Genomic DNA, 57,494 nt, shown 5'->3' with positions numbered 1-57,494 from the left:
GTTGGGGCGGATCGGGCAGATGCGGGCCACGGCCTCTTCCACTCGGCCGGCCAGGTCGGGGCCACCCGCACGGCAGACGTCGCCCGCGAGGACGACCAGGCTTGGGTCGAGGATCACGCATACCGAGGCCACGCCCAACGCCAGCCGGTGCGCCAGGTCGTCGACGAACTCGGCGGCGCCGGACGCGATCGCGTGAGAGACGATCTCCTGCACCGACGACGGTCCCGCGAGTCCGTGCGAGTCGGCCAGCTCGCGGATTGCTTCGGTGCTGACCAGCGCACCCAGGCCACCCGACACCGAGGGCAGCCGGCCCGGACGGCGCCGGACGTCCTCCGCGAGCGGCACTCCCGGCACCGGCAGATAGCCCAGCTCGCCGGCCGCGCCCGAGTGCCCACGATGCAACCGCCCGCCGATCAGCATCGCGAGGCCGACACCGCGGTCGGCCCACACCAGGGCGAAGTCGTCGTGGTCGCGGGCGGCGCCGTACGCACGCTCGGCCACCGCCACCAGGTTGACGTCGTTCTCGATCCGGACCAGGCACTGCAGGTCGCTGGTCAACGCGTCGCGGATGCCGGCGTGCCACTCGGGCAGGTCGAACGAGAACTCCAGGTCGCCGGTCTCGGGGTTGATCACGCCCGGCGTTCCGACCACGACGACCCGAAGCTCCGACGGCTTGATGCCCGCCGCACGGCACGCGCCGGCCACACCGCTGTGCACCGTTTGTACGGGCGCGTCGCCGCGGTTGGGGTCGACGGTCTCCTCCGACAGCACCTGTCCGGTGATGTCGGCGACGGCCGTGGTCACACCGTGCGGCCCGACCTCCAGGCCGGCGACATAGGCAGCCTGCGGGCGGACGGCGTAGAGCGCGGCGTTCGGCCCGCGCGCCCCCGCCTGCGCGCCGACGACCGTGACCAGCCCGCGTTCCTCGAGCCGGCCGAGCATCTGCGCGGCCGTCACCTTCGACAGCCCTGTGAGCTCGCCGAGCCGGGAACGGGTCAGCGGTCCCCGGGAAACAAGCAGGTCGAACGCCGCCCGGTCGTTGATCTCCCGTAGTAATCGGGGCACACCTGGTCGACGTTCCACAGACAAGATCCTATGACGTACGCCCAGGTCGCATCAAAGATCGGCGCGCGGGCGCCGACGGCGTGCCGCATCAGTTTCGTGCTAGCCGGGGTTGGCCTTCCGGTGATTGCGGACGACGTTCTGCATGCCGACCGCGATCGCGGTTCCGATCATCGAGCGGATGTCCAGCCCATCGGGCCCGACGGCGTAGTCGATCCGCACGACCACATCGACGGAATCGGGTCCCGAACGTCCCACGACGGCGTAGTGTCCGGAAACCGGTTCTTGGATCACCTCCCACTGCTCGGGGAGCTTGGAACGATCAATCTCCACGGGGTTGAGCCTTCTCCAGGCACCCATCACGTTGCCTCCTCCCCCGCTGCTCCCTCACCCACACGAACCCACGTCGCGGGTGCGGCCTCGGAGCTTCGTTTCTCGGGGTGAACAGGTCGGACTTTTCGCGATGCCGTCGCGGAAATTTACCGCCTTTGTAAGCGCGACGCCCATCCCTTTCCCTGACATACCTAGTATGTTAAGTGCGTCAACGGCATGTCAATGCTGTTCGGGGGATGTTGAGACGGCAGGCAAGTCAGTAAGCTGACAGGGGGATATTTCAGTCTTTGCGCGGTCTGATGAATGGAGGTCTGCTGTGGGGCGCAGGGTCGGACCGCCCGCGTACCTCAAGATCGCTTCGGACTACCGTGTCCTGATCCTCGACGGCAGCCTGCCGGCCGGCGCCAAACTGCCCTCCGAGACCGAGCTCATGCGCTCCTATTCCGTTTCGAGAATTGTCGCCAAAATGGCGATAAACGTGCTGCGGAACGAAGGCTTGATTGTCTCCAGAAAAGGCAAGGGAAGTTTCGTCAAAGAAATTCGCCGGATCATCAGAGACAGTGCCAACCGATATTCCCGGACGAATTCCTTCAGCACCTCTCCGTTCGCCAGCGACACCACTGCTTCCGGCCAGCACGGCGACTGGGAGTTCGCCAGCGGCGAGATCGAGGCGAGCGCGGAGGTCGCGCACCGGCTCGAGATCGACCTCGGCGCGCCGGTGATGTGCACGAAATACCGCTACTTCGCGGCCGGCTCGGCATCCACCGAAGCCACCGGCGCCGCCGCCGGGACCTCCGCGCCGTCCGCGCCGTACGTACGAGGTGAGCCGATCCAGCTGTCGACGTCCTGGGAACCGCTCGAGCTCACCGCGGGCAGCGCGGTGGCGCGTCCGGAAGAAGGTCCGATCATCGGGGTGGTCGCCCGGATGGACAGCATCGGCGTGCACATCTCGCACGTACTCGAACGCGTGACGGCCCGGGCCGCGCTCCCACCGGAGGTGCGGGCGCTCGAGCTGTCGCCGCAGGGGTCGTACATCCTGCTGATCCAGCGCACCCACTATGCCGGGGAACGCCCGGTCGAGACGTGTGACATCGTGTTCCCCGGCGACAGGTACGAACTCACGTACCGCATCCCGGTCAGTTAGCTTGCCAACCGTTACACTCGCGGAGCTAACGGCATCAATCGCAGGGTATCGGGATTCAGGGCTATCCCCGGGGAGACCAGATGAAGCTCTTCGTGAATTACACGGGCGCACCGAACGGGGACGCCGTCGTGTCGACGCCGGCTGACGTCGACACGGTCCTCGACCGGGTGCAGAAGGAGGTGTCCGGCAAGGGCGCCCTCTTGATGCTGGTCGGCCTGGCCGACGACGCCGACGACGGCCCGCTGCTGCAGGTCGGGATCGACGGCGACAAGGGCGTTCTGACCTACGACGGCCCGCAGACGCCGGACGGCCTGATCTCGGTCGGCGGCGACGCCGAAGGGCTGGTCTTCTACTCCTACCAGGGCAACAAGGCGGAGTTCCCCGCCTCGGCCGAGGTGCCCTATTCCACGGTGAAGGCCGCGGTCAAGGAGTTCCTCACCAGCAAGGGCGGCCAGCCGACGACCCCGAAGTGGCGTCCCGACACCGACGACTGATCGGCTGTACTGCCGGACGACTGCCCGTCTAGAGCAGGGCGGCGGTCCTGGCCAGCCGCTCTCGCCACCACCGCTCACGTTCTCCGTCTCGGATCGCGAACTCCGACAGGCGATCCGGGTCCGGCTCGGGCGGGCTGCGCAGGACGCCAACCTCGCCCTCCACCGATCGCAGTGCCTCGGCGTGACCGACCACGTCTCCGTCCAGCAGCGACAACGTGTCCAGCCCGCAGGCGTAGTCCAGGTCAGGTAGAGCGGCCGCCAGCGCGACTTCGGCGGCCAGCCCGACGCTGGTCTCCAGCGCCGACGACACCACGCACGGCAGCCCGGTCGACTCCGCGACTCGCAGCGAACGCCGCACGCCACCGAGCGGCGTGCACTTGACGACTGCCACGTCGACCGCGTCCCGCACCCCCGTACGCAACGGATCCCCTGCCAGCCGGATCGACTCGTCGGCGGCGATCGGTACGTCGACCAGCCGGCGCAGCGCGGCCAGCTCCTCCAACGTCCGGCACGGTTGCTCGGCGTACTCCAGACCGCCGGCGGCCCGGTCCAGCACACCGAGCGTCCGCGCCGCCTCGTCGACACCCCACACGGCGTTCGCGTCGACGCGGATCCGGCCGAACGGGCCGAGCGCGTCGCGGACGGCCTCGATCCGGGCCTGATCCTCGGCGAGCGAGCCGGGGTGGTCGGCGACCTTCACCTTCGCCGTACGGCACCTGGCGGCGGTGACCAGCGTGTGCGCGCGCTCGGGCGGTACGACCGGCACGATGCAGTTGACCGGCACGCGGTCGCGGACGGGCTCCGGCCAGCCGGACGTGCACGCCTCGAGAGCGGTCGCGAGCCAGCGGGCGGCAACCGCGTCGTCGTAGTTGTCGAACGGGCAGAACTCGCCCCAGCCCGCCGGGCCGCGCAACAGCACGCCTTCGCGAACGGTGATGCCGCGAAACCGGCTGCGCATCGGGATCGCGTAGACAACGGCACTGGCCAGGATGTCGTCGAGCACCAGACCAGTATCCGGTGAGCTAGCTCTGGGCTTCCCGCCGCTTCCAGGTCATCGAGCTCCGCGCCACGCCCAGCAGCAGGAACGTGATGGCCAGCCCGATCGCGAGGTTGATGATCGCGGTGGCGAGTTCGGCCGCCGTGACGTCGAGTAGGTCGGAGAGCCCGAGCGGCAGCGCCACGGCGATCAGCGTCGCCAGGCCGAGGATCCAGCCGAAGAACCGCGTCGGCGTGGGTGTTCCGACCGCGAGCAGATGCATCAGCCCGGTCGCCAGCAGCGCGATCGCGGCGGCGGCCAGTGCGTACGTCACCATGTCGGCGGTGTCCCAGCCACCGTCACCGTCGGGTTGCAGCACGGGGATGTCGAGGATGCCGCGGCACAGCACGATGCCGACGATCGCGACCAGCGCGGCGACGACAGCCGTGGCGAAGCCGCCGGCCCACAGCTTTCCGGCGTCCAGGACCGGTTTCACCTGGTAGTCGCTCACGACTGTCCGCTACCCCGTTTACGCTCCGGCTACCCACCACCTTCGGGGCATTCCGGAAATGCAAGGTTGTCTGGTTCTGGCCAAAATTTCGGAAACTTGCTTCCCCATTCACGGTATCGCTGGCATTCTGGACCTCCGTCTTTTGGACATTGGTGAAGTAAATGGGCTGGTCCGTGGTCCCCATCGTGGTGGCGGTAGTCGCCGCCATCGCGGTCATCACCATGATCACGGCGATGATCGTCGGATCCGTACGCAACACCCGCGGCGACAAGGACTGGTCGCATTCCAAGGACAAGGACTTCTTGCCCTGGGGCAAAGACGGCGACGACCTCAGCTGATCAGACGCATTTACGGCCAATTCGGTCCGGAATAGCGCATTATGCGGGTGTCCGCGATCGGCCGATCGAAGGCCTATTAACAGGTACGGTCAGCGCGCGCCCCCGCGACACCCGTAGGCCCCCGGCTGCGAACAAACACGGCAGCCATCACCGGCAGCAGCAGCCGACCCGGAGTCAGGGCTGCTTTCTAGAGCTTCGGCCGCAGGATCGGTAGCACGATCTGGTCGACGATCTGCTCCAGTTCGCTCGCCGGCGGCGGGCTGCCCGTCATCAGCACACCCTGCAGCACCAGCGCCGGCCCGGTCCGGAGGGCGAGCGGCGTGATCACGGACCGGTCGATCTCACCGCGGTCGGCGGCTCGCTCCAGCACCGATCGCACCAGCCCGAGCCGCCCGGCGATCAGCTGGTCCCGGAACGGCTCGCCCAGTTCCGCCTCACGCAGCATCTCCACCAGCACAGCGGCACGCGGAAACCTGGTTCGCCCGGCGAGAACGTCGCTCATGCTGGTCAGGCAGGCCAGCAGCGCCTCGCGGAGGTCGGCCGCCTCGTCCAGTGGCAGGGTCAGGTCAGGGAGGGCGGCGTGCAGCGCGTCGAGTACGAGCTCGCGCTTGGCCGGCCAGCGACGATAGAGCGCGGCCTTGCCCGTACCCGCCCGGGCCGCGACCGCCTCGATCGTCAGCCGGGCGTACCCGACCTGGGTGAGCTCGGCGAGCGTCGCCTCGTGGATCGCTTGCAGGAGGGCGCGACCGCGCCGGCGAGTGGTCGTCACAACGCCCGATAGTAGACGCTTGCGTTCCCTGTACGCACGAGCTAACGTGAGAGTCGATAGGGAACGGTGACGTCTACTAAGGGGTCCGCGATGGAGCTCCAGACCACTGCTTGTGTGATCGGTGGCGGCCCGGCCGGGCTGATGGCCGGTCTCCTACTCGCTCGCAACGGAGTCGACGTGATCGTGCTGGAGAAGCACAAGGACTTCCTGCGCGACTTCCGCGGCGACACTGTCCACCCGTCCACCCAGGAGGTGCTCGACGAGCTCGGCCTCGCCGAGGCGTTCGCGAAGCTGCCGTACGAGAAGGTGGCCAAGGCCGAGACGGCGATCGGCGATCGGCGCATCACGATCGCCGACTTCAGCACGCTGCCGACCCCGTTCCCGTACATCGCGATGGTTCCGCAGTGGGATCTCCTCGACATGCTGGCCGGCGCGGCCGAGCAGCTGCCGAACTTCCGCCTGCTGCGCCGCGCCGAAGCGGTCGACCTGCTCCGCGACGGGAGCCGGGTCACCGGCGTACGCGTCCAGCGGCCGGACGGGCCCCTCGAGGTGCGGTCCGGGCTCACCATCGCCGCCGACGGGCGTACCTCGATGGCCAGGCAGGCGGCCGGCTTGCGGGTTCGCGAGTTCGGCAGCGCGCTGGACGTGCTGTGGTTCCGGGTCTCTCGCGCCGCCGGCGACCGGATCGGTTCGATCGGCCTGCGGCTCGGCCCGGGGACGGCGTACGTCCTGATACCGCGCGACACCTACTGGCAGGTGGCCCAGCTGATCGCGAAGGGCGGCTACGAAGCGCTCCGGCAGGCCGGAATCGCCAAGCTGCACAGCGACTTCCGGGCCGGCGTGCCCGAGCTGGGCGACCGGATCGGCGAGCTCACCGACTGGGATCAGGCCAGCGTGCTGGAGGTACGGATCAACCGGCTGCGCCGGTGGCACGTGCCTGGCCTGCTCTGCATCGGCGACGCGGCGCACGCGATGTCGCCGGTCGGAGGGATCGGCATCAACCTCGCGGTGCAGGATGCCGTCGCGTCGGCGAACCTGCTGACCGGCGCTTTGCTGGCGTACCAGAACGACGGCGTTGCCGTGCCGGAACGCGCGCTCGCGGCCGTCCAGCGCCGCCGGCGGTGGCCGGCCGTGGTGACGCAGGCGTTCCAGCGGTTCATCCAGCGCTTCGGCGTCGAACGCACGCTGCGCCACGGACCGACCTCGACCAAGCCGCCGGAGCCACCGATCCCCGTCGGTGGTGTGCCGGTGGTCCGCAAGCTCGTGAGCCGGATGATCGGCCTCGGCGTCCGCCCCGAACACGTACGACAGTGAACGAGGCGGAACACCTCGAGCCGATCAGAGGTAGTGCTTGGCGTACTTCTCGCCGAGCAGGTTCGCCGACGAGCGCAGCTTGCGCGCTAGCGTGTGGAACGTGGCCTCCACCGGTGCCGACGAGGAGTACAGCTTCTGCAACGCCGTCGACATCGTCACGTTCGCGTTCGGGATGATCAGTCGCGCCAGGTCCTGCGTGCGCGTCTTCGGCACCTGCGCCAGCGCCGTCGCGAAGTTGGGGTTCTCCTTCACCCGCTTCCGCAACGCCGGAACGTTTCGCGCCGCCTGCACGATTGGCAGGTAGCCCGACTCCATCGTCCACTGCGCCGACTTCTCCGGCCGTCCGCAGAACTTGACGAACTCGAACGCCGCTTCCTTGCGCTCCTTCGCCGCACCCCGCAGGATGCCGAACCCGCTGCCGCCCGTCGGGCAGCCGAAGTGCTCGAACTCCGGCAGGAACGTCGTGCCGACCTCGAACTTCGCCAGCTCGGTGACCTCCCGCAACCCGCCGGTGCTCATGCAGCCGGTCGCGTTGACCTGGTTGGTGAAGTCGGGTGCGGGCGTCACCGTGAGGTAGGCCATCTTGTGCTTGCGGATCAGGTCCACGTTCCACTGCCCGGCGGTGATGCCGGCCTCGGAGTCGACCAGGATGTCCAGTCCGTCGGAGTAGCGCCCGCCGTGCTGCCACACCGAGCCCTGGAAGAACCAGTCCGCGTCCCCGGAGGTGAACGCGTGCACCTTCGGGTTGCCGTTCTTCGTCTTCACCGACTGGATCGCCGGACCCCACTCGACCAGGTCCGTCCACTTCTTAGGGCCTTCGGCCGGAACGCCGGCCTGCTCGAAGATCTCCTTGTTGTAGTAGAAGAGCGGCGTGCTGCGCGCGAACGGGATCCACCAGTAGGTGCCCTTGACGCGGCCCTCGTTGACGAACTGCTCGAGGTAGTTGCCCGGCTCGTACCCACCGCCGAAGTAGCCGTTCAGCGGCTCCAGCGCGTCGGCCATGTGCATCTTCCGCCACGTGATCTCGGAGAAGATCGCGATATCGGGGATCTGCCGCGCGATGATGCCCGCGGAGATCTTCTGCACGGTCTGGTCGTACGAGCCCTGGAACTGCGCGTCGACGTAGACCTCCTGCTGCGACTCGTTGAACTCGTCGACCAGCTTGGTCATCGACTCCTCCAGCACGCTGGAGAACGAGTGCCAGAACACCACGTGGGTCCGTTTGGCGTACTGCCGCGGCAACGCACCGGTCGCCTGCGTGAACTCGCGGCTACCGCATCCCGCGGCCGCGGCGGCCAGCAGCCCGCCGGCACCGGCCAGCAGCGTACGCCGGCCAAACCGATTGCTCGTCAGCCTCATGGAAGATGTCAACCCTTCGTTGCGCCCTGGGTGAGGCCCGCGATGATGTGCCGCTGGGCGAAGAAGAACACGATCAGGACTGGCACGACGACGAACACCGTCGCGGCCATGACCGCACCCCAGTTGGTGTAGCCCTCAGCGGTCTTCAGCATCACCAGTCCGACCGGCAGCGTCCGCATGTTCGCCGCGCTGGTCGTGATCAGCGGCCAGATGAAGTCGTTCCACTTGTCGACCATCGCGATGATCATCACGGTGACGATCATCGGCCGCGACATCGGCAGCACGATGCTCCAAAGGATGCGGAGCTGGCTCGCACCGTCGACCTTCGCCGCCTCCATCACCTCGCCGGGCAGCGTGAGCATGTGCTGCCGCAGCAGGAACGTCGCGAACACGCTGCCGAGCCCTGGCACGATCAGCCCGGCGTAGGTGTTGACCCACCCCAGCTGCGCGATCGTCATGTAGTTGGGCAGGAGGACGACGTGGCCGGGCACCATCATCGCGCCCAGCAGGGCGAAGAACAGCCACTTCTTCGCGGGGAAGCGCAGGAAGCTGAACGCGTACGCCGACAGCACCGCGACACAGATCTGCAGCACTGTGCCCGTGATCGTGACGACGAACGAGTTGATGTACAGCCGCCCGAACGGCGCCGCCGCCCACGCGTCGGCGTAGTTGGACCAGCGCAGCCGGGTCGGGATCCACTCCGGCGGGAACTCGTAGATGTCCGCCGACGGCTTCACCGACGCGGTGAGCAGCCAGTAGATCGGGATGATCGCGACCAGCGCGACGATGATCAGCAGGGCGTACTGGACGATCCGCGCCCAGCTCGCGCTCTTCATGCCGACGACTGTGGTTTGGGTGCTCATCGGTAGTGGACCCTCCGCTCCAGGAACCGCGCCTGCGCGCCGGTGATGAGCAGCAGGATCACGAACATGACGATCGCGCCCGCGCCCGCGTGGCCGGCGTCGAACGCCCGGAACGCCTGCTCGTAGATGTACCAGGACAGAATCTTCGTACCGCCGCCCGGACCGCCGTCCGTCATGATCGCGATCACGTCGAACGCCTGGAACGTGCCGATGATCGTCGTCACCGCGACGAAGAACGTGACCGGCGACAGCAGCGGCAGCGTGATCCGGCGGAACAACGTCCAGCCGCCGGCGCCGTCGATCCTGGCTGCTTCGTAGAGGTCGTTCGGCATGCTCTGCAGGCCGGCGAGATAGATCACGGCGACGAAGCCGATGTTCTTCCACAGGTAGACGATGATGATGCCCGGCAGCGCCCACGCGGAGTCGGTCATCCACGCCGGGGCGGTGATGCTCACCCAGCCGAGGATCTGCTTCATCAAGCCGTAGTTCGGGTCGAAGATGAACAGCCAGGCGGCGCCGATCGCAGCACCGCTCACGATGTGCGGAGCGAACACGAACGTCCGCACCACATGCCGTCCCCGCAGCTTCTGGTTGATGAGCATCGCGATCGCCAGCCCGGCGATCATGCTCCCGATCACGATGCTCCCGGAGAAGATCAGCGTCCGCCACAGCACAGCGTGGAAGTCCGGATCGGTGAACATGTCGACGTAGTTCGCCAGCCCGACGAACGTCTTGTCGGCCGACAGCAGGTCCCAGTTCACCAGGCTGAGGTAGCCGTTGTAGATCATCGGCCAGTACGAGAACACCGCGAGCAACACCAGGTTGGGCGCGACGAACGCGAGGAACAGAAGGTACTCCCGCCTCCGCTGTCGCGCGCGACCATTGGCACCGACGCCGGAGCCGGCCGTCTTCTCACCCCGCCTCGTACCACCGGCGACCGCTGTAGCACTGTCGGTTGCCAAAGTAGGTCCTCTCCGTTGCGCAAAACCGCTCGTTAGGACAGCCTTCGAAACTCGAATAGGCAGACTAGAGGCGCGGCAAGCGCCTGGGTAGTCCTTTTCGGGAAAAACGCGGCATCCAATTCAGAAACGGACTCATAGCTCATCGCCACAGGTCGACCACGGGGGCGTGCGCTCGTACCGCCTGGTACAACGAGGGACATGGGGATCGAGCAGACGGTCGTACTCCGGTTCGGCGACGGCGCGACCGCGGCTGGGACGCATGAGAACCTGTCCGCGGCTCATCTCGACGGGCAGGTCCTCTGGCTCGCCGGAGACGAGACGGCAACGGTGGAACGGCTCCGTCATCAAGAGTCGCGACCGCGGCCGGAGTACGCCGACCACGTGAGCTTCGATGTCGCCGATCTGGTTCCGCTTCCGGGCGCCGCCGGCGAGGAGGTCGACATCGAGGGTATGGCCGCTGCCGACGGCTACCTGTGGATCGTGGGATCGCACAGCGCCAAACGCAAGAAGGTGAAGGACCATCACCCGGACGCGAAGTCGGCCCTGCGGCTGGCGACGATCAGCGCAGAGCCCGCCCGGCGCGTTCTGGCCAGGCTTGCCGTCGAGGACGACGTACTGGTCAAGGCGACCCCGGACGGCCGGCGCAGCCTCGCCCTGGGAAGCGACGGCGTCCACGGCCTACTCGGCGACGACGCACACCTGTCGCCGTTCCTGGACATCCCCGGAAAGGACAACGGCTTCGACATCGAGGGCATCGCCGTCCACGGGACGCCCGGCGCCGAACGCGTCTTCCTCGGCCTGCGCGGCCCGGTCCTGCGGGGCTGGGCAACGGTGCTGGAGCTGGCCCCACGCGATGGCGGCGACGTTCTGACGCTCGCGGCGACACCCGCCGGAAAGCGCTACACCAAGCACTTCCTCGACCTGGACGGGCTGGGCATCCGCGACCTGTGCCGGCAGGGCGACGACCTGCTCATCCTGGCCGGACCGTCCATGGATCTCGACGGGCCGGTTCGCCTCTACCGATGGCCCGGCGCCAGCCGGCTGGTCGCACCCGAGATCGTCCAGCGCGGCGAGCTCCAACGGCTGCTGGATCTGCCCTACGGTGAGGGTGACGACCACGCCGAAGGCATCGCGCTGCTACCAGACGACCGGCTGCTCGTCGTCTATGACAGTCCTGCCGCGGACCGGCTGACCGCAGCCGGATGCATCATCGCCGACGTCGTACGGCTCCCACCTCCGTAGCGGCCTTCGTCGTGCGCCACGTCAACAGTCGCCTGACGTGCTGCGCCGCTAGCTAGCGGCGCGTCCTGGGTTCCGGCTGGATGAGCGGCTCCCTAGAAGCGACGATCTCCAAGGCCGCGCGCACCGTGTGAAGCAAGCCCGACCTGTCATCGGCCGAGGCCACGGTGTCGAACGCGTAGTGCTCGACCGCGACGCGCAGGGCGGCGTTGATCGCCGAGGCCAGCACCTTGCTCGCCAGGTCGGGCTCGGGGAGGCCCGCACGCCGGGCGAGCGCGGCGGCGAAGACTGGCTCGGCATCGTCGTGCGCCTGCAGCCATACCGCGCGCAGCAACGGCTCAGCACGGGTCAGCCGCACCAGGTGGAGCACCGCGGGCGCGTCCTCGGTGAGCTCGCCGCCGCTTCGTTCCAGGTCGTCGACCAACTCGGCGATGCCGCGATCCGGTGGCCAGCCCCGCAGCGACTGTGCGGCCAGGTCGATACCGGCGGACAGCAGCGGCAGGACGCAGCGTTCCTTGGTGGGGGAATACCGCCACAGCGTGCGCACCGAGATACCCGCCGCCGAGGCGATCTCCTCGGCGGACGTGGCCGCCACGCCCCGTTCGGTAAAAAGCCGGACCGCCTGCCGGGCGATCTCCAGCCGAGTCTCGGCCTTGCGACGTTCGGTCAGAGGCGGGCGACCGATCCTCGTGGCTTCCACGATCCCGTAACCTAACACTATCTGTCGCTACATGCCAGAGTGGCACTTCGCGCCATAAAGACCTACGGTAGTGATATGAGCAGCGATTTCGAGAACAGCAGCGTCGTCATCACCGGCGCGGGCTCGGGCATCGGACGGGCGGCCGCGCTGCGGTTCGCAGGCCATGGCGCCAAGGTGGTCGTGGCCGATCTCGACGGCGAGCGCGCGAAGGCTGTGGTCGAGGAGATCCAGGCCGACGGCGGCACCGCTGTGGCCGTCACGGGAGACCTGAGCGAGCAGGCGGTCGTCGACCAGGTCGTCGCTACGGCCGTGGAGAGGTTCGGTGGCCTGGACGTCCTGGTCAACAACGCCGGGATCATGGACCAGATGTCAGCCGCCGCCGATGTCACCGACGCCGAGTGGGAGCGCCTCATCCGGGTCAACCTGACCGCGCCGTTCCTGCTGATCCGCGCCGCGCTGCCGCACATGCTGGCCGAAGGAAAGGGCGCGATCGTCAACGTCGCCTCGGAGGCGGGACTGCGCGGCAGCGCGGCCGGCGCCGCCTACACCGCCTCCAAACATGGGGTCGTCGGCCTCACCAAGTCGGTCGCCGTCATGTATCGCGACGCTGGGATCCGTTCCAACGCGATCGCCCCGGGCGGCACCAGAACCAACATCGCCGTCAGCGCCGATCCGGCCGCACACGGACCGCGCACGCTCGGCGCGTACATGGGCAACGTCGGCCGGATCGCCGAGGCGGAGGAACAGGCCGCCGCGATCGTGTTCCTCGCCTCCGACGCCGCCAGCAACCTCAACGGCGTCGTCCTTCCGGTCGACAACGGCTGGTCGGCTGTCTAGAGCGACCAGGACAGGGCTGAGAAACCCGGGCAGCTCGATGGCTCGAGCACCGGTAAAACTGCGACATCCCGTCCGGCCTGCGGCCGTTCACGGCCGGGACTGTGGAGTCGCCCGGCCGCGCGGGGTAGCGTAGAGGCTCGGAAAGCGCATTCCCCAGACCCAGTCACCTCGGGAGGATCACAGTGGCCGACCAGCCGCTACGCGCCGGGATCGTCGGAACCGGAGGGATCGCGGGCGCCCACGCCCGTGGGCTTCGCGAGCACGCCGGCCGCGTCGAAATCGTCGCAGGCGTCGACATCGCCCGGGACCGGCTCGACAAGTTCTGCGACACCTGGGACATCCCGGGCCGCCACACCTCGCTCGACGCCATGCTCGAGCAGGAGAACCTCGACATCGTCCACCTCTGCACCCCGCCGGGCTTCCACGCACCCGACGCCATCAAGGCGCTCCAGGCGAACGTCACCGTCCTCACCGAGAAGCCGCCGACGGTCTCGCTCGCGGAGTTCGACCAGATCCTCGAAGCCGAGCAGAAGAGCCAGGGTCACTTCGTCGGTATTTTCCAACACCGCTACGGCACCGCGGCCCAGACCGTGAAGAGCCTGATCGACGACGGCAAGCTCGGCCGTCCGCTCGTCGGCGTCTGCAACACGCTCTGGTATCGCGGCGACGCCTACTACGACGTGGAGTGGCGCGGCCGCTGGGACACCGAGGGCGGCGGCCCGACCATGGGCCACGGCATCCACCAGATCGACCTGTTCGCTCACCTGCTCGGCGACTGGAACGAGATCTCCGCCGCCGCGCCCACGCTGGCCCGCAAGGTCGAGACCGAGGACGTGTCCGTCGCCCACATCACGTTCGAGAACGGCGCGGTCGGCACCATCGTCAACTCCATCTTGTCACCACGCGAGGTGAGCTACCTGCGCTTCGACTTCTCCGACGCCACGCTCGAGGTCACGCACCTCTACGGCCACTCCGTCGACAAGTGGCAGTACACGCCGCTCCCCGGCGTCGAGCCGAGCGACCCGCCGCTCTGGCCCCCAGCCGGCGAGGAGATCAAGTCCGGCCACGCCGCGCAGATCGGCGAGCTGCTCACCAGCCTCGAGAACGGTGAGGTGCCGGCGACGACCGGCCAGAGCCTGCGGCGCACGATGGAGATCGTGACGGGCATCTACGCGTCGGCGTTCACGGGACAGCGGGTCAGGCGGGACGAGCTCGTCGCCGGCAACCCCTACTACCACCACCTTTCCGGAAAGGGCTGAGCAGTGAGTGAGCTTTCGTTGCAGGACACCGCCGACGGCCTGGCGGTCACCAGGGGCGACCTGGAGCTGTGCCGGTATGTCGTCGAGCCGGACGTCGCGCAGTCGGAGGCGCCGAGCCCGTACCTGCACCCGGTACGCACGCTGGCAGGCGACGTCGTCACGCTGTTCCGTCCGTGGGACCACCGCTGGCACCAGGGCATCGCGCTCGCGCTGCCGCACGTGCACGACCAGAACTTCTGGGGCGGCCCGACGTTCGTCCGCGACCAGGGCTACCAGAACCTGCAGAACAACGGCACCCAGCGCCACGACGGTTTCGACCAGCGTGCGGTCGTCGACGGTGAGGTCCAGCTCGCCCACCGGCTGACCTGGATCACACAGGCCGGCGAGACCTGGCTGACCGAGGTACGCAAGCTCGGCATCCGCCTGCTCGACGGCGACTCCTGGGTGCTCGACTTCGAGACCGCGCTGACGAACGTCCGCGGCCGGACCATCCCGTTCGGCAGCCCGACGACAGCCGGCCGCCCGAACGCGGGATACGGCGGGCTGTTCTGGCGTGGGCCGCGCTCGTTCAACAACGGCACGATCCAGGTGCCAGGTGGCGGCGGGCCGGACGTGATGGGCGAGTCGCACGACTGGCTCGCCTACACCGGCCGGCACGACACTGTCGACCGGGCGTCGACGCTGGTGTTCGTCGACACCAAGGACAACCTGCGGCATCCCGAGCCGTGGTTCGTCCGCGACCAGCCGTACGCGTGCGTGTGCCCCGCGCCGTTCTTCCACGAGGAACACGACCTGGCCGACGGCGACACGCTGACGCTGCGCTATCACATCGTGATCGGCGCCGGCTCCTGGGACGCGGACCGGATCGCGACCACGGTCGGTGGTTTGTAGGCACAAAGGAAGGAGGGGAGAATGCCGGCGGTGCAGGCGGCCGGCATTCTCCCCTCCTTCTTACGCGTCCACGCGGGTGTGTGAATCGGTACCTCGTCGCGTAGAGCGCCCCCGCTGGTGGCGGTCCGAAGATCACGCCCCCTTTTCTTACTGGGCGGTCGCCCTTTCCCCGTTTCCCCGTTCCCCGTTTCCCCTGTATGGCCCGACGGCGCCGCCGCCAGACATCACCCGATCTTTCCGGGTATCGATAGCGGCTGGATAGCGTCTCGATAGATCCGGACAGTCACCCAGGTCCGTCACGCTCCGTGTGTGGCTCTCGGGGGTGCACTGCGGGGTAGAAAGTCTGCCCAAAAGGACGCGCGTTCTCGCGGGCCACCGATCCCCCCGGCGTGCGAATGTCCACGGGGTGGCCGGTAGTTCGCATCAACACGCCGATCGTGCGCAAGCAGCTCCAGACAAGGCAGAGACTCCCGCCGTCTCGCAGCAGCCGGAGACGCGGACGCTACCACCGTTCGCGAACACCGCGGCGCTGCTCGGATTCCAGAGCGTGGTCGGCAACCAGGCGATGACCGAGCTGCTCACGTCCGCGATGGTGGCGCCCACCGACTCACCCGCCTCACAAACCCAGCCGACGACGGTTCCGCAGAACGGCGCGCAGCCAACCGCGGTCGCCACCAACGGCGACGCGCAGGTGGCGGCGGGCCCGACGCCGCCACCGGTCACGCCCGCCACCCAAGCCCAGCCGGCGCCGATCCAGGCGGACGACGGACGGCCCGCTGGCGTCACCAATGGGGACGCCCCCGCGGCCGCACTCCCTACACAGACTCGGCCGGCGGCTGCGCAGACCACCGCTCCACCAGCCGTACCGCGTCCGAAGCCGCCGCCGGTTGCCAAGCGCGCCACGCCTCCGAAGCCGGCCAAGCCGGCCCGGCCTCCCGCAGGACGAGCGGCGCGGCCCGGTGGAGGCGGTGGCAGTGGCGGAGGCGGCGGATCGCGCGCGGGCGGTGGAGGTGGCAGCGATCCACTAGCCCGCTGGAAGTCCTCGATGGACGCCTCCACCGGCGGCATCGCACAACCCGACCTGAAGACCGCCGCGGCCGCGCCCGGCCAGCTCGCCGACCATGCCGCCGCCGTCGACGAGCAGCGCAGGAACGAACGCGGCGACCCGGCCGCGGACGCCAAGGCTCAGGTCAAGAACCCGCCGCAGGAGCCTGCCCGGGAGAAGACTCTCGACACCGCCCCCGCCGATACCGCCTTGTCCAACGTCGAGCGCGCCACCGCCGCCAAGCTCCCCGACCAGACGTTCCCCGCCACCCAGCCCGTACCGGCCTACGCGGGCGGAGGGGGCGGTGGCGGCGGAACCGGACCTGCGCCCATCCCGGCGGCCGGCACCTCCCAGGCGAGCGTCGGCACCGCCAACGCCGGCAACGTTCCCCTCGACCCGAAAGCCGACCAGGTCAAGGGCAAGGTGCAGGGCGCCGCTCCCACGCCGGCCGCCCCTGGACCGGCCGCCGCCGTCACGCTCCAGGACCCCGGTGCCGCCCCGCTCACGCCGCCGAGCCCCGGCAAGGGCGAGCAGATCGGCGACGTCCTGGCGCGGGTCAAGAAGGACGTCGGCACGTACGCGCAGGACTTCGTGGACACCGGTGTGGGCAAGCTCGACCCACGTAAGGAGGTCGCGGCCGTCGCCACGATGGCGACCGCCGCGAAACCGCCGCAGGAACAGGCGATCAACACCGAGATCGAGGGCGTTGCCGCGGCCGCCGGTGTGTCCGCCGAGGTGCTCGCGACCAAGGTCACCGAGCAGCAGAGCGCTACGTCCGCCGAGGGCGTGACGATCGCGAACGACCTGGCAGCCAAGGGCGCCCAGGCCCGCGAGCAGATCGCGGCGCGCGGCGAGCACGAAGCCAAGGAGATCAGCGGTGCCCGGGCCGCCGCCGACGCCGACGTCGACAGCCGGCAGCAGGCCGCGTCCGGCGAGCCCGACACCGCGGCGATCGAAGCCACCCGCGACAACTACCTCGCGAAGGTCGAGCAGGCCAAGGCGGCCGGAACCGCGGCCTACAAAGCCGCGGGCGAGACCAGGATCGCCGACCTCACCCGCGTCGCCGGAGAGCAGAAGTCGACGTATCGCCGGCAGGGCCAGGCCGAGGCCGCGAGGATCCGCGGGCTGTTCCCGGACGACACGACCAAGGGCAAGATCGAGGCCCAGCCCGTCCAGACCTGGGCCGAGCAACGCAGCCTCGAGGTCGACGGGCTCGTCGCGCGCTACACCCGCGAGACGAACGCCGAGGTCCTACGCCTGCAAGGCGCTCTCACCACCGCCGCGAACGCCGCGCGCGAGCAGGTCCGCGACTGGGCCGCGAGCAAGCAGGGCCGCCAGCGCAGCTGGTGGGACCGCCTGATGGACATGTTCAAGGACTGGTCCAACCAGTCCAAGGCGGACACCAAGGCCTGGGAGGCGCAACGCAACGCGCAGACTCGCGACGCCGTGGCCGGTGACTTCGACTCACTCGTCCGCATCCGCGAACAGCTGCAGAAGGGCAACAAGGAAGCCGTCGCGGCCGAGATGGCGAAGCTGTCCGACGCGCAGCGGGCCATCGTCAGCCAGTTCCTGATGAGTGGTGGGAAGGACCCGATCGGCGCGGTGGCGGCGATGCTGATCAGCCGGCTGAAGGCGCGGCGCGTACCGGAGATCACCAAGGAGCTGGAGGACAAGGCGATCGCCGAGCTGGCCTGGGAGGACCTCAACTCGCTCGGCCGTTCGCAGTCGCCGGGGTTCGACGCCGGCATCCTCGTTCGCGACGTACGCGGCTCGGTCAAGGGCTGGGGCACCGACGAGAAGCGCTTGTTCACCGCACTTTCCGGCCGTACGCCGATCCAGGTCGCCGCGTTGAAGAAGGCCTACGCCGCGACGTATCCCGGCCGCGACATGGAAGCCGACATCCGCGACGACGTGGAGGGCTCGGAGCTGGAACGCGCCGAGGCCCTGATGTCCGGCGACCCGACCGCCGCCGCGGTGGCCACGCTCAACGACGCGATGTCGGGCGCGGGCACCGACGAAGAGACCGTGATGCAGACGTTGCGCGGCAAGTCGCCGGCCGAGCGCGACGCGATCATCGCGGCGTACAAGGAGAAGTACGACGTCGACCTGACCGCGCGGCTCGCCGAGGACCTGTCCGGCAACCAACTCGACCAGGCGAACGCGCTGCTGGCAGGCGACACCGCGAAGGCCGACGCGATGGCGTTGCGCGAGGCGATGGACGGCGCCGGCACCGACGAGGCCGCGATCAGCGCGACGTACGCCCAGATCCGCGCGGAGGTCGAGGCGCAGGCGCGAGCAAAGGGGATGTCGACGGCCGAGGTCGAGGCGGAGATCCGGCGGCGCAACCAGGCCGTCAAGGCGGCGTACGGCGGCGGGCTCACCGGCGGCGGTCTGGAAGCGGACTTCTCCGACGATCTGGAAGGCGGCGAGCTGCGGCTCGCGCAGGCCGAGCAGGCCTACGACGAGACCGCGATGGACGCGGCGAAGGTCCAGATCGAGCACGAGGGCTTCTACACCGACGACGACAAGGTCAACGCGGTCCTGCGCAACCAGTACGACCGCGCCAAGCGCGACGTCATGCGCGACCTCGAGGTCAACTTCAACGAGGATCCCGCCAACGCCGACTTGACGCCGGCTCAGCGCAAGGCGAAGTGGGAGAAGCTGCAGGGCGAAGCCGACGCGAAGATCGCGGAGCAGGCCAAGCAGAACATGTCGAACCTGCAGGCGAAGTACGACGCGAACAACCCGGAGTGGGGACCGGGCGCGTTCACCGCGGTCATCGAGCTCGAGCTGTCGGGCTACTCCAAGGACGAGGCCCACGACCTCATCAAGCAAGGCGGAAAGCTCTCCGACGCGCAGGAGATGAAGTACGCCATCTTCGGCGCGGGCACCAAGGAAGAGACGATCCGCAACACGTTGAAGGGCAAGTCCAAGGAAGAGGTCGCCGAACTCAAGAAGCAGTACAAGGAGCTCACCGGCAACGACCTCGTCGACGACCTGGAAGGTGACCTGGGCGGACGCGACTGGGCCGACACGAAGTTCATGCTCGAGGGCACCAAGTCGCCCGAGGAGATGCTGGCGTACCTCAAGTCCCGCAAGGACTGGGAGCTCTCCGAGGGCACCGGCGTCCTCGGTGAGCTGTTCGAGAACGAGGAAGCCGACGTCCTCGAGGCGACGTACAAGCGGACCCAGCAGGCCTACGAGCAGTACCAGCAGCTGGTCGCCAGCGGCGCGTCTCAGGAGGAGATCGATGCGGCGCAGGCACGCTTCGAGCGCTGGAGCGGCTATGGCGACAAGGACATCGAGGAGCACCGGGCCGCGGTCGACAGCGTCACCGACACACTCGCGACGGTGGCGGCCGTGGCAGCCGGTGTCGCGGTCACGGTGCTGTCCGGTGGCGTGCTCGGCCCGGTGGTGGCGGGCGTCGCCGCCACGTTGGGCACGAGCACGGTGGTGGCCGGAGCCATCGTCGGCGCGGTCGCCGCGACGGCGGCCAGCATCCTCACCCGCTACGCGGGCAAGGGTGGCGCGTACTCCGGCGAGGACCTGGCGGTCGACCTCGCGCAGGGATCCGTCGAGGCGGTGGTGGCCGCGGCGACGGCAGGCCTTGGCGCGAAGGCCATCGAGGCGTTGATGAAGTCCCCGGCGTTCGCCGCCGTGGCGAAGGCGGCCGAGAACGGTGTGCTCGGCAAGATGACGATGAAGGGCTTCGAGAGCGCGATCGAGGGTGCGATCGGCGGGCTCCCGTCCGGCATGGCGGGTGCGATCCTCAACGAGAACACCTGGGCGAGCGCCAACCCGCTCGGCGTCATCCTGAACGCGGGCGCCACAGGCGCGGGCATGGGCGCCGGCATGGGCTTCGCCATCGGTGGCGCGATGGAGGGATACCAGCAGTACAAGGGAGGTGGCGCCGCCCACGTCTCCGGCGAGAGCACCGGCGACACCGGGCCGGTCGACACGGGCCCGGTCGACTCCGCCCCGGCGACCGAGTCCGGCGAGCCGCACATCGACAGCGGCGACGTGCATCCAGGAACGAGCGACAGCGCACCGGTCGGCGACGTGCCGGTGGACGCGGCCGAAACCCCTGTGGACGTGGGCGAAGCTCCAGTCGACACGCATGCCGACACGGGTCCGGCACCGGCCGAGCCGACCGAGACCGGCACGCCGAAAGCGGCCGACGACACGTCCGTGGACGTCGACTTCGACGACACTCCGACGCTCGAGATGGACCGGCCGACACTCGTCGACGAGATCGTCGACAAGCTGCCCGACCAGACCGTGATGCAGTCGTCGGATCCAAAGAGCCTCGAAGACGCGAAGCTGATGTTCGAGAACTCCGTCGCCGAGGACCCGTTCCGGGAAGCGGCGATCTACCGCAACCCGGAGACCGGCGAGTACATCGTCATCCAGGGCAACGAGTCCACGGTCGAGGTCGCGCCCGGGGAGGGCCCGACGGCCGGCATGGAGCAGCGCTGGAAGGAGATTCTCAGCGGCGGTGACGTCGGCCGGTGGGAGCTCGTCGCGCACAACCACCCCAGCAACCCGGCGACCGGTGTCGTCGATCCGGTCAACATGCTGCCGAGCGGCGCGAACGGCGACCTCGGCGTGGTCTACAACGAGGCGATGGCGTCCGGCCAGCCACGTTCGTCGGAGATCCACTACACGACGGCGAACGGCCCGGAGACGACGCGGTTCGGCTACGACCCCGCGGCCGAGCAGCCGTTCTGGGTCGACCTGCCCGACGGCGCCGGCGGCCGCAAGGTCGAGCGCTTCGGCTCGATGCAGGAGTACCACGACTTCATGGCCGGCAAGGGCGCGCCGCAGGGTGCCATCCCCGAGCACTTCGGCAAGCCCGGTACGCAGCCCGAGGGTCCGGCTGCCACACCCGAGTCCGCCGACGCGACCACGCCGAAGGACACGCCCGCACCCGAGACCGAGGTCGAACCTGCCGCCGAGGAGACGGAGACCGTCGGCGAACGTGAGGCCGCTGTCGAACGGCTGAAGGAGCTGGCCAGGGCCAAGCAGGCCGAGGTCGAGGAGAAGCTCGCACGGGTCCGTGAGGAGAGGCAGGCCACCCAGGAGCAGATCAAGGATCTCAACCGGGAGCTCGGCAAACGTGGCGTCGACGTCACGCGCCCGCTCGACGAGGCCCGCATCTCGCGGCTACCTGAGGAGACCCAGGCGCTGGCGCGCAAGCGGGCCGAACTGATCGAACAGATGAAGGACCTCGTAGCCGAAGGCAACCTGCTCGGTCCCGAGCTGCGGAAGTGGGAACGGGCCGCCACCACCGACATCCTGGCCGACCGCTACGACCAGCTGCGACCGCGTACGCCCGACGACGCCGCGCGAGCTCGGGTCAGGGCGGAGCCGGTCGACGTGCTCGGCAAGACGGCGACGCCGGAGAACCCCTTCCGGCCGGATCACCTGGTCCCGGTGATGGAGATCATGACGATGGACAACTTCCTGCTGCTGCCGGACGACGTGGCGCTGGAGATCCTGAACCTGCCGGAGAACCTCGTCGCGCTCAACCACTCCGCGAACTCGTCGAAGAGCGACTGGAGCTGGCGCGACTGGCCGCAGTGGGCGAACCACACAACTGCCGAGGTCAGGGCGGAGATGATCAGGCAGGAGGACGAGATGCGGAAGCGGATCTTCGATCTCATCCAGAAGCGCTACGCCCAGACCAAGGGACGGCGCTGACGGTGGTGTCCGATTCCCGCTAGCCTCGGTCTCGGTGCCGTGCGAGGCTGGTCCTTGTGATGCCAACGTTCGAGCAGTGCTACCGCGCCGCGGAGTCGAAGGACTCGCGGTTCGACGGCTGGATCTACATCGCCGTCACCTCGACCGGGATCTACTGCCGGCCGAGCTGCCCGGCGATGATGCCGAAGTTCAAGAACTGCCGCTTCTTCCCCACCGCAGCGGCCTGCCAGGAGGCCGGCTTCCGCGCGTGCCGCCGCTGCCAGCCCGACGCCGTGCCCGGCTCGCCCGACTGGGACCTGCGGGCCGACGTCGCCGCCCGCGCGATGCGCCTGGTCAACGACGGTGTGGTCGAGCGTGACGGCGTGGCGGGTCTGGCCGGCCGGCTCGGGTACACCACCCGGCACCTCGGCCGCCTGCTCACAGAAGAGCTCGGAGCCGGGCCGCTCGCGCTCGCGCGGGCCCGGCGGGCGCACACCGCCCGCCTGCTGCTGCAGACGACGAGCCTGCCGATCACCGACGTCGCGTTCGCCGCCGGGTTCGGCAGCGTCCGGCAGTTCAACGACACGATCAAGGCAGTGTTCGCGGCCACGCCGAGCGACGTACGCAGCAAGGCGACGCCCGACCAGACGAACGGTTCGATCGTGCTCCGGCTCCCCTACCGCGCACCGTATGACGCCGACGCGGTTTGGAGCTTCTTCGAGGCGCGGGCGGTGCCCGGCCTGGAGGAGATCGCCGGACCGATATACCGCCGGGCGCTGCGCCTGCACCACGGCAACGCCGTCCTCGAGCTCGAGCCCGCGAACGGCTACATCCGGTGTGCACTGCGGCTCACTGACCTGCGTGACCTCGGCTCGGCCGTGGCCAGAGCGCGCCGGCTGCTCCACCTCGACGCCGACCCGGCCGGAACGCTCGACGTGCTGAGCGGCGACGAGCTGCTCGGCCCGCTGGTCCAGAGCCGGCCGGGGCTTCGCGTGCCGGGCAGCGTCGACCCGTTCGAGACCGCGGTCCGCGCGGTGATCGGGCAGCAGGTCTCGCTGGCCGCCGCTCGTACGGTCGCGGGCCGGCTCGTGCTGGCCTATGGCGAGCCCCTCGCCGAGCCCGCGGGCACGGTGCTGCGGACGTTCCCGTCACCCGAGGCGCTCGCCGACGCCGACCCTGCCGACTTCGCGATGCCCAAGGCGCGCAGCCGGACGATCCGGGAGCTGGCCGCTGCCGTGGCCGGCGGAGACGTTGTGCTCGACCCTGGCGTCGACCGGGCCGACGCGATGAAGCAGCTGCTCGCGCTGCCCGGCGTCGGACCGTGGACGGCGGAGTACGTCGCGCTGCGCGGACTCGGCGACCCGGACGCGTTCCCCGGCACCGACCTCGGCATCCGGCACTCTCTCGTCTCGCTGGGCATCCCCGACGACCCCGCGACGATCACGGCGCTCGCGACCCGGTGGAAGCCGTTGCGCAGCTACGCCGCCCAGCACCTGTGGACCTACCGCCCTGACAGTCCCGCCGGCGCCGAACGGAAGACGACATGACCACGCACACCGCCATCATCGACACGCCGATCGGCTTCCTCGGACTGCAGAGCGACGACGGCTACCTCACGCTGGTCGAGTTCAACGTCGAGGGTCCGGAACTCGAACCAACCGATCCGGTGCTGCGCACGACCGCCGACCAGCTGGCGGAGTACTTCGCGGGCGAGCGCACGGAGTTCGACCTCCCGCTGCTGCCGAACGGCACGAAGTTCCAGCGACAGGTCTGGACCGCGCTGACCGAGATCCCGTACGCCGAGACCTGGTCGTACGGCGAGCTGGCACGCCATATCGGCCAGCCGAACGCGTTCCGCGCGGTCGGGGCCGCCAACGGCCAGAACCCGCTGCCGATCATCGTGCCGTGCCACCGCGTGGTCGGCTCCAACGGCAAGCTCACCGGCTTCGGCGGTGGCCTGCCCACCAAGCAGTATCTCCTCGAGCTCGAGGCCAAGACTCAGCTCGAGCTCGACTTCACCAGCTAGACGCCTGATGACCGCGGGCTAGCTCGACGGCGAGCTGGTCAGCAGCGGCAGGTCCACGCACAACGGCAGGTCGAGCACCTCGACCAGGCAGTCGTCCGGGTCCGGTGTCGGGATCGTCGGCACGGTCGTCGGCGGGTTCGTGGGGCCCGGGGTCGGCTCACTGGTTGGGCTCGGCGTCGCTGTCGGTACGGTCGTCGGCTCCGCCGTTGGCCCTGGCTCCGGCGCCGGCTTGCGCGGGGCAGCCGGCGCGTCGCGGTCCTCGCCCGCGACGATCACCGGGCCGTTCTTCGCGCGCGCACCGCCGGCGCGATAGGCGTCGATCCACGCGAGTACGGCGTCGACGTACGGCTTGGAGTGGTTGTAGCCGAACAGCGCCTCCGCCAGGTTGGCCCGGACCGACAGGTCCGTGCCACCCGAGCAGAGGTAGGCCGCGGTGCCGAACGTGGAGTCCCAGATGTTGTGCGGGCTGCTGATCCCGTCGTTGTTGCCGTCGACGATGAACATCGACCAGGACGCGGGAAGGAACTGCATCGGACCGACCGCGCGATCCCAGACCGTGTCACCGTCGTAACGGCCGGCGTCGGAGTCGGGCACGGCCTTGTATTTCTTGCCGTCGAGCACCGGGCCGAGGATCGCCTCGAGCGTGTTGCCGCGCGAGTCGAGCCGGCCGTTCCGCGCGTGGTTGGACTCGACCTTCCCCACTCCGGCCAGGATCTCCCAGTCGAGGTCGCAGCGCGGGTTGTACTTCGCCATCCGGTCGGCGGCGTTGCGGTAGGCCGCGAGCACCATGCCCGGGATGGGGTAGTCGCGCCTGCCGACCACCGGTTTCACCAACGTGCGTACGGGTCTCGCGACCTGCTTGAGCTTCTCGGGCTGCTCGCGACGGCGCCCCTGCGGCGACCACGGCACCTTGCCGTCGTCGCTTCCGCCCTTGTCGGCAGTGACCGAAAGGTCCTCCTGGACAGCGGATTGCCGCTGTTTGGGAACCGCGAACGGGATCGCCGCGAGTACACACACGGCTACGAGAACGGGCAACCAAGGGATTGCCCTAGCGCGGGTCATTCACCACTCCTCCGACATCGTGGTGCGATCCGTACAACGTACCCGCAATCGCGCTTATGAGATTGTTTGTTCGCGAACTTCTTTGCTCGGCCGGGACGCCAACGCCAGCAGGCAGAAGACAGCCACGGCCGTGACCAGGCCGGCGAGCAGCAGCAACGGAGACAACGCCGATCCGCCGCCCTGCTGCGGAACGCTCGCGATCACCGTCGGCGCAGGCGATGCGGCAGCCGGTGAGGTCGCCGTCGGAGTGAGGGCCGGACTCGTCGTGGTCGGCTTCGCACTCGGTGTAGCCGTCGAAGTCCTTGTCTGCTTGGGCTCCTCCTCTCGCGGGTCAGCCTTGTCTTCACTGCGCGAAGGGTTGGGAGCCGCGCTCCGCGAGGGCTCCCGGCTCTTCGTGGGTTCAGGCTCGGGTGGAGGCTTCGGAGCAGCCACCACGATGCTGGCCTTCATGTCCGGATGCACTGTGCAGTAGTAGAAGTACGTGCCGGCCGTGTTGAACGTGTGCGTCCAGGAGCCGCCCTGGTTCAGCATCGGCGAGTGGAACGACGCCGGTCCGCTGGTCGTCTTCGCGTCGTGCGGTGCCTCGTCGTGGTTCATCCACGTCACCGAGTCACCGCGCTGCACGGTCAGCGAGCGCGGCGAGAACGCGTAGTTCTCCATGTCGACGTGGTGACCTGCGGCGCCGGCGGGGGCGCCGGACACCCACACCAGCGCGACGGCTGCGAACGCCAGCCCGCCGCCGGCGAGCCCGTAGTCCCGGAGCTTCACGCTGCTTCCTCCCCCTCGACGGTCCGCCCGGCCGCTTCCTCGACCCCGGCCGTCGCCTGCTCGGCCGTGAACTCCGCTGCCAGGGTGAGCCGCAGGCTCCCCGGCTGACGCCGCCAGCCGCCCTTCACCTGCTTGCGTCCGGGCAGCACCTCAGCCAGCGGGAGGTAGCTCTCGCCGTGCACGATCACGCCTCGTTCGCCGGCGCTGACCACGCGTGCCTGCAGGGCGAGTATGGTCTTGCGGCCGGCGACCTCCAGCTCTCCGACCACGACCAGCCGGTCGGTGCCGGCGGTCGCGCAGTAGGTGGACTCGAACCCGATCTCGGGCGTCCGCCCGGCACCGAGCAGCGAACGGATCCGGCCGGCCAGCGGCTTCGGATCAGTCGCGGACTGCTTCGCGTCCAGCCACAACTCCAGCCCGGCACTGGCACCGGGAGTGAACCGGCCGCTCAGCGCCGGAACCCACCCTCGTACGACGGTCACGCCCGCGAACCGGACCGCGAACTCGGCGACACACCGATCCGTCCGCAGTGCCCAGTCGCTGCCGGAGTACCTGGTGAGGACGTGACCATCCGGCTCTGCCTCTACCGCCATCGCGGTTCCCTTCTCTCAGCCGGTGACAGAATTGAGAACTGTGGTGGTCCGGCCGACTGCGACTCGGCCGGACCACCCGCTTGTTCTTTCTCAGCAGGACCCGAGCTCAGCGCCGGCGAGCGGCTTGAGCATGTCCTCGATCATCACCGTGTGCGTGAGCACGTACTGGTCCACGTCGGCGATATCGGCGACCTGACCAGAAAGCGACCGCTCCAGGTGCGCGGCGTACAGGTGCTGCAGGAACACGTCCACCGTCTCGCTGCTCGCACCGGTCAGCCCGGAGAGCTGCGGCTTGAGCATGTCCTCGATCATCACCGTGTGCGTCAGCACGTACTGGTCCAGGTCGAGGATGTCGGTGATCTGCCCGGTCGGCGAACGCTCCAGGTGAGCCGCGTAGACGTGCTGCAGGAAGACGTCGACGGTCTCGGCCAGGGCTCCACAGTCGTCCGGCGGCGTCGTCGGTGTCGTCGTCGGAGTGGTGGTCGGAGTGGTCGTGGGTGTCGTCGTCGGGGTGGTCGTCGTGGTCGGAGTCGGCGATGGCTCCGAGCCGCCGGCGGCCGTCACGGCGGCCTTCATGTTCGGGTGGATCGAGCAGTAGTAGTCGTACGTACCGGCGTTGGTGAACGTGAAGGAGTACTTCTGCCCCTTCTCCAGCGTCGGCGAGCTGAACTTCGCCGGGCCGTCGGTGACGACGACGTTGTGCGGCGCCTCGTCCATGTTCGTCCAGGTCACCGTGTCGCCCACCTTGACGTCGAGCTTCGCGGGCGAGAACGCCATGTTCATCATCATGACCTCGTGGGTCTCGGCCGCGGCCGCCTTGTTCTGCGGCTCGACCTTCTGCGCGACCGGCTTGGCCTGCGCGGCCTGGTCAGCTTCCGCCGCGGCGGCCTTCACCGCGTCCTCGCGCTGGCTGCCCTGTGCGGCGACCGAATCGGAGGAAGTTCCGGCGAGCTGCGCGAGCTGCTGACCGCCTGGAACGACTCGCAGGAACGACAGGGCCACGAACGAAGCCGCGATGCCGGCGACGGCCACGGCCGTCAGCATCGCTCGTCTTCGAGGCATCGCGGCCTTGGTTGGTTCTTCCGTCATCGAGACGAACTTCCTTCCCTTTTTCGACTTCGTCATCGGCCAGGGTTGGCCGTGACGAGCAACACGGCCACGGCGAGGACGCCGAGCAGCAGCCCGGTCTCCGCCATGACCGACAACCTGAGTGGGCGAACAGCCGCCCGATCCGCGCCCAGCACCACGACGTACCGCAGCCGGCGGGCAACCCACGCCTTGCTGCGTTGGGCAACGGCCAGCACGAGCGCGACAATCGCGAGCTTGACGAGCAGCAGCCGGCCGTACGACGTGGTCACCAGGCCGTCCACCGAGCCGACCAGCTGCCAGGCCAGCACCGCGCCGGCGGCGGCGATCGCGACCACGGACGTCAACGCGAGCGTGGAGTATCTCGGCATGACGACGGCCAGCTCCTCCGCGCGCCGGCGTGGGAGCACGGCCGCCAGCAGGAGGACGAGCCCGCCGATCCAGGTGGACATGCCGATCAGGTGCACGAGGTTGGCGATCTGGCTCACGGCCGGTGCCGCCGTTTCCGCCGCGTGGCTGATCATCCCGGTTGTCACGACCAGCCCGAACGTGGTCGCAGCGGCACCGACCCGCCACGCGTGCGTGGTGACGGCGAGCCGGTCGCGTTGCAGCAGCCAGGTGAGGACGATCGCGGCCAGCAGCCAGAGCAACGTCCTGGCCGCGAGCACCTGACCCACCTCCGTGGACAGCACCGGGCCGAACACGGCCGGGCTGATCACGTCGGCGAGCGGACGCGTCTCGGCGTACGCGCCCTGGAAGCCGATGGAGGCGAGCGAGCTGAGCGCGCCGAGGCCACAAGCCACCGCCAGCAGCCGCCTGGTCCGGCGGTCGCCGGAGCCGGCCGGCCACAGCACGCTGACGAACACCAGGCCGCCGAGGAACAACGCGAGCGCGAGATAGCCAAGGCCTCGGACGGCCAGGTAGCCGTAACGTACCTCGGGGTCGAGCGTGGGAACGGCGGTGTCCTCGGCCTGCCTGGTTGGTGGCTCGGCGCTGACCGGCGGCTTCGCGGCCGCGGCTGCTTCGGCCCCGACCTTGAACTCCACGATGCCGTCGATCACATGCCCGTCGCTGAGGCTGACGACGCGCCAGTTGAGCTTGACGCTCCCAGCCGTCCGCGGGTCGAGTTTCGACAGGTCGGCCACCAGGACGGTCTTCCGGCCGCCCGGCTGGCTCACGGGCAGCCTGCTCGAGCCCAGCCGGACCTGGGAGAACTCGCCCGAGACGGCACCGGTGAACGTCAGCGTCGCCTTGCCAGGAAGGGCTTTCAGGCTCGCGCCGTTACGCGGGTCCGAGCTCGCGAGGTCCGCCTGCGCGTACGCCGGCGCCGCCCAGGCGAGCAGGACGCCCAGCATCCCTGCCAGGGCGAGCAGCCGGCGCTTCACGGCGCCACCAGCAGGAGGCACGTCGTCTCACCGAGTAGGGCCGACTGCAGCGGATCGAGGACGGGCTGGACCACCGGACCGGCCACCGGACCGACGACAGGAAGCGACTCGACGATGCCGGGTGGGCAGGTCGGTGCCGGTGTCGAGGTCGGCCGCGGCGGTGGAGTCGTGAACGTCGGACTCGCTGTCGGATAAGGGCTTTCCGGCTCGCCCGGCTCGGAGGTGGCGGTCTGCGTCGAACCTGGGTCGCCCGGGTCCGTGATCTCGCCCGGCAGGTCGGTCCCGGTGTCGTCCGAGGTCTGGTCGGGGCCGGTCTGGTCCGCCACATCCTCCGGATCCGTTGGCCGGCTTGCCGGTTCGGTGGGCGGTGGCGTGCTCGCCTCGGTGGTGGGCGCGGGCGTGGGCATCGCGATCGTCGGCTGATCGCCTGCCTGGCTTGGGCGAACACCGATGCCGGAGGCGTACCCGAGTACGACCACGACGGTGCCGACCAAGGCGGCGGCGATCAGATTGTCACGGGTCGCCGACACGGCCATGTCCAACGTCCTCTCTCGTCGTCCGGGATTTCCGAAATGGGATTCCTGATGAGCTAAACGATCGGCCGGATTTGGTCCTGTATCGCGGCCGTAAACAGTTCATGGCTCTTTGCTCACGCCGAGTGTCATGGCACAGTGATGTCTGCCACGCGGCTGTGCCGCATGGTTTGCACAGTTGAAGCGAACGCGAGGAGACCACGTGAGCAGTCAGCGGCCGGTTTACATCGGCTCTTTCACCAAGGAGACAGGCGGCGAAGGCACCGGAATCAGCCTGGCCAGGCAAGACACCGGCACCGGCGCGCTCACACTCGTGAGCCTGGTGGCCAAGTCCATTTCACCGGCGTTCCTCGCCTGGCACCCCGACGGCCGCCACCTCTACGCCGTCAACGAGGAGGCGCGGGCGGCGATCACGGCCTACGAAGTCACCGGCGAGGGCGGGCTGCGCGAGCTGACAACGGCCGCGACCGGAGGCAACGGCGCATGCCACCTCGTCGTGCACCCGAGCGGCGGTTACGTCCTCTCGGCGAGCTACGGCAGCGGATCGCTCAGCGTGCATCCGATCGGCGACGACGGATCGATCGGCGAACGCACCGACTTCGTGCAGCACCTCGGCTCCGGCCCACGCATCGACCGGCAGAGCGAGGCGCACGCGCACCACATCCGCGTCGACCCGTCGGGCCAGTGGGTGCTCGCGGTCGACCTCGGCACCGACTCCGTGATCACTTACACACTCGACCTCGAGCTCGGCAGGCTCGTGGAGTCGTCGGTCGCCAAGACCGAGCCGGGCGCCGGCCCGCGGCACCTGGCGTTCGCGCCGGACAACAAGCACATCTACGTCGCCGGCGAGCTCGACTCGACCGTCACGACGTTCGCGTTCGACGCCGGCACGGGCGTGTTGACGAAGGTCGCCGTCGCGCCGTCGACGGTGGCCGAGGCGCCCGCCGACAACTACCCCTCCGAGATCGCGATCAGCGACGACGGTGCGTTCCTCTACGTCGCCAACCGCGGGCTTGATCTGGTCACCGCGCTGGCCGTCTCCGGGCCCGACGTGCGTCCGGTTTCGGACGTGCCGACCGGTGGCGCGTGGCCGCGGCACCTCGCGGTTTTCGGCGGTCACCTGTACGTCGCGAACGAGCGCTCACACGACGTCACGCACTTCGTGCTCAACGCGGGCGTGCCCGAGCAGGCCGGCGACGTACTCGCGATTCCGAGCCCGGCCTGCATCCTGCCGGCGCCCGCGTAGGATTCCCGGCGTTCGGCCGCGGGAAGGACGAAATCGTGTCAGGCTGTTCGCCACGAGGGACAAGAGAGGGGGCTAGCCATGGGTGACGCTTACGGCCAGCCGGCCAGGAACGCCGACGGAGCAACGGCCGCGCTCGTGTGCGGGATCGTCGGACTGCTGTGCTGCGGGATCCTGTCCGTGATCGCCTGGGTGCAGGGCAACAAGGCGCTCGCCCAGATCGAGGCGAGTGGCGGCACGCTCGGCGGCAAGAGCAACGCGTCGGCGGGCCGGATCCTCGGCATCGTCGGCACCGTTTTGTGGATCTTGGGTATCGTGTTCAGCGCGTTCCGCTGGAACAGCCTCAACACCAACTTCTAGGCCGCGCTGCTGCCGCGGCGGCCGCAGTGGCTCAGCCCTGCGGCAGGACGAGCACCTTGCTCGCGGGGTTCTCGCCCTTGGCCAGGGCGTGGAACGCCTCGGGGGCGCGGTCCCAGCCCACCCGGTCCTCGATCAGGCGAGCCAGCTCGGGCGGTGCCGTCGCGACCCATTCGGCGGTGTCGCGGAAGTCCTTGGCGGGATAGCAGTAGCTGCCGATCAGCGTGCGCTCCTCGATGCTGATCGAGTAAGCCTGCAAGGACAACTGGGGTTCCTGCATGCCGACCAGCACGATGCCGGCGCCCATGTCCGTTGCCTGCAAGGCGTCCGCGATCGAACGGCCGGAGCCGACCGCGTCGAGCGCGAGCGTGGCCGGGCGGCCGAGCATCTCGCGTACGGCATCGGCGATGTTGCCCGCTGTCGGGTCGACGGCCGGCAGGCCGATGTCGCCAAGCAGGGCACGCCTCCTGGCGTCCGGCTCGGAAACGACGACCGCATCGGCCCCCAGCCGGCGGGCCGCGAGCGCGGAGGCCTGCCCGATCGGGCCGCCACCGACGACGAACACCGCGTCGCCGGGGCCGCACTTGCCTCGCACCGCCGCGTGGCGGCCGACCGACAACGGCTCGACCAGCGCGCCGTACTCCGCGGGCATGTCGTCGGGCAGCGGGACGACATTGGCGGCGGGGACGACCATCAGGTCGGCGAAGGCAGAGCTGATCGACGGCTCGACACCGATGATCTTCCGCTGCGCACAGCGATGGTCGTTGCCGGACCGGCAGGCGTCGCAGGTGCCGCAGGCAAGCACGGGCTCGATCGTGACGAGCGTGCCGGCGGCGGCCTGCGTGCCGGTTTCGGACAGCTGGGCCTGGGCCTCGGCTCCGAGCTCCCGGATCCGCCCGACGGTCTCATGACCCATCACCTGCCCGGGGAAGCGGCGGCCGTTCTCGCCGGTGTAACCATGGAGGTCTGAGCCACAGATGCCCGTGGCGAGAATCTCGACGAGCACGTCGCCGGGGCCGACCTGTGGGTCCGGCCGCTCTTCGACGGCGATGTCCCACGGTCCCCGAAACACCAATGCACGCATGAGTGCAACCTACCTCCGAGAAGTTACTGGACAAGCGCTGACCGCTATCACGCCGCATATGTGAACTGACGCTTCGTCAATCCCTGCGACGGCCTAGCTCCAGCCGAGATCGGCGCTCAACGCCTCTGCCGCCTGCCGCACCAGCCGGCCGAACTCCGGGCGGCGCCTGGCCGGCATCCGGGTGCTCGGAGTCGAGATCGAGAGGCTGCCGATCGGGATGCCCTGCTCGTCCAGCACGGCGGCTGCCACCGCCGCGATGTCGGAGCGCCACTCGCCGGCGTTGACCGCGTAGCCCCGGCGACGTGTCAGCGCGAGCTCGGTGCGCAGGCGCTCGGGGTCGGTGATCGTGGTCTGGGTGTGGGCGGCCAGGCCCTCGGCGATCACCCGCTCGACAACAGAGTCCGGGCGGTGAGCCAGCACCGCCTTGCCGTTGGCCGATGCGTAGAGCGGCAGCTTCACACCCAGCGGCAGCACGATCCGCACCGACTTGGCGGTCTGCAGCCGCTCGATCAGCACCACGCCGTCGCCCTCGGGCACCATCAGGTGGATGGTCTCCTCGGTCCGCTCGCGCAGCTCCTCCATCCGGGGCATCGCCGCATCGCGCAGGCTGAGCTCCTCGGTCGCGTGCCGGCCGACCGACAAGGCCTTCGTGGTCAGCACCCAGCGAGTCACCTCACCGCCGGCCGGGCGGATCCAGCCGGCCTCGTGGAGGGTACGCAGGCCACGCTGCACCGTGCTCTTCGGCAGATCCAAGCCGCGCGACAGCTCGCCGACGCCTGCCGGCTGGTGCGCGGCCACGGCTTCCAGCACCCGAAGTGCGTTGAGGACGCTCTGCATGCCTTGACGACCCCACCTTCCGGACCTACTCTGCATCGTACCTCCGCACGGCACGTCGTGCTGCCATACGGCACGAAAGACAAACCGACCGGGAGGAGTGAACGGCTGTGGGCGGACGGCACTTCCTGCAGATCCCTGGCCCTACGAACGTTCCGGACCGTGTGCTCCGCGCGCTGGCCAGACCGACGATCGACCATCGCGGACCGGAGTTCGCCGCGCTCACGCTCGACCTGCTGCCACGGCTGGCGAGCGTCATCCAGACCTCCGGCCCGGTCGTGCTCTATCCGTCGTCCGGAACAGGGGCCTGGGAGGCCGCGCTGGTCAACACGCTCTCGCCCGGCGATCGCGTGCTGGCGTTCGAGAGCGGGCAGTTCGCGGTGCTCTGGCGCAACCTGGCCGAACGGCTCGGCCTGGTCGTCGACTTCGTGCCCGGCGACTGGCGGCACGGCGCCGATCCGGAGGTCGTCGCCGAACGGCTGAGCGCCGACAGCGCGCACGAGATCGCCGCGGTGATGGTCGTGCACAACGAGACGTCCACAGGCGTACGCAGCCGGGTGCCCGAGATCCGCGCGGCGATCGACGCCGCCGGCCATCCGGCTCTGCTGATGGTCGACACGATCTCGTCGCTCGCCTCGATGGACTACCGCCACGACGAGTGGGGCGTCGACGTCACGATCGGCTGTTCGCAGAAGGGCCTGATGCTGCCGCCCGGCCTCGGGCTGAACGCGGTCAGCGAGAAGGCCTTGCGGGCCGGCCGGCAGGCCGGGCTGCCGCGCGCGTATTGGGACTGGCAACCCATCCTCGACACCAACCGCGCCGGCTTCTTCCCGTACACACCGCCGACGAATCTCCTGTACGGCCTGGCGGAATCGCTCGCCATGCTCGAGGAGGAAGGCCTGCGAGCCGTGTTCGAACGGCACGCCCGGCACGCGGAGGCCACCCGCCGGGCCGTGCGGGCGTGGGGGCTCGAGGTGCTCTGCGCGGACGAACGGGAGTACTCCAGCACGCTCACCGCCGTCGTGGTTCCCCAACCGCACGACGCCGACGAGATCCGCCGGCACATTCTCGAACGTTTCGACCTGTCACTCGGCACGGGGCTCGGCAAGCTCGCCGGCCGGGTGTTCCGGATCGGGCATCTCGGCGACCTCAACGACGTCAGCCTCGCCGGCACGTTGAGCGGCGTCGAGCTCGGGCTGCTGGAGTCCGGCGTTCCGATCAAGGCCGGAGGCGTCGACGCGGCACTGACGTTCCTCACAAGGCGGAACTCATGACCGGCGCCACCCCCGAGGCGATCGCGGCCGCGCTGCGGAAGCAGCTCGACGGCGACGTACGCGTCGACCCGTACACGCTGCATCTCTACTCCAGGGACGCCAGCATGTACGCGATCCAGCCGCTCGCGGTCGCCCTGCCGAGGCATGCCGCCGACGTCGCCGCGATCGTACGGACGGCCGGCGAGCTCGGCGTGCCCGTGCTTCCGCGCGGCGCCGGCACCAGCCTGGCCGGCCAGACCGTCGGCCGGGCGATCGTCGTCGACTGTTCGCGGCACCTGAACGGCATCCTCTCGATCGATCCGGAGAACCGGACCGCGTACGTCCAGCCCGGCGTCGTGCAGGACCAGCTCAACCGGGCCGCGGCCGAGCACGGCCTGATGTTCGGCCCGGACACCTCCACCAGCAATCGAGCCACGATCGGCGGGATGATCGGCAACAACTCCGCGGGCAGCCACTCGATCACCTACGGCTCGACGATCGACCACGTGAACGCCGTCGACGTCGTGCTGGCAGACGGCTCCCAGACCGTCCTCGCGCCACGGCCCGTCGCGGACGCCGGAACGTCAAGCGGGCGACGGCTCGAGGACCAGATCTACCGCGCCCTGCCACCGCTGCTCCGGCAACGGGCCGCCGCACTGGCCGGATTCCCTCCACACCAACGGCATTCCGGCGGCTACCGGATCGATCGCGTACTGCACGACGAGCTAGTCGATCCCGTGAAGGTGGTCGTCGGTTCCGAGGGCACGCTGGCGATCGTCACCGAGGCCGAGGTGCGGCTCGTTCCCAAGCCGAAGGCTCGCGCGATCGCGGTCGGGCACTTCCGCTCGACGCCGGAGGCGGTCGCGGCCACCGGCGACGCACTCGCGCAGGGTGCCGGATCGGTCGAGCTGCTGGACCGGACGATTCTCGACCTGTCGCGCCGGCGCGTGGAGTACGCCGGGCTCGGCGAGATCCTCGTCGACGACCCGGCCGCGTTGCTGTTCGTCGAGTGCTTCGGCGACGACGCCGAGACCGCACGGGCGCAGGTCGCCGAGCTGGCGAGCACCTGGCGCATGCACGGCCACGGCTATCACACACTGCAGGCCGTCACACCGCGCGAGCAGGAAGCCGTACTCAAGGTACGCAAGGCCGGCCTCGGCCTGCTGATGGCCGCCAGCACCGGCACCCGGAGGCCGCTCGCGTTCGTCGAGGACACGGCCGTGCCCCCGGACGTGCTCGTTCCGTACGTCGAGGAGTTCAGCGCGATCCTTTCCCGGCACGGGCTGGAGGCCGGCTTCTACGGGCACTGTTCGGTCGGCTGCCTGCACATCCGGCCGTTCGTCGACGTCCGCGAGGCCTCGCAGCGCGAGGCGATGCGGGCCGTCGCCGAGGAGATCGCCAAGCTGGCTTGGCGATACGGCGGCGTCAACTCCAGCGAGCACGGCGACGGGCTGGCCCGTGCGGAGTTCAGCCGGCAGCTGTTCGGCGCCGAGCTCTACGAAGCGATGCGCGACGTCAAGCGGCTGTTCGACCCGGACGGAAGACTCAACCCCGGCAAGATCGTCGACCCGCCACCGATGACCGACCACCTGCGCGACGCCGCCCTGCCCGTCGCCGCCGGCCTGCGTACGACGCTGTCGTTCGCGGAACCTGGCGGCGGGATGCGGGCCGCCGCCGATCGCTGCATGAACATCGGCGCCTGCCGCAAGACCGACGCCGGCGTGATGTGCCCGTCGTACATGGCGACGCGCGAGGAGGAGCACTCGACGCGCGGGCGCGCGAACGCACTCGTCAAGGCGCTCTCGTCGCCCGATCCCCAAGCGGCGCTGGGCGACGAGCGGCTGCACGACATCCTCGACCTCTGCCTGGAGTGCAAGGCCTGCAAGTCGGAATGCCCGCTGGGCGTGGACATGGCCGGCCTGAAGTCGGAGGCGCTCGCGCACTATTACGCGTTGCACGGCACGCCGAAGCGGGCCCGGTTGTTCGGCGGCATCCGTACGCTGAACCGGCTCGGCTCGGCGTTCGCGCCGCTGTCGAACTGGCCGCTACGCCTGGGCGCCGTGCGCCGGTTCACCGAGCGCGCGTTCGGCATCGCCCGCCGCCGTCCGCTGCCTCGCTTCGAGCGCGACAACCTGGTCCGCTGGTTCGGGCGGCGGAAGCCTCCGGCGAACGCGAGCCGCGGCGAGGTCGTGCTGCTGGCCGACTCGTTCACCACGTACAGCGAGCCGGGGATCGGGCGAGCGGCGGTCGAACTGCTGGAGCGGGCCGGCTGGCGGGTCCGCCTCGAGCACGGCGGCTGCTGCGGGCGGGCCGGCCTGTCCAAAGGCCTGCTCACACAGGCGAAACAGCAGGCCGAGTCGATGGTGGACCGGCTCGCTGCCGAGGCCGGCCGCGGCATCTCGATCGTCGGCATCGAACCGTCCTGCCTGCTGACGTTGCGAGACGAGTACACCGCCCTCCTTCCCGGCGACGATCGAGCAGCGACGGTCGCCGGGCAGGCCCGGCTCGTCGGCGACCTGCTCGTCGACGCGATCGACGACGGTTCGCTCGTCCTGCAAGCGAATTCGCCGGTCAGCGGCCGCCGCATACTGCTGCACGGCCACTGCCACGAGAAGGCGGTCGTGGGTACGGCGACCAGCCGCGCACTGCTCGAACGCATCCCCGGAGCAGACGTCGAGGAACTGGACGCCGGCTGCTGCGGCATGGCCGGCTCGTTCGGCTTCGAGACCGAACACTACGAACTGTCAATGACAATAGGTGGACTCCGCCTGTTCCCCGCGGTCACCGCCGAACCCGACAGCACCTTGATCGCCGCCACCGGCGTCTCCTGCCGGCAGCAGATCGCGCACGGCACCACCCGTACGGCCCACCACCCCGTCGAACTGGTCCACGCGGCGCTCGGGCGTGGTTGACCCAACTCACAAAGCAGTGGAGGCGCTCCATGTCACCAGAGCTCATCTCCATCCTCGTGCTGATAGGGATGTTCGTCATCGCCACGGTCCTGCCGGTCAACCTCGGCGCCCTCGCTCTGGTTGGCGCGTTCTTCGTCGGAACGCTGGTCGCCGGCCTGGAGACCGACAAGATCCTGGACGCGTTCCCCGGCAACCTGTTCGTGACGCTGGTCGGCATCACCTACCTGTTCGCGATCGCGACCAAGAACGGCACGGTCGACTGGCTCGTCCAGCAGTCGATCCGAGCGGTACGCGGCAGAATCGCCGCGATTCCCCTGGTGATGTTCGTGATCGCGGCGATCCTGACCGCGGTCGGAGCTCCGGCACCGGCGGTCGCCGCCATCCTGGCGCCGATCGCGTTCGGCTTCGCGGCCAAGCACAGGATCAACGCGTTGCTGATCGGGTTGATGGTCGCGCACGGCACCCAGGCGGGCGCGTTCTCACCGATCAGCGTGCTCGGCGGCATCGTGAACGAGGTCGTCGAGGGCGCCAAGCTCGCGGAGAACCCCCTGGTGCTGTTCCTCGCCAGCTTCGTGTTCAACTCCGCCGCGGCCGTCATCGTGTTCCTCCTTTTCAACGGCCGCGACCTGCTCGGCCGCCGAGTCGAGGCCGAACCGGTCGATCCAGCGGAGGAGCCACCGGACGCCGAGGAGACCGACGCGGCCAACGGCACGGCATCGAGCAACCGGCTGACCTGGCACCAGGCACTGACCCTGACCGGCATCGTCGGGCTGTGCCTGGCCGCGCTGGTGTTCGACCTCGACGTAGGCTTGGTCGCCGTCACAGTGGCGGTCGTACTCTCGCTGGCCGCACCGAAGGCGCAGAAGGGCGCCGTCGACCGGATCGCCTGGTCGACCGTCCTGCTGATCGGCGGCGTGGTCACCTACGTCGGCGTCCTCCAGGAGATGGGCACGATCGACTACGTGGGCAAGTCGGTTGCCGGCATCGGGATTCCCCTGCTGGCGGCCCTGCTGATCTGCTACACCGGCGGCGTGGTCTCGGCCTTCGCCTCGTCGGTCGGCATCCTCGGCGCACTGATCCCGCTGGCCGTACCATTCCTGCTCCAGGGTGAACTCGGCGCCGTCGGCCTGATAGCAGCCCTGTCCGTCTCCTCGACAATCGTCGACGTCAGCCCGTTCTCGACGACAGGAGCACTCCTGGTAGCAAACGTCCGCGGCATGGACCGCGACGTCTTCTACCGCAAACTCCTGACCTTCGGCGCCTTCGTCGTCCTCCTCGGCCCACCCGCAACGTGGCTCGTCCTCGTCGTCCCCGGCTGGCTCGGCTAACCGCCCCATCGAGCGGCCAGAGCAGCAGCGACGGCAGGCGACCGAACAGGCGCACGGAACGGCCAGAGCGGCTGGATTGGTGGCGGCGGCGGGAGACGGTGGTCAGGCGCAGCCTGACCACCCCAGAGCGAAGCGATTGAGGCGGCAGAGGCTCCAAAGTCAAGATGCTGTCTCACGGCGGCACACGAACCCCAGCAGGCCAGAGCAAACCGAAAAAGCACGAGATCGCCGCCGTGAGACAGCGTCTTGACTTTGGAGGGGCCGCCGAAACAAACTCCGCCGCCGCCACCAATCCAGCCGCCCCAACCACGGCCACCAAACAACCAGCCCAGCCACAGCCGCCACCCACGCGTCAGCGCAAGAAGGCCGCCGCCACCCCGCTGTCGACAGGAATGTGCAGGCCAGTCGTACGCGACAGATCCCCACCAGTCAACGCGAACACCGCCGCCGCGACATGCTCCGGCAGCACCTCCTGCTTCAACAGCGTCCGCTGCGCATAGAACTCGCCCAGCTTCTCCTCCGGCACGCCGTAAACCGCCGCCCTGGAGGCACCCCACCCACCTGCGAAGATCCCCGACCCCTTGACCACCGCGTCAGGATTGATCCCGTTGACGCGAATGCCTTTCTCGCCGAGCTCAGCCGCCAGCAACCGCACCTGATGCGCCTGGTCAGCCTTCGCCGCGCCATAGGCGACGTTGTTCGGCCCCGCGAACACGCCGTTCTTGCTGGAGATGTAGATGATGTCGCCGCCGATGCCCTGCTCGACCATCACCCGGGCAGCAGCGCGAGCGACCAGGAACGAGCCCCGCGCCATCACGTTGTGCTGCAGGTCCCAGTCGCCGGCCGTCGTTTCCAGCAAGGGTTTCGAGATCGACAGCCCGGCGTTGTTGACCACCAGGTCGACGCCACCGAACGCCAGCACGCCCGCGCGTAGCGCCTCCGCGATCTGGTCCTCGGACGTCACGTCGGCCTGCACGGCGATCGCCACGTCCGGCCCGCCGAGATCGGATGCCACCGAAGCCGCTGCCTCGGCGTTCAGGTCGGCGATCACCACGCAGGCGCCCTCGGCCGCGAGCCGCTCGGCCGTCGCCCGCCCGATCCCCGAGGCCGCGCCGGTCACGAACGCGATCCGGGTGGCCAGCGGCTTCGGCGCGGGACGCCTGCGCAGCTTGGCCTCCTCGAGCGACCAGTACTCGATCCGGAACTTCTCGCGTTCCTCGATCGGCTGGTACGTCGAGATCGACTCGGCACCCCGCATCACGTTGATCGCATTGACGTAGAACTCACCGGCCACCCGCGCGGTCTGCTTGTCGGCGCCGAAGGAGAACATGCCCACGCCCGGCACCAGCACGATCGCCGGGTCCGCACCACGCATGGCCGGCGAGTCGGGCGAGGCGTGGCGATGGTAGTAGGCGCGGTAGTCATCGCGGTAGGCCGCGTGCAACTGCGTCAGCCGGCCCTTGATCTCCTCGTCCGGCGCCGACGGCGGCAGGTCGAGAACGAGCGGCTTCACCTTCGTACGCAGGAAGTGGTCGGGGCACGACGTGCCGAGCTCGGCCAGGTGCGCGAGCTTCTCGCGAGCCAGGAAGTCGAGCACGACGTCGGAGTCGGTGTAGTGGCCGACCTGCGGCCGGTCGGTGGAAGCCAGCCCGCGCAGCAACGGGAACAGCTCGGCCGCCCGTGCCCGCCGCTCGTCCGCAGGCAACGGCTCGTGCCCATGGACGAGCGCGCCGAACGGCTCGGGCGAACCGTGCTCGTCGAGGTAGGCCTGGCAACGCCGGATGATCTCCAGCGAGTTGGCCTCACACTCCGACGACGTGGCGCCCCACGCGGTGATCCCGTGCCCGCCGAGGACGACGCCGATCGCCTCCGGGTGCTCACGCTTGATCCGTGCGATGTCGAGGCCCAGCTGGAATCCCGGCCGCCGCCACGGCACCCACGCGACCCGGCTGCCGAAGCACTCCTTGGTCAGCGCCTCGCCGTCGGCGGCGGTAGCGAACGCGATGCCGGCATCGGGGTGCAGGTGGTCGACGTGAGCGGCGTCGACCAGCCCGTGCATCGCGGTGTCGATCGAAGGGGCCGCGCCGCCCTTGCCGTGCAGGCAGTAGTCGAACGCGGCCACCATCTCGTCCTCACGGTCGACGCCAGGGTAGACGTCGACGAGCGCGCGGAGCCGGTCGAGCCGCAGCACGGCCAGCCCCGCCTCGGTCAGCGTGCCGAGGTCGCCGCCGGAACCCTTGACCCACATGAGTTCGATATCCGAACTCGTTACGGGATCGGTCGCGGACGCTTTGCACGAAGCGTTTCCGCCCGCGTAGTTGGTGTTGCGCGGGTCCGCGCCCAGCAGGTGGCTGCGGTCCAGCAGGTTGGCGACTTCAGCGTTCTGACTCATAGCCCCAAACTCACTACCCTAGGCGAAAATCGATGACCCGGATCGGCGATGGCGTCGTGCCGGACGACGCCTGCTGATAGAGGATCGACAGGACATTCTCCGACATCACCCGAGCCTCGTCGACGACGACCTCGCCGAAGACGTTCAGGCCCTGGGCGTCGAACACCACAGTCCAGTCGGTCCAGTTGCTCGCTTTGCTGGCCGAAACTATCCTGCCGTACGGCATCACGACGTAAACGTTGTCGGAACGGTCGAAGACGATCCGTGAGCGCCCGACCGCGTTGACCGGCACAGGGATCTCCAGCTTCCGCCACGCGCCGGAAGCATCGCGCCAGACGTGGAACGGCCGGGCGTAGGCGCGCCGGTCGTTCTGATAGCTCGTCACGCACTGCGTGAACCGGCCAGGTACGTAACTGATGATGGCGTGCGGCTGGCCGGCGGCGTCGACGGCCTGGCTCTCCTGGTTCATCAGCCCGTGATCGACGCTGAGCGGATCGATCACCAGGCCGGGCGACGTGACCGACACCAGCTGCCCACCCGTCGTGCCGACGACCTGCCCGGCGTTGTTACGCCACGTCCGGCCGCGGTCGTCGCTGTAGACGTAGCCCGTGTCGTGGTTGGTCAGGCCGCCGGGCGCGCAGAGCACACCGGAGTTGCCCTCGCGCCAGGTGAACGTCGCGTGCAGGCGGCCGTTCCGGCCGTAGGTCAGCCCGTGGAGGTACATGTTGCGGGTCGTGCTCGTCACGCCGTTGTAGGTGTACGACCCGGTCTTCGACGACCACTCGCCCAGCTTGCGCCAGCTGCCGTCGGAATACTCCGCGAGCGCCTTGGTTCCGTTGCCGGAGTACGGCGTGCGATAGCTCAGCTGCAGCCGCCGCTCGGGTGTGACGATGAAGCGGGGATAGGTGATGCCGCCGAGGTCGACGCCGTCGAGCGTGCGCTGCACGGCGCCGAACCGGCTCGCCGACCAGGACCGGCCGGCCGGGTCGGACACCAGGCCCGCTTCGGATTTCTGGTAGTAGATCGCCGAGTCATGGGTGTCCATCGCGACGTGCAGCCGGCCGTCCTGCGGTGAGACGCCGAGCGTGACGACGTTGTGCGAGTCGTTGGTGCTCAGCTGGTGCGGCAGCTGGATGATCTGCCAGCCGCCGGCCGGGAGCCGGCGGCGGGCGAGCATCGCGTAGCGGTCGGAGTGGTACCAGCCGGTGTACTGATATCCGTTGTAGGTAAGGATTCCGCTAGTCTGGAACGAGTTGTTGTTGACGATCCCGTCGTACGACACGAAGAAGATCGCTGAGCTGTCGAGCAGGGTGTTGCCGAGCTGCGTTACAGGTGGTGCGGCCGTCACGGTCGGATCCGCCCTGGCCGGAAGGACGCACAGGCACAAGGCTCCGGTGACCGCGGCGACGGTGAACATCCGAGACGTACGCATGTTCCCCTCCCTGAGAGCGCGGTATACACGTGATTAGGCTCCCCAGCCGGCTGCCTGTCCACCCTTGCGTTCCTCGCGAACGCGCTCGGCGTGACCGGTCGCCTTGTAAGCCGCGATCGGGTCCGGACCGATCCCCATCTCGGAACGCACCTCGGCGAGCAGCGGGCGTACGTCGGTGTTGTACGCGTCCATCAGCACGGCGTTCGCGCCCAGCACGTCACCGGCCGCCTGCGCTTCGGTCAGCGCGGGAGTGTCGACCAGCAGTGCCTTCGCGGTCGCCTCCTGAACGTTCATCACCGACCGGATCATCGCCGGCACCTTCGGCTCCAGGTTGTGGCACTGGTCGAGCATGAACGCGACGTTGGCCTCGGCGGTCAGCCCGCCGCCCTGCACGATCTCGTGCATGATGCGGAACAGCTGGAACGGGTCCGCCGAGCCGACCATCAGGTCGTCGTCGGCGTAGAAGCGGCTGTTGAAGTGGAATCCACCGAGCTTGCCGACGCGCAGCAGCAGCGCGACGATCGCCTCGATGTTGGTGCCGGGCGCGTGGTGGCCGGTGTCGATCAGCACCTGCGCCTTGTCACCGAGCGAGACGCAGTGGGCGAACGACGTGCCCCAGTCCGGCAGGTCCATGGCGTAGAACGCCGGTTCGAACAGCTTGTACTCCACGAGCATCCGCTGGCCGTCGCCGAGCCGGTCGTAGGTCGCCTGGAGTGCTTCGGCGAGCCGGTCCTGCCTTGCCCGCAAGGAGTCCTGGCCGGGATAGTTCAGGCCGTCGGCGAACCACAGCGAGAGGATCGTCGAACCGGACGCGTCCATGATGTCGACGCACTCGAGCAGGTGGGCGAGCGCCTTCTTGCGCACAACGGGATCCGGGTTGCACACGCTGCCGAGCTTGTAGTCGTCGTCCTGGAAGACGTTGGGGTTGATCGCGCCGATCGCGATGCCACGTTCGGTCGCGTGGCGCGCGAGATCGGCGTAGTCGTCGACTTTGTCCCAGGGGATGTGCAGCGCGATGCTCGGTGCGACTCCGGTCAGCTCGTGTACGAGCGCGGCGTCGTCGATCTTCTCGTACGCGTCCCGCGGAATCCCTTCCTGCGCGAACACTTTGAACCGGGTGCCGGAGTTGCCGTACGCCCACGAGGGCGTCTCGATCCGCTGCGCGCGCAGGGCGCTCTTCACGACGGCTGTGTCGCTCATCTGCCGCTCTTCCTTGTGAGGGGTGAGGTTTCGCTCGGTTGAGCCCCGGATCGGAAATGGTGGTGCTCAATCGAGATGGAAGACCTCGGCGAGTGGTTTCATGTCGCTGTCGGCCGAGCCGGTCTCGAGATCCTCGAAGTACTCCGCCATCTCGGCCTGCCAGCGACCGTTGACCTCGCGCGTCGCCATCCCGGCCACGGCGGCGTCGAAGTCGTCGGTCTCGAGATAGCCGACCAGCAGCCCGTCCTCTGCGAGGAAGAGCGAGTAGTTGCGCCAGCCGGTCTCCCGCAGCGCGTCCAGCATGTCCGGCCAGACCGCCTTGTGCCGTTCGCGATACTCGTCGAGCCGGTCGGGTTTCACCCGAAGCAGGAAGCACACTCGCTGCATGGCGCGCACGTCCTTTCCGGTTCGGCTCTCCTCATGCATGAATCGTTTCAGACCAGACCCAAGCATGCGTGCCAACCGGCGTCAACCGCGGCACCCGGATCTGGCCAGCAGCGGCAACCGGTTAGCTTTGGGTGACGTTTGGCTAGAGCAAGGAGCCGGTACTGTGCCAGCCGAAACACCCCATCCACCTCCCCGACCACAGTGCGTGACGCTCGCGATCGCGGGCGCTGGTGGACGGGGCGGAAGCTACGCCGAGTGGGTGGCCCAGCACCCGGAGCGGGCGCGCATTGTCGCGGTCGCGGAGCCCAGGGACTTCCAGCGCAAGACGATGGCCGAGCAGCACAACATCCCGCCGGAGCGCACCTTCCGTTCCTGGGAGGAGCTGGCGGCCGCCGGCAAGCTCGCCGACGCCGTGATCGTCGCCACCCAGGATCATGATCATGTCGGGCCCACGCTGGCGTTCGCGCGGGCGGGCTACCACGTGATGGTCGAGAAGCCGCTCGCACCGACCGAGGAAGAGTGCCGGATCGTGGCGGCAGCAGTCCAGAGCGCCGGCGTGATGCTGGCGGTCTGCCATGTGCTGCGTTACACGCCGTACACCGCGCTGCTCAAGGGCGTGCTCGACTCCGGGCGGATCGGCGACGTGATGAGCATCCAGCACCTCGAGCCGGTCGGTTACTGGCACATCGCGCATTCGTATGTACGCGGCAACTGGCGCCGCGAGGACGAGTCGTCCTCGATGCTGCTGGCCAAGTCCTGCCACGACATCGACTGGATGCGGTACGTCGTCGGCGCTCCGATCCAGCGGGTGTCCAGCTTCGGCCGGTTGTCCTACTTCAACCGCGAGCACCAGCCGGAGGGAGCCGCCGACCGGTGCGTGGACTGCCCGCGGGAGATCGAGCAGTCGTGCGCGTACTCCGCGAAGCAGATCTACCTCGGCATGGTCCAGCGCGGGTACACCGGCTGGCCGGTCACCATCGTCAGCAACGACACGACCGAGGCCGGCGTGACGGCCGCGCTGCGCGACGGCCCGTACGGCCGCTGCGTCTTCGCCTGCGACAACGATGTGGTCGATCACCAGGTGGTGGCGATGGAGTTCGAGGGCGGGATCACCGGCACGTTCACCATGACGGGCTTCTCGGCGCTGAGGCATCGCCAGACCCAGATCTTCGGCACCAAGGGCTCGCTCGAGGGCGACGGTGAACGGGTGACCGTGACCGACTTCCTGACCGACCAGTCCGAGACGCTGGACGTCGCCTCCCTGGGCGCGGACGCGGGCTCCGGGCACGGCGGCGGTGATGCGGGACTGATGGACGCGTTCACGCGGGCGCTCGCCACCGGCGACCCGTCGCACATCTCGTCCGGGCCGATGGAGTCGCTGGAGACCCACGTCGCGGTGTTCGCGGCCGAGCGCGCCCGGCACGCCGGCACCGTGGAAACCGTCGGCTGAACCGTTGTCGATTCGCGGGCCGGCCGTTCGTCATCGCAGCATGTACTACACACCGATGATCAACCTGTACTCGAGGGACATCCACCGCGCGATGCGGTTCTACGAGAGCCTCGGCTTCACCGAGACGTTCCGCTACGCCCCGGACGGCGAGCCGGTGCACGTCGAGTACGTGCTGGACGGGTTCAAGCTCGGCATCGCCACCGTCGAGGCGGCCCGTGACGACCACGGGCTCGATCCCAATCTCGACGGCCAGGCGATCGAGATCGTGCTGTGGTGCGACGACACCGACCAGGAGTTCCAGCGGTTGACCGCGGCCGGCGCGAAGGCGCTGTCCGAGCCGCACGACTGGCTCGGACAGCGCCTTCGCCTGGCCTGGGTCGCGGATCCGGACGGCAACCCGGTTCAGTTGGCCCAGCAGCGCGGCTAGGAAGGCAGCGGCGGCCGTTCGGCAACAGCCCGACACAGACCGGTCCACGTGTCCCCCTCTCGCCCTGAACAACGCCGGCACCGCCCGCCGGGTTGGGCTGGTATGCATGGTGTCGTGATCGAACTGCCAGAGCCGGATCTTGGCCTCTCGCCGCACACGGGGTGGACGCGTGCGCACTGGGAAGCGCTCGCCGACCAAACCCTGCTCGCCGTCCGCCCCTACGCCTCCGCAGGCCACGCGCTGATCGACCTGCCGGGGCCGGCGTCCGGTTCCGGCAGGTGGAGCGACGGGCTCGAGGGCTTCGCGCGGACGTTCCTGCTGGCGGCGTTCCGCCTCGGCCAGGCCAGGAGCGACGAGCACGACCTGGCCGCCTGGTACGCCGAGGGCCTGCGCGCCGGCACCGACCCGGCGAGCCCGGAACGCTGGCCGACTCTGGACGAGAAGCCGCAGGCGAAGGTCGAGTGCGCCTCGATCGCGCTCGCGCTGTACGAGACCCGCGACCTGATCTGGGCGCACCTCGACGACGGCACCAGGCAGCGGGTCATCGGCTGGATGGCGCAGATGATCAACAGCCCCATGCCCACCAACAACTGGGTGTGGTTCCAGAACATCACCGAGGCGTTCCTGCGCACGGTCGGCGGTCCCTGGGACCCCGCCGACATCGAACGCAACGTCGCGCTGACCGAGCAGTGGTACGTCGCCGACGGGTGGTACTCCGACGGCGACCACGACCAGGGCGGCAACCGCAACTTCGACTACTACTCCGGATGGGCGATGCACTTCTATCCGCTGTGGTACCACCGGATGCTCGGCGACGCCGCGGACCCGGCGATGTTCGAGACGTACCGCCAGCGGATCCGGCGCTTCCTGGACGACGCTCAGCATCTGGTGGCCACCAACGGATCGCCCGTCCTGCAAGGGCGTTCGCTGACCTACCGCTACGCCATGCTGGTGCCGTTCTTCGCCGGCGCGCTGTTCGACGCGTCGCCACTGCCGCCCGGCCGCACGCGCCGGCTCGCGTCCGGCGTGGTGCGGCATTTCGTCGACAACGGCTGCTTCGACGAGCGCGGCCTGCAGCCGATCGGCTGGCACGGCGCGTTCACGCCGATGCGGCAGATCTACTCCGGACCCGGCTCGCCGTACTGGTCGAGCAAGGCGTTCGCCGGCCTGCTGCTGCCACCGGATCATCCCGTATGGACCGCCACCGAGGAGCCGCTGGAGCTCGAGCTCCACGACGTCGAACGGACGATCGCGCCTGCCGGCTGGGTGGTCAGCGGCACCAAGGCCGACGGGATCGTCCGGCTCGCCAACCATCGCAGCGACAAGGCCAAGTCCGGCTCGCTGGTCGAGGACGACCCGGTCTACGCGCGGCACGCGTACTCCACGCACGCCGCGCCCGACTACGGCGACCCGACCGCGGGCGCACCGTACGATTCGCACGTCGCGCTGGTCGCCCCGGACGGCCGGCCCTCGCACCGGCGGCCGTTCGAGCTGCTGTACGTCGACGGGCACGTCGCGGTGTCGCGGCACCGCGCGCACTGGCCGGTGTCGCGCAACCGGTTCGCGGCCGGGCCGTGGGTGACCACGGCGTCGGTGCTGCACGGCCCGTACGAAGTCCGGCTCGCCCGGATCGACGAGGCGGCCGACCTGCCGGCGAGTCCGGACGGCGTCGAGTACGAGCCCGCGGCCGGCCCGTGGCAGCTCCGCTTCGGCGGCTGGGCGCTCGCGGACGCCGAGCCGCTCACGCGCGTCCTGGCCACCGGCACGGCCTCCGGCGTCGCCTCCACAAGTCGCAAGGACGGGTTGACGAGCAGCGTCGCCTCCATCAGCAGTGGCCCGTTCACCGCCCACCTGGCCGGCACCATCCGGGCCAACCCACTCGGCCACTACTCCGAGACGCCGTTCCTGCTCACCGAAGCCGCCGCCGAGCCCGGGCGGATCTACGCCGCCCTGGTCACGCTGACCGGGAACCCGAATGACGCGGGACCCGTGCGCCTCCAGGTCGATGGCGGCCAGGTAACGATCTCGTGGCCGGACGGTACCAGCGACGAGGTGCGGCTCGACCTACCCTCGACGGTGGCGTAAATTCCTCTAGGATCGGGTTTACAACGTTGTAAGCCCCACGTCGTAAACCCCACGAGGAGCAGTCCGTGGCACAAGAGACCATCCCCCGACCGGAATATCCGCGACCAAGCTTCGTCCGACCGGACTGGCTGAACCTCAACGGTCACTGGCAGTTCGAGATCGACCACGGCGACTCCGGCCTCGAGCGCGGCCTGCGCGAGCGTGAGCTCTCCGGCGAGATCCTGGTGCCTTTCTGCCCGGAGTCGGAGCTGTCCGGAATCGGCGACGTCGACTTCCTCTACGCCGTGTGGTACCGCCGGACCGTTCGCGTGCCCGCCGAGTGGGCCGGGCGCCGCGTGCTGGTGCACTTCCAGGCCGTCGACTACGACACCACGGTGTGGGCCAACGGCGTCGAGGTCGCGCGGCACCGCGGCGGCTGGACGCCGTTCACCGCCGACCTCGGCGACGTCGTACAGCCCGGCGAGGACGTGACGCTGGTCGTTCGCGCGCGAGACCCGAGGGACGGGCAGATCGCGCGCGGCAAGCAGTCGGACCGGTACGAGAAGTACGGCTGCCTCTACACCCGGACCACCGGCATCTGGCAGACCGTCTGGCTGGAGCCCGTGCCCGAGAGCCGGCTGCAGCGGCCGCGGATCACTCCGAGCGTGGCCGGCAGCTCGTTCGACGTCGAGGTGCCGCTGGCCGGCTCGCGCCGCGGGCTCGCCGTCCGGGCCGTGCTGTCCGACGCGGCCGGCGAAGTCGCGAGCGCGCAGGTGCGTGCCGACCTGGACTTCTCGGTACGCCTCACGCTGCCCGTACCCGAGGACCGCAAGCGGCTGTGGTCGATCGCGGACCCGTTCTCCTACGACCTCCGGCTCGAACTGGTCGACGGCTCGGGTGCCGTGGTGGACTCCGCCGACACCTACGCCGGCCTGCGTTCGGTCGCGATCGACGGCAAGGCGATCCTGCTGAACGGCGAGCCGGTGTTCCAGCGGCTCGTACTCGACCAGGGCTACTACCCCGACGGCATCCTCACCGCGCCGAGCGACGAGGCGCTGGTGCGCGACATCGAACTGTCGATGGAGGCCGGCTTCAACGGCGCCCGCCTGCACCAGAAGGTGTTCGAGGAGCGGTTCCTCTACCACGCGGACCGGCTGGGCTACCTCGTGTGGGGCGAGTTCGGCGACTGGGGCTGCAACACCGGCGACCCCGACAGCGGCGACAACCAGCAGCCCGGCGCGGCGTACGTCACGCAGTGGCTGGAGGCCGTCGAGCGCGACTACTCCCACCCGTCGATCGTCGGCTGGTGCCCGCTGAACGAGACGCAGCAGAAGCTCACCGACCGCATCACGCAACTCGACGACGTGACGCGCGGGATGTTCCTCGCCACCAAGGCGTACGACCAGAGCCGGCCGGTGCTGGACGCGTCGGGCTACTCGCACCGCGTGCGCGAGACCGACGTCTACGACTCGCACAACTACGAGCAGGACCCGGCCAAGTTCGCCGCTGCGATGGCGGGGCTGGCCGACGGTAGGCCGTACGCCAACGGGGCGGAGTTCCCGTTCTCGGTGGCTTACGAGGGCCAGCCGTACTTCTGCAGTGAGTTCGGCGGCATCTGGTGGAACCCGGACGCCACGCCCGAGGAGTACTCCTGGGGCTACGGCGAGCGGCCGAAGAGCCTCGACGAGTTCTACGAGCGGTTCGAGGGCCTGGTGGCGGCGCTGCTGGACGACCCGCAGATGTTCGGCTACTGCTACACGCAGCTCACCGACGTCTACCAGGAGCAGAACGGTGTCTACCGGTTCGACCGTTCGACGAAGTTCGACCTGAAGCGGGTCCGTGCAGCCCAGACCCGCAAGGCCGCGATCGAGTCCTAGCCCTTCCGCTTGCGGCTCGCGATCCATCCCACGTAGCTGAGCCACAGGCCGACCAACCCCAGCAGGACGAAGAAGATCCTCGCGACGGTGGTCAGGCCTGGGCTCAGTGTCGTGGCGTCGACCGCGGTCTCCATCTGCGACGGGATCGCGATCAGGGCGAAACCGCGCAGGCCCACAAACCAGCCGAACAACGAGATCACAACCGCGGCCGGTCCTCGCCAGTGGCGGTGCCCGCCGATGATCACCAGGCCGCCGCCGATCATGAGCGCGCCGAGCATCCAGAGGTTGTACTGGCTGGCGAACAGGTCGTCGATGATGCTGGTGGTCTGCGACAGCCGGATAGCGATCACTCCGGTGAAGATCGCCACGTACGGCCCGATCACCCGCGCGAACGCCTCGGTCCGGCGCTGTGCCTCCGGGTTGGTCTCGGACATGTGCTCCTCCTTAAATAAACCGCCGGTCGGTTTATTTACCAGTGTACGCTGGAGCGATGGCTCGGCAAGTCAAACCTGAGGAGTACGCGGCGCGGCGGTCGGAGATCCTCACCGCGGCGCTCGGGCTGATCCGGGAGAAGGGCTACGAGGCGATGTCGATCGCCGACCTGCTCGGTGTGCTCGACATCTCGAAGGGGGCGTTCTACCACTACTTCGACTCCAAGCGCGCCCTGCTGGACGGGATCGTGGAGCTGCTGAACGCATCCGCTTCCCAGACCATCGAGCAGGTCATGGCCGATCCGGCGCTGGACGCCCTGGGGAGACTGCGGCTCTACGTTCTGTCGGCCGTCGACTGGAAGGTCTCCCGCCGCGACGACCTGTCGGCGATCGCACGAATCTGGCGCGACGAGAACAACGCGGTGCTGCGGCTCCGGCTCGCCGAGTCCACCGCGGCGACGCTCGTACCCATGCTCACGGCGGTCATCCGGCAGGGCCGCGCCGAGGGCGTGTTCGACGCCGGCCACCCGGAAGAAGCCGCCACGATCATCGCGGGCATGGGCCTCAACCTGGCCGACGCCCTGGTCGACGCGTTCAGCGATCCCGCCGCGGGCGAGCGACGGAAGACGCTGGTGGAGGCGCACCTCGAAGCGCTGGAACGGATCCTCGGCGCCCCGTCCGGATCGGTGACGGCGCTCGCGCCGCGAGTCGCCGGCGCCGACTTCCTCGGCGGCTGAGGCGGGGACTCATCCGCGCCTGACCTCAGGTGCCTCCCCGACCACCGCACCGCGGCTGGCCCGTACCCAAGCCGCGGACAGCGCGATCACCATGACCGTGCCGACCACACCGGAGGCCGCGACCACCGTGGACGACATCGCGTACTGCGCGAGGAGTCCGAAGATCAGGATGGCGACGCCCTGCGTGACGCGCATCGTCGTCGTCATCAGCCCCACGGCCTGTCCGCGCATATCGTCCGGAACGGTCTGCGTGAACTCGGCGGCGAGCGGGATCCAGTAGTACAGCGCCATCCCGGAGACCACGATCAGTCCGGCTGCGACAGCCGGCCCTGGCACGGTGGCGAACAGGATCAACGGCGCGCAGCTCACGATCGACAGCACGGCGACGTGCCGGGTGCGCTGCTCCGGGATCAGCATCGGCAGCAGCCAGAGCCCGATGACGATGCCGGCCGGACCAGCACCCATCAACAGCCCTGCGATCGCCGGGCCATGGCTGAGCTGCGCGGCGTAGGGTGCCGCGAGCGTCTCGCTCACCAACGTGGTGGCGATGGGAAACGGGAACAGCATGATGACCCACAGCCGCGGATGGGCGGTGATATAGCTGACCGCGGCCCGGGTCGAACGTACCCAGGAGTGCGACGAGCCCGCGCCGCCTGCCGTCGCGGGCCGCGCCACCACCCCGAGCAGGATCACCCCGGCGGACAACGCGAACGTGACGGAGTTGAACACCAGAACCATCGACAATCCGGTGAGTGCGACGATCACTCCGCCCAACCCGTAGCCGATGGTGTAGGACACGTGGTTGACCAGCTGAGTGACGGCGCTCCCCTTGACCAACCGCTTGCCGGGCAGCACGACGGACATGGTCGACAGGTACGCGCTGCCGAACGGCGCGTCCAGCAGCCGGATCGCGAACAGCAGCGCCCACAACGCCACCAGCGGTAGTCCGGGAATCGCCATCACCAACAGCAGCCCGGCCCGGCCGAGATCGGCGGTCACCATGACCGCGCGGCGCGGGAACCGGTCCGCCAGACCGGCGAGAACGGGACCGCCGATCAGATCGGGCAGCGTGGTCAGCGCGAACGTCACACCCATCAACGCGGTCGACCCGGTCTCTGCGAAGACCGCGATGACCAGGGCGGCCCGCGCCACGTAGTCGCCAACGGTCGACAACGCCCGGCTGACGAACAGCGCGCGGAACTCCCGGTCGCCGAAGATGTCAGCGTAGGTAACCCGTTCTGGTCGTCGTTCGTTCACGCCGTCACGCCGATCACCCCATCAGCTCACGAGCAGAAACAGCCTCACCATAGGCCCGCTCGACCTGCTCGATCGGCCGCTGCCGGCCGAAATAGGCGACGACACGAACAGGTCGGATCCTTACAACCGCACCTACGCAGACCGCCGGCCATAGGCGACCCGCCGAAGCAGAACCTCGAACGGGCCACGGTGGTTGTGCCTGCGCATGATCTCGGCCAGCAGAACGGTCAGCAGCCACGTCCCGACCGCCAGGGCAGCGGTCGCGGCTGTCCCGATCCGGCGCGACAGGTCACCGGCGAACGGCGCGAACGCCAACGTCCACACGACAGACTGGCAGAGATAGCAGGTCAACGACCGCTGCCCCACGGCCGCGATCGCCCGGACGACGGAGCTTCCCCGACCGCCAATCCGGACAGCCAGCAAGGCGATCAGTGCCGCGTACCCGAGACCACCGAAGTGGCCAGTGCTGTCGTGCAGGGTGCCGAGGACTCCGAGCAGACCGGCGCCGGGACGGTCGACCACACCGGCCACCACCAGCGCGACCGGCAACCCACCAAGCACAGCAACCGAGATCCCGGCGGCGGCAATGACCCGCAGCCCGCGGAGGTAACGTTCCGGCTGCTCAAGCACCCGCCGCCGCCCGGCCCAGATCCCAAGCAGGAAAGGCACGAACAGCCCGATCGCCTCCAGTGGAGCGAGGATCGGGTGGATCGTCGCACGGTGGACGATGCCCTCGATAAGGGCGGGCGGCAGCATCGTGGGGTCGGGCGGGTCGGTGCTGGTCGACAGTGAGCCGCCGGTCGGCACGGCCCCGATCGCGAAGCCCACAACGGCGAGGATCAGCAGCGTGCGATCCTTCCAGCGCAGCAACCGGACAAGCAGGAACGACAACACGCCGTACGCCGCCAGGATGTCGCCGATGTACAGCAGTGTGGCGTGCAGGAACCCCAACCCGATCAGGAACAGGCTCCGCCGCCGAAGCAGTTTGCGCGCCTGCCGCCACTCCACACCGGCCCGCTCCTGTCGATCGAGGATCCGCGCGAGGCCATAGCCGAACAACAGCGCGAACATCGGATACGCCCGCCCGTCGACGAACGCCGCGAGGAAACCGCCCACGCCACGGTCCAGCCAGGAGCCGGTGACCGGGAATCCGGCGAACACCTGATCGGCGTTCAGAAAGTAGTGCGAGTTGGCCAGCGCGATGCAGAGCAGCATGGCGCCGCGCGCCAGATCCGGAGCCAGCGCCCGCGCGGACGGAGCGGTCGGCCCCGCGGCCCGCGCCGGCGAGGGGACTACGACCTGGGGTTCTACCTGGTGTTCTGCCACCCCAAGAGTCAAGGCCTGACGAAAGTTCGCCGCCAGTCGCCGAAGGTATCCGCCCACTCATCCGTTCGACGGATCGTCGATACGACGAGCGGTGCCGGCGCTCGCACCGCAAGCCGCCGACCCGATGTTCCCGGCGGTTAAGCCTCCGGCTCGCGTAGCGTGCCTGCTCATGGGCGGTCTCAGCGGCGAGACGCTGGTCGGGATGCCTTCGGGGCAGCTGAAGGCCCTGGTCGGCTGCTATCGGGCTGCCTGCGAGTGAGCTCGCCGGCCAAGCCGTCGATCTGGCCGATCTACTCGGCCGGACGGCCACCGAGCTGGCCGAGCGCATGGCGGCTGCCTCGACCTGGCCGGCCCGCTTCGCGGTGCTCGACGACATCCTCGGCCGGCACGCCGATCACCGCTCCACCCCGGACGGGTGTGCCGGCTACGTCTGGCGACGGATCCTGGAGACCAACGGCACAGCGCGAATCGGCGACCTCGCCGAGGAGACCGGCTACGGCCGGCGCCAGCTGGGCGTTCGGTTCACGCGAGAGTTCGGCCTGACGCCGAAGCAGGCAGCGCGTGTCGTGCGCTTCGAGCACTCGCGCGAACTGGTCCGGCGGGTCGGCCGCACCGGCAGCTCGGCAGCCCTCTCGCCGCGGCCGTCCTTGGCCGACATCGCGGCCCGCTGCGGCTACTACGACCAGGCGCATCTGGCTCGGGAGTGGACCGCGCTGGCCGGCTGCGCGCCATCGGTGTGGATGGCGTCGGAGCAGCTCTCATTCGTACAAGACACCGCCGCGGACGCGCCGGCAGGCTCGTGACATGCGACCAACCCTGTGGCCGAGCCTCGGCTACCAAGACGCTCCCGCCGCCCTGCGGTTCCTCGTCGACGCGTTCGGCTTCGAGGTCGAGGCGATCCACGGCGATCCCGAAGGCCGGATCGACCAGGCCGTTCTCCGCTGGGACGAGGGCGGCAAGGTCACGCTGCACAGCGCCGAGCCGGACACCGTGACGTTCAGCTCCCTGGCAGGCCGGGCGCCTGTCGGGATCTACTTCCACACAGCCGATCCCGACGCGCTGTACGACCGGGCGCTGGCGGCCGGAGCAACAGCCGTCCAGGCGCCGAGTGACAGCCCACTCGGCGCCCGTAACGCCACCGTCGCCGATCCGGAGGGCGGGCTGTGGAGCTTCGGAACGTACGCCGGTTAGTTGTGCTCGGGCACGGCACGACGTCGTTAGCCACGCAGGGCTGTCTCGACCAGTGGGGTGTAGCCGGACGACTGGCCGGCCCGGTTCGGATGGTACGACTCCATTACCGGGTTCGACAGGCCGTTGATCCATTCGGTGTCGTCGCAGATGGCGTGGCCGGAGAAGGCGTTGCGCGGGTCGACGAAGCCGAAGCCGTGGGCTGCGGCCCTCCCAGCGATGGTGGTGGCTAGCAGGTCGGCCGTTTCGTTCAGCTCGGCTTGTTCGCCCGGGCTGATGCGGGCGCCGACGTTGCATTCCTCGCCGTTGAAGAGGCGGGGGTAGCCGACGACGACTACACGGGCGTTCGGGGCCTTCGAGCGGATGTTGTCGTACAGGCCGTCCAGTTGGGCCGGCAGGGTGTTGCGGATGAACGCCTGCGAGTTGTCGATCTCGCCCCAGCAGGTTGTCGGCCAGGGTTGGGCGCATTTGGTGATGACGCTGCTGAATCCCGCGTCGTTGCCGCCGACGGACACCGTGACGTACGACGCGCCGGAGGTGAGGCTGGAGAGCTGGCTCTGGACGTTGGAGACCTTCGCGCCGGAGCACGCGACGAACGTCAGCGAGGCGCCGATGCGCGTGGCGTCCAGCACCGGGTAGGCGTACGGCGAGCGGTAGCAGCTGCCGCTGTCGGAGTAGTACGAACGGGTGCCGACGCCGGACGAGTACGAGTCGCCGAGGGCGACGTAGACCGGCGCCGCTTGGGCGGGGATTCCGCTGGTGAGGATGGCAGCGCCGACGAGTGCCAGGACAACCCCGGCCCGGCTCGCCAGTGCGCGCACGTTGACGTTGATCCCGCTCATGGCCGGATCCTCCTGGGTGGGAAGTGCGGTGGGGTGCCATCAGAGTGCGCTCGGCTACCGGTCAGTACAAGATCGGTGTCAGCAAGCTGCCTCGACTGTCCGACTTCGGCCGGTTCGGGGATGATTCGTCCGGCATCAGTCGCGTTTTTCTCCCGGCGATTGTCATCCGCGCGCCCGCTCCAGGCGTCATCACTTTCACCAGACGACCTGACGGGAGTTCAACGATGAGTCGATCCACAACCCGCCGATCCGTGCTCGCGGGAGCGGCGTGCGGCTTGGCGGTGCCGGCCCTGCTCGGGACCGGAACGCCGGCCGCCTTCGCGGGCACGCGTTCCGCCCAGCCCGGCGCGCCTGGCGTCGGTGATGAGGTGTTCCCCAACTTGGGCAACGGCGGGTACCGCGCCAACGCGTACCTGGTCGACCTGACCTACTCCGCGACCACGCGTACGGTCACCGGGCGCGTGACGATGACCGCGAACGCGACGCAGGACCTGTCGCGCTTCAACCTCGACTCGGCCTACCTCACGATCAACGCCGTACGCGTGAACAAGCAGCCCGCCGTGTTCGGGCTGTCGGGCGAGGAGCTCACGATCACGCCGGTCAAGCCGTTGCGCAACGGCGGCTTCTTCGTCGTCGAGGTCGACTACGCCGTCGACCCGCGGCAAGTTCCCAAGCCGCCGATCGGCGGGTGGGTGCCCACCGAGGACGGCTTCGCGATCGCGCCCCAGCCGTCCGGCGCGCACACGATCTTCCCGTGCAACGACCACCCGTCCAACAAGGCACACTTCGTCGTACGCATCACCGCGCCCACCGGTACGACCGGCGTCGCGTCGGGGCACAAGGTCAAGGAGACGGCCAACGCCGACGGCAGCGTCACGACGCTGTGGGAGTCGCGCGAGCCGAACGCCACCGAGATCCTCCAGGCCACGGTCGGCGACTACACGATCGTCGAGCACGGTGTGTTCGACGGCGTTCGCCTGCGCGATGTCGTTCCCACCACGCGGCTGGAAGGCCTGCGGCCCGCACTCGAGCTCACGCCCGGCCACCTGGCCTGGATCACGCAGCACCTCGGCGAGTTCCCGTTCGAGGCCTACGGCCTGCTGCCCGCCAACACCGACGACCCGACAGCGTTCGACTTCACCGGGCTCGAGACGCAGACGCTCACGATCTACAAGCCGAACTACCTGCTGCAGGCCGAGCCCACGATCGCGCCGCACATGGTGCACGAGATCACCCACAACTGGTTCGGCAACAGTGTCTCGCCGGCCGACTGGTCGTCGCTGTGGATCAACGAGGGACACGCGAACTACTACTCGTTCCTCTACCGCTTCGAGCACGGCTGGCCGGACTCCACGGGCTCGGCGACGATGATCGACCGGATGAAGTACGCCTACCGGCTCGGCGACATCTGGCGCTCGACGTCCGGCCCGGTCGCCGGGCCGAACGCCGCGAACCTCTGGGATGCCCAGCGCTACACCGGTGGAACACTCGTGCTGTACGCGTTGGGGCAACTGGTCGGCGAGGAGACGTTCATGCGTACGGAGCTGGCGTTCCTGCACGAGTTCAAGAACCAGAGCGCGAGCACGGAGGACTTCATCGACGTGGCGGTCGCCGTGGCAGGCGACGCTTCCGTACGGCCGTTCCTCGAGGACTGGGTCTACGACACGACGACTCCGCCCATGCCCAACCACCCGGACTGGGTGGTCGACCCCGTACCGCCGACACTGACCCCGGCGCAACGTGCGTCGCTTCGCACCGAACGTTCTCACCACTAGGGTGGTCCGACCCATCTGACGCCCGGCTCGCTGTGACAAAGGGCGGCGAGCCGGGCGTCGGATATATGAGGGTGTAAGCGGGTTGTAAACCCGTCTCCCTAGGCTCGACCGGCAACTGACCAATCAGACGGGAGTGCACAGAAGATGAGTCCGACCCGGCGAGGGTTTCTGGCTGCGACGGGTGGCTTGGCGGTACCGGTGGTGGTGGGTGCTGTGGGTACTGCCCGTGCGGCGCAGGCGGCCAGCGTGTCTGATGGGCATGGCTTCTCGGCCCGGCAGGCGTGGGGATCGGGTACGCCAGGTGCGCCCGGTGTTGGTGATGAGGTCTATCCCGGCCTGGGCAACGGTGGCTACACCGCCGAGGCTTATGCCCTGGACCTGACCTACACCGCGGCCGGTCAGCCGGTTGACGCCTTGGTGGAGGGCAGGGTCACGATGACGGCCAAGGCCACGCAGAGCCTCAGCCGTTT

49 protein-coding genes and 1 pseudogene (1 of these 50 running past the window's edge) are annotated in these 57,494 nt (G+C 69.0%); 25 read left to right on the top strand and 25 right to left on the bottom strand.

The window, feature by feature from the left end; translation table 11 throughout:
* Window positions 1-1,083, bottom strand: partial view of an ROK family transcriptional regulator gene (locus ACYVF6_RS37770; RefSeq protein ID WP_460528799.1) — the 5' portion only. The gene continues 96 nt to the left of window position 1, outside the view; only the first 1,083 of its 1,179 coding nucleotides appear in the window; it begins with the start codon at window positions 1,081-1,083; its stop codon lies off the left edge, out of view.
* Between the two features lie 81 nt (window positions 1,084-1,164).
* Window positions 1,165-1,395, bottom strand: a complete 231-nt coding sequence (locus tag ACYVF6_RS37765; RefSeq protein WP_460528797.1) for a hypothetical protein — start codon at window positions 1,393-1,395, stop codon at window positions 1,165-1,167.
* Between the two features lie 316 nt (window positions 1,396-1,711).
* On the opposite strand from ACYVF6_RS37765, the gene ACYVF6_RS37760 reads away from it, so the two are divergent.
* The gene (locus ACYVF6_RS37760; RefSeq protein WP_460528795.1) at window positions 1,712-2,539 is read left to right on the top strand and encodes a GntR family transcriptional regulator; all 828 of its coding nucleotides are present in this window, start codon (window positions 1,712-1,714) and stop codon (window positions 2,537-2,539) included.
* A gap of 80 nt (window positions 2,540-2,619) precedes the next feature.
* Window positions 2,620-3,033 (top strand): Imm1 family immunity protein, encoded by a 414-nt coding sequence (locus ACYVF6_RS37755; RefSeq protein ID WP_460528793.1) that lies wholly within the window; start codon window positions 2,620-2,622, stop codon window positions 3,031-3,033.
* A 28-nt stretch (window positions 3,034-3,061) separates the two neighbouring features.
* Here ACYVF6_RS37755 and ACYVF6_RS37750 read toward each other — a convergent pair whose 3' ends face one another.
* The gene (locus ACYVF6_RS37750) at window positions 3,062-4,036 is read right to left on the bottom strand and encodes an o-succinylbenzoate synthase (RefSeq protein ID WP_460528791.1); all 975 of its coding nucleotides are present in this window, start codon (window positions 4,034-4,036) and stop codon (window positions 3,062-3,064) included.
* A gap of 19 nt (window positions 4,037-4,055) precedes the next feature.
* Window positions 4,056-4,520 (bottom strand): DUF6069 family protein, encoded by a 465-nt coding sequence (locus ACYVF6_RS37745; protein ID WP_460528789.1) that lies wholly within the window; start codon window positions 4,518-4,520, stop codon window positions 4,056-4,058.
* A 161-nt stretch (window positions 4,521-4,681) separates the two neighbouring features.
* Here ACYVF6_RS37745 and ACYVF6_RS37740 point away from each other — a divergent pair, with 161 nt between their 5' ends.
* Window positions 4,682-4,858, top strand: a complete 177-nt coding sequence (locus ACYVF6_RS37740) for a hypothetical protein (protein WP_460528787.1) — start codon at window positions 4,682-4,684, stop codon at window positions 4,856-4,858.
* A 187-nt stretch (window positions 4,859-5,045) separates the two neighbouring features.
* Here the strand turns inward: ACYVF6_RS37740 and ACYVF6_RS37735 are convergent, their stop codons facing one another.
* The gene (locus tag ACYVF6_RS37735; protein ID WP_460528785.1) at window positions 5,046-5,627 is read right to left on the bottom strand and encodes a TetR/AcrR family transcriptional regulator; all 582 of its coding nucleotides are present in this window, start codon (window positions 5,625-5,627) and stop codon (window positions 5,046-5,048) included.
* Between the two features lie 90 nt (window positions 5,628-5,717).
* Here ACYVF6_RS37735 and ACYVF6_RS37730 point away from each other — a divergent pair, with 90 nt between their 5' ends.
* Window positions 5,718-6,941, top strand: a complete 1,224-nt coding sequence (locus tag ACYVF6_RS37730) for an FAD-dependent oxidoreductase (RefSeq protein ID WP_460528783.1) — start codon at window positions 5,718-5,720, stop codon at window positions 6,939-6,941.
* 24 nt (window positions 6,942-6,965) lie between these two features.
* On the opposite strand, the gene ACYVF6_RS37725 is transcribed toward ACYVF6_RS37730, so the two are convergent.
* The 3 genes from ACYVF6_RS37725 to ACYVF6_RS37715 are packed head-to-tail and all read right to left on the bottom strand — an operon-like array spanning window position 6,966 to window position 10,125.
* Entirely contained in the window at window positions 6,966-8,300 is a 1,335-nt protein-coding gene (locus tag ACYVF6_RS37725) for an ABC transporter substrate-binding protein (RefSeq protein WP_460528781.1), read from the bottom strand.
* A gap of 8 nt (window positions 8,301-8,308) precedes the next feature.
* Window positions 8,309-9,163 carry a carbohydrate ABC transporter permease gene (locus ACYVF6_RS37720; RefSeq protein ID WP_460528779.1) on the bottom strand — a complete coding sequence of 285 codons (855 nt, stop codon included), beginning with the start codon at window positions 9,161-9,163 and terminating at the stop codon, window positions 8,309-8,311.
* A complete protein-coding gene (locus ACYVF6_RS37715) occupies window positions 9,160-10,125 on the bottom strand; it encodes a carbohydrate ABC transporter permease (RefSeq protein WP_460528777.1) in 966 nt (321 codons plus the stop codon). Before ACYVF6_RS37715 ends, ACYVF6_RS37720 begins: the two co-directional genes overlap by 4 nt.
* Before the next feature lie 198 nt (window positions 10,126-10,323).
* Here ACYVF6_RS37715 and ACYVF6_RS37710 point away from each other — a divergent pair, with 198 nt between their 5' ends.
* A complete protein-coding gene (locus ACYVF6_RS37710) occupies window positions 10,324-11,367 on the top strand; it encodes a DUF3616 domain-containing protein (protein ID WP_460528775.1) in 1,044 nt (347 codons plus the stop codon).
* Window positions 11,368-11,419: 52 nt separating this feature from the next.
* Here ACYVF6_RS37710 and ACYVF6_RS37705 read toward each other — a convergent pair whose 3' ends face one another.
* Window positions 11,420-12,064 carry a TetR/AcrR family transcriptional regulator gene (locus ACYVF6_RS37705; RefSeq protein ID WP_460528773.1) on the bottom strand — a complete coding sequence of 215 codons (645 nt, stop codon included), beginning with the start codon at window positions 12,062-12,064 and terminating at the stop codon, window positions 11,420-11,422.
* 75 nt (window positions 12,065-12,139) lie between these two features.
* Between ACYVF6_RS37705 and ACYVF6_RS37700 the strand changes: the two genes are divergently transcribed.
* The 6 genes from ACYVF6_RS37700 to ACYVF6_RS37675 all read left to right on the top strand — a co-directional run bounded on the left by ACYVF6_RS37700 (window position 12,140) and on the right by ACYVF6_RS37675 (window position 23,801).
* Window positions 12,140-12,901, top strand: coding sequence for an SDR family NAD(P)-dependent oxidoreductase (locus ACYVF6_RS37700; RefSeq protein WP_460528771.1), 762 nt, complete (start codon window positions 12,140-12,142; stop codon window positions 12,899-12,901).
* A gap of 182 nt (window positions 12,902-13,083) precedes the next feature.
* Window positions 13,084-14,160, top strand: coding sequence for a Gfo/Idh/MocA family protein (locus ACYVF6_RS37695; RefSeq protein ID WP_460528769.1), 1,077 nt, complete (start codon window positions 13,084-13,086; stop codon window positions 14,158-14,160).
* A 3-nt stretch (window positions 14,161-14,163) separates the two neighbouring features.
* Window positions 14,164-15,051, top strand: a complete 888-nt coding sequence (locus ACYVF6_RS37690) for a DUF6807 domain-containing protein (protein ID WP_460528767.1) — start codon at window positions 14,164-14,166, stop codon at window positions 15,049-15,051.
* A gap of 547 nt (window positions 15,052-15,598) precedes the next feature.
* Window positions 15,599-21,796 carry an annexin gene (locus ACYVF6_RS37685; RefSeq protein ID WP_460528765.1) on the top strand — a complete coding sequence of 2,066 codons (6,198 nt, stop codon included), beginning with the start codon at window positions 15,599-15,601 and terminating at the stop codon, window positions 21,794-21,796.
* 59 nt (window positions 21,797-21,855) lie between these two features.
* Complete coding sequence (locus ACYVF6_RS37680; RefSeq protein ID WP_460528763.1) at window positions 21,856-23,322, top strand: DNA-3-methyladenine glycosylase 2 family protein; 1,467 nt, start codon at window positions 21,856-21,858, stop codon at window positions 23,320-23,322.
* Complete coding sequence (locus ACYVF6_RS37675) at window positions 23,319-23,801, top strand: methylated-DNA--[protein]-cysteine S-methyltransferase (protein ID WP_460528761.1); 483 nt, start codon at window positions 23,319-23,321, stop codon at window positions 23,799-23,801. The genes ACYVF6_RS37680 and ACYVF6_RS37675 overlap by 4 nt, the downstream gene beginning before the upstream one ends.
* A gap of 18 nt (window positions 23,802-23,819) precedes the next feature.
* Here ACYVF6_RS37675 and ACYVF6_RS37670 read toward each other — a convergent pair whose 3' ends face one another.
* From ACYVF6_RS37670 to ACYVF6_RS37645, 6 genes are all read right to left on the bottom strand, one after another.
* A complete protein-coding gene (locus tag ACYVF6_RS37670) occupies window positions 23,820-24,863 on the bottom strand; it encodes a lytic transglycosylase domain-containing protein (protein ID WP_460528759.1) in 1,044 nt (347 codons plus the stop codon).
* 54 nt (window positions 24,864-24,917) lie between these two features.
* Window positions 24,918-25,631 (bottom strand): cupredoxin domain-containing protein, encoded by a 714-nt coding sequence (locus ACYVF6_RS37665; protein WP_460528757.1) that lies wholly within the window; start codon window positions 25,629-25,631, stop codon window positions 24,918-24,920.
* The gene (locus tag ACYVF6_RS37660) at window positions 25,628-26,224 is read right to left on the bottom strand and encodes a YceI family protein (protein WP_460528755.1); all 597 of its coding nucleotides are present in this window, start codon (window positions 26,222-26,224) and stop codon (window positions 25,628-25,630) included. Before ACYVF6_RS37660 ends, ACYVF6_RS37665 begins: the two co-directional genes overlap by 4 nt.
* A gap of 90 nt (window positions 26,225-26,314) precedes the next feature.
* Window positions 26,315-27,313, bottom strand: a complete 999-nt coding sequence (locus ACYVF6_RS37655; protein ID WP_460528753.1) for a cupredoxin domain-containing protein — start codon at window positions 27,311-27,313, stop codon at window positions 26,315-26,317.
* 32 nt (window positions 27,314-27,345) lie between these two features.
* Window positions 27,346-28,695 carry a copper resistance CopC/CopD family protein gene (locus ACYVF6_RS37650; RefSeq protein ID WP_460528751.1) on the bottom strand — a complete coding sequence of 450 codons (1,350 nt, stop codon included), beginning with the start codon at window positions 28,693-28,695 and terminating at the stop codon, window positions 27,346-27,348.
* Window positions 28,692-29,231 carry a hypothetical protein gene (locus ACYVF6_RS37645; protein ID WP_460528749.1) on the bottom strand — a complete coding sequence of 180 codons (540 nt, stop codon included), beginning with the start codon at window positions 29,229-29,231 and terminating at the stop codon, window positions 28,692-28,694. The genes ACYVF6_RS37650 and ACYVF6_RS37645 overlap by 4 nt, the downstream gene beginning before the upstream one ends.
* Window positions 29,232-29,430: 199 nt before the next feature.
* On the opposite strand from ACYVF6_RS37645, the gene ACYVF6_RS37640 reads away from it, so the two are divergent.
* Window positions 29,431-30,474, top strand: coding sequence for a lactonase family protein (locus ACYVF6_RS37640; protein WP_460528747.1), 1,044 nt, complete (start codon window positions 29,431-29,433; stop codon window positions 30,472-30,474).
* Window positions 30,475-30,552: 78 nt separating this feature from the next.
* Window positions 30,553-30,831 carry a DUF4190 domain-containing protein gene (locus ACYVF6_RS37635; protein ID WP_460528745.1) on the top strand — a complete coding sequence of 93 codons (279 nt, stop codon included), beginning with the start codon at window positions 30,553-30,555 and terminating at the stop codon, window positions 30,829-30,831.
* 31 nt (window positions 30,832-30,862) lie between these two features.
* Here the strand turns inward: ACYVF6_RS37635 and ACYVF6_RS37630 are convergent, their stop codons facing one another.
* Window positions 30,863-31,912, bottom strand: coding sequence for a zinc-dependent alcohol dehydrogenase (locus ACYVF6_RS37630; RefSeq protein WP_460528743.1), 1,050 nt, complete (start codon window positions 31,910-31,912; stop codon window positions 30,863-30,865).
* Between the two features lie 93 nt (window positions 31,913-32,005).
* On the bottom strand, window positions 32,006-32,749 hold the full coding sequence (locus ACYVF6_RS37625; RefSeq protein WP_460528741.1) for an IclR family transcriptional regulator: 744 nt from the start codon (window positions 32,747-32,749) through the stop codon (window positions 32,006-32,008).
* Between the two features lie 107 nt (window positions 32,750-32,856).
* On the opposite strand from ACYVF6_RS37625, the gene ACYVF6_RS37620 reads away from it, so the two are divergent.
* The 3 genes from ACYVF6_RS37620 to ACYVF6_RS37610 are packed head-to-tail and all read left to right on the top strand — an operon-like array spanning window position 32,857 to window position 38,239.
* Complete coding sequence (locus ACYVF6_RS37620; RefSeq protein WP_460528739.1) at window positions 32,857-34,020, top strand: pyridoxal-phosphate-dependent aminotransferase family protein; 1,164 nt, start codon at window positions 32,857-32,859, stop codon at window positions 34,018-34,020.
* Window positions 34,017-36,911 carry an FAD-binding and (Fe-S)-binding domain-containing protein gene (locus ACYVF6_RS37615; RefSeq protein ID WP_460528737.1) on the top strand — a complete coding sequence of 965 codons (2,895 nt, stop codon included), beginning with the start codon at window positions 34,017-34,019 and terminating at the stop codon, window positions 36,909-36,911. The genes ACYVF6_RS37620 and ACYVF6_RS37615 overlap by 4 nt, the downstream gene beginning before the upstream one ends.
* A 29-nt stretch (window positions 36,912-36,940) precedes the next feature.
* A complete protein-coding gene (locus ACYVF6_RS37610; RefSeq protein ID WP_460528735.1) occupies window positions 36,941-38,239 on the top strand; it encodes an SLC13 family permease in 1,299 nt (432 codons plus the stop codon).
* Between the two features lie 352 nt (window positions 38,240-38,591).
* On the opposite strand, the gene ACYVF6_RS37605 is transcribed toward ACYVF6_RS37610, so the two are convergent.
* The 4 genes from ACYVF6_RS37605 to ACYVF6_RS37590 form a co-directional block, all read right to left on the bottom strand.
* Window positions 38,592-40,631 carry a bifunctional aldolase/short-chain dehydrogenase gene (locus ACYVF6_RS37605; RefSeq protein WP_460528733.1) on the bottom strand — a complete coding sequence of 680 codons (2,040 nt, stop codon included), beginning with the start codon at window positions 40,629-40,631 and terminating at the stop codon, window positions 38,592-38,594.
* A 13-nt stretch (window positions 40,632-40,644) separates the two neighbouring features.
* Window positions 40,645-42,063 carry a BNR repeat-containing protein gene (locus ACYVF6_RS37600; RefSeq protein WP_460528731.1) on the bottom strand — a complete coding sequence of 473 codons (1,419 nt, stop codon included), beginning with the start codon at window positions 42,061-42,063 and terminating at the stop codon, window positions 40,645-40,647.
* Window positions 42,064-42,096: 33 nt separating this feature from the next.
* Window positions 42,097-43,263, bottom strand: coding sequence for an L-rhamnose isomerase (gene rhaI / locus ACYVF6_RS37595; protein ID WP_460528729.1), 1,167 nt, complete (start codon window positions 43,261-43,263; stop codon window positions 42,097-42,099).
* A gap of 66 nt (window positions 43,264-43,329) precedes the next feature.
* The gene (locus ACYVF6_RS37590) at window positions 43,330-43,689 is read right to left on the bottom strand and encodes an L-rhamnose mutarotase (protein WP_460528727.1); all 360 of its coding nucleotides are present in this window, start codon (window positions 43,687-43,689) and stop codon (window positions 43,330-43,332) included.
* A gap of 124 nt (window positions 43,690-43,813) precedes the next feature.
* Between ACYVF6_RS37590 and ACYVF6_RS37585 the strand changes: the two genes are divergently transcribed.
* The 4 genes from ACYVF6_RS37585 (at window position 43,814) to ACYVF6_RS37570 (ending at window position 49,468) form a co-directional block, all read left to right on the top strand.
* Entirely contained in the window at window positions 43,814-45,100 is a 1,287-nt protein-coding gene (locus ACYVF6_RS37585; protein WP_460528725.1) for a Gfo/Idh/MocA family protein, read from the top strand.
* Window positions 45,101-45,140: 40 nt separating this feature from the next.
* Window positions 45,141-45,527 carry a VOC family protein gene (locus ACYVF6_RS37580; RefSeq protein WP_460528723.1) on the top strand — a complete coding sequence of 129 codons (387 nt, stop codon included), beginning with the start codon at window positions 45,141-45,143 and terminating at the stop codon, window positions 45,525-45,527.
* A 114-nt stretch (window positions 45,528-45,641) separates the two neighbouring features.
* Entirely contained in the window at window positions 45,642-47,612 is a 1,971-nt protein-coding gene (locus ACYVF6_RS37575) for a DUF2264 domain-containing protein (protein ID WP_460528721.1), read from the top strand.
* A gap of 65 nt (window positions 47,613-47,677) precedes the next feature.
* Window positions 47,678-49,468 (top strand): glycoside hydrolase family 2 protein, encoded by a 1,791-nt coding sequence (locus ACYVF6_RS37570; RefSeq protein WP_460528719.1) that lies wholly within the window; start codon window positions 47,678-47,680, stop codon window positions 49,466-49,468.
* Here the strand turns inward: ACYVF6_RS37570 and ACYVF6_RS37565 are convergent.
* Window positions 49,465-49,902, bottom strand: a complete 438-nt coding sequence (locus ACYVF6_RS37565) for a hypothetical protein (protein ID WP_460528717.1) — start codon at window positions 49,900-49,902, stop codon at window positions 49,465-49,467. The genes ACYVF6_RS37570 and ACYVF6_RS37565 overlap by 4 nt on opposite strands.
* 56 nt (window positions 49,903-49,958) lie before the next feature.
* Here ACYVF6_RS37565 and ACYVF6_RS37560 point away from each other — a divergent pair, with 56 nt between their 5' ends.
* Complete coding sequence (locus ACYVF6_RS37560; RefSeq protein ID WP_460528715.1) at window positions 49,959-50,636, top strand: TetR/AcrR family transcriptional regulator; 678 nt, start codon at window positions 49,959-49,961, stop codon at window positions 50,634-50,636.
* Between the two features lie 9 nt (window positions 50,637-50,645).
* Here the strand turns inward: ACYVF6_RS37560 and ACYVF6_RS37555 are convergent, their stop codons facing one another.
* Together ACYVF6_RS37555 and ACYVF6_RS37550 are read right to left on the bottom strand one after the other, a co-directional pair.
* A complete protein-coding gene (locus ACYVF6_RS37555; protein ID WP_460528713.1) occupies window positions 50,646-51,893 on the bottom strand; it encodes an MFS transporter in 1,248 nt (415 codons plus the stop codon).
* 132 nt (window positions 51,894-52,025) lie between these two features.
* On the bottom strand, window positions 52,026-53,219 hold the full coding sequence (locus ACYVF6_RS37550) for a DUF418 domain-containing protein (RefSeq protein ID WP_460528711.1): 1,194 nt from the start codon (window positions 53,217-53,219) through the stop codon (window positions 52,026-52,028).
* Window positions 53,220-53,545: 326 nt separating this feature from the next.
* Between ACYVF6_RS37550 and ACYVF6_RS37545 the strand changes: the two genes are divergently transcribed.
* The gene (locus tag ACYVF6_RS37545) at window positions 53,546-54,022 is read left to right on the top strand and encodes a helix-turn-helix domain-containing protein (protein WP_460528709.1); all 477 of its coding nucleotides are present in this window, start codon (window positions 53,546-53,548) and stop codon (window positions 54,020-54,022) included.
* A 1-nt stretch (window position 54,023) separates the two neighbouring features.
* Entirely contained in the window at window positions 54,024-54,410 is a 387-nt protein-coding gene (locus ACYVF6_RS37540) for a VOC family protein (RefSeq protein WP_460528707.1), read from the top strand.
* Window positions 54,411-54,436: 26 nt separating this feature from the next.
* Here ACYVF6_RS37540 and ACYVF6_RS37535 read toward each other — a convergent pair whose 3' ends face one another.
* On the bottom strand, window positions 54,437-55,249 hold the full coding sequence (locus ACYVF6_RS37535) for an SGNH/GDSL hydrolase family protein (RefSeq protein WP_460528705.1): 813 nt from the start codon (window positions 55,247-55,249) through the stop codon (window positions 54,437-54,439).
* Window positions 55,250-55,473: 224 nt separating this feature from the next.
* Between ACYVF6_RS37535 and ACYVF6_RS37530 the strand changes: the two genes are divergently transcribed.
* Window positions 55,474-57,024: a M1 family metallopeptidase gene (locus ACYVF6_RS37530; protein ID WP_460528703.1), complete on the top strand. Its 1,551-nt coding sequence runs from the start codon at window positions 55,474-55,476 to the stop codon at window positions 57,022-57,024.
* Window positions 57,025-57,270: 246 nt separating this feature from the next.
* Window positions 57,271-57,494, top strand: a pseudogene (locus ACYVF6_RS37525) (hypothetical protein); the annotation flags it as partial.

Source organism: Flindersiella endophytica (assembly GCF_054779015.1).
The sequence above is the reverse complement of the archived record's forward strand: the minus strand, read 5'-3'. Positions and strand labels throughout refer to the sequence as shown.

Bases quoted from the DNA above. Each gene is read 5' to 3' on its own strand.
- ACYVF6_RS37755 (WP_460528793.1), top strand. From the start codon at position 2,620: ATGAAGCTCTTCGTGAATTACACGGGCGCACCGAACGGGGACGCCGTC.
- ACYVF6_RS37740 (WP_460528787.1), top strand. From the start codon at position 4,682: ATGGGCTGGTCCGTGGTCCCCATCGTGGTGGCGGTAGTCGCCGCCATC.
- ACYVF6_RS37730 (WP_460528783.1), top strand. From the start codon at position 5,718: ATGGAGCTCCAGACCACTGCTTGTGTGATCGGTGGCGGCCCGGCCGGG.
- ACYVF6_RS37725 (WP_460528781.1), bottom strand. From the start codon at position 8,300: ATGAGGCTGACGAGCAATCGGTTTGGCCGGCGTACGCTGCTGGCCGGT.
- ACYVF6_RS37720 (WP_460528779.1), bottom strand. From the start codon at position 9,163: ATGAGCACCCAAACCACAGTCGTCGGCATGAAGAGCGCGAGCTGGGCG.
- ACYVF6_RS37710 (WP_460528775.1), top strand. From the start codon at position 10,324: ATGGGGATCGAGCAGACGGTCGTACTCCGGTTCGGCGACGGCGCGACC.
- ACYVF6_RS37700 (WP_460528771.1), top strand. From the start codon at position 12,140: ATGAGCAGCGATTTCGAGAACAGCAGCGTCGTCATCACCGGCGCGGGC.
- ACYVF6_RS37680 (WP_460528763.1), top strand. From the start codon at position 21,856: ATGCCAACGTTCGAGCAGTGCTACCGCGCCGCGGAGTCGAAGGACTCG.
- ACYVF6_RS37675 (WP_460528761.1), top strand. From the start codon at position 23,319: ATGACCACGCACACCGCCATCATCGACACGCCGATCGGCTTCCTCGGA.
- ACYVF6_RS37670 (WP_460528759.1), bottom strand. From the start codon at position 24,863: ATGACCCGCGCTAGGGCAATCCCTTGGTTGCCCGTTCTCGTAGCCGTG.
- ACYVF6_RS37660 (WP_460528755.1), bottom strand. From the start codon at position 26,224: ATGGCGGTAGAGGCAGAGCCGGATGGTCACGTCCTCACCAGGTACTCC.
- ACYVF6_RS37655 (WP_460528753.1), bottom strand. From the start codon at position 27,313: ATGACGGAAGAACCAACCAAGGCCGCGATGCCTCGAAGACGAGCGATG.
- ACYVF6_RS37645 (WP_460528749.1), bottom strand. From the start codon at position 29,231: ATGGCCGTGTCGGCGACCCGTGACAATCTGATCGCCGCCGCCTTGGTC.
- ACYVF6_RS37635 (WP_460528745.1), top strand. From the start codon at position 30,553: ATGGGTGACGCTTACGGCCAGCCGGCCAGGAACGCCGACGGAGCAACG.
- ACYVF6_RS37630 (WP_460528743.1), bottom strand. From the start codon at position 31,912: ATGCGTGCATTGGTGTTTCGGGGACCGTGGGACATCGCCGTCGAAGAG.
- ACYVF6_RS37625 (WP_460528741.1), bottom strand. From the start codon at position 32,749: ATGCAGAGCGTCCTCAACGCACTTCGGGTGCTGGAAGCCGTGGCCGCG.
- ACYVF6_RS37615 (WP_460528737.1), top strand. From the start codon at position 34,017: ATGACCGGCGCCACCCCCGAGGCGATCGCGGCCGCGCTGCGGAAGCAG.
- ACYVF6_RS37610 (WP_460528735.1), top strand. From the start codon at position 36,941: ATGTCACCAGAGCTCATCTCCATCCTCGTGCTGATAGGGATGTTCGTC.
- ACYVF6_RS37605 (WP_460528733.1), bottom strand. From the start codon at position 40,631: ATGAGTCAGAACGCTGAAGTCGCCAACCTGCTGGACCGCAGCCACCTG.
- ACYVF6_RS37600 (WP_460528731.1), bottom strand. From the start codon at position 42,063: ATGCGTACGTCTCGGATGTTCACCGTCGCCGCGGTCACCGGAGCCTTG.
- rhaI (WP_460528729.1), bottom strand. From the start codon at position 43,263: ATGAGCGACACAGCCGTCGTGAAGAGCGCCCTGCGCGCGCAGCGGATC.
- ACYVF6_RS37590 (WP_460528727.1), bottom strand. From the start codon at position 43,689: ATGCATGAGGAGAGCCGAACCGGAAAGGACGTGCGCGCCATGCAGCGA.
- ACYVF6_RS37580 (WP_460528723.1), top strand. From the start codon at position 45,141: ATGTACTACACACCGATGATCAACCTGTACTCGAGGGACATCCACCGC.
- ACYVF6_RS37565 (WP_460528717.1), bottom strand. From the start codon at position 49,902: ATGTCCGAGACCAACCCGGAGGCACAGCGCCGGACCGAGGCGTTCGCG.
- ACYVF6_RS37560 (WP_460528715.1), top strand. From the start codon at position 49,959: ATGGCTCGGCAAGTCAAACCTGAGGAGTACGCGGCGCGGCGGTCGGAG.
- ACYVF6_RS37545 (WP_460528709.1), top strand. From the start codon at position 53,546: ATGGCGGCTGCCTCGACCTGGCCGGCCCGCTTCGCGGTGCTCGACGAC.
- ACYVF6_RS37540 (WP_460528707.1), top strand. From the start codon at position 54,024: ATGCGACCAACCCTGTGGCCGAGCCTCGGCTACCAAGACGCTCCCGCC.
- ACYVF6_RS37535 (WP_460528705.1), bottom strand. From the start codon at position 55,249: ATGAGCGGGATCAACGTCAACGTGCGCGCACTGGCGAGCCGGGCCGGG.
- ACYVF6_RS37530 (WP_460528703.1), top strand. From the start codon at position 55,474: ATGAGTCGATCCACAACCCGCCGATCCGTGCTCGCGGGAGCGGCGTGC.